Source organism: Cellulomonas sp. Marseille-Q8402, from assembly GCF_965119525.1.
In genome coordinates this window covers 229,221-286,891 of the sequence record NZ_CBCPLX010000002.1, presented here as the reverse complement: position 1 = coordinate 286,891, position 57,671 = coordinate 229,221, and the positions used below count along the sequence as shown (strand labels likewise).

46 protein-coding genes, 1 pseudogene and 1 riboswitch (2 of these 48 cut by a window edge) are annotated in these 57,671 nt (G+C 75.8%); of the genes and pseudogenes, 30 read left to right on the top strand and 17 right to left on the bottom strand.

All coding sequences use genetic code 11. The features are described from left to right. The 4 genes in view from ACWPWW_RS12330 to hisC are tightly spaced (at most 41 nt apart) and all read right to left on the bottom strand, a layout consistent with a single transcriptional unit that may run on beyond the window. A protein-coding gene (locus ACWPWW_RS12330) for a response regulator (RefSeq protein WP_454050667.1) crosses the window boundary here: on the bottom strand, positions 1–323 show its 5' portion. 118 nt of this gene lie to the left of the window's left edge; only the first 323 of its 441 coding nucleotides appear in the window; its start codon is at positions 321–323; its stop codon lies beyond the left edge, outside the window. A 2-nt stretch (positions 324–325) separates the two neighbouring features. Further along, a complete protein-coding gene (locus ACWPWW_RS12325) occupies positions 326–1,960 on the bottom strand; it encodes a sensor histidine kinase (RefSeq protein WP_454050666.1) in 1,635 nt (544 codons plus the stop codon). Continuing rightward, complete coding sequence (locus ACWPWW_RS12320; protein ID WP_454050665.1) at positions 1,957–3,192, bottom strand: PP2C family protein-serine/threonine phosphatase; 1,236 nt, start codon at positions 3,190–3,192, stop codon at positions 1,957–1,959. Before ACWPWW_RS12320 ends, ACWPWW_RS12325 begins: the two co-directional genes overlap by 4 nt. A gap of 41 nt (positions 3,193–3,233) precedes the next feature. Further along, on the bottom strand, positions 3,234–4,298 hold the full coding sequence (gene hisC, locus ACWPWW_RS12315; protein WP_454050664.1) for a histidinol-phosphate transaminase: 1,065 nt from the start codon (positions 4,296–4,298) through the stop codon (positions 3,234–3,236). A 102-nt stretch (positions 4,299–4,400) separates the two neighbouring features. Between hisC and ACWPWW_RS12310 the strand changes: the two genes are divergently transcribed. The 3 genes from ACWPWW_RS12310 (at position 4,401) to ACWPWW_RS12300 (ending at position 8,296) form a co-directional block, all read left to right on the top strand. Then, positions 4,401–4,784: a phage holin family protein gene (locus ACWPWW_RS12310; protein WP_454050663.1), complete on the top strand. Its 384-nt coding sequence runs from the start codon at positions 4,401–4,403 to the stop codon at positions 4,782–4,784. Positions 4,785–4,948: 164 nt separating this feature from the next. Then, a complete protein-coding gene (locus ACWPWW_RS12305) occupies positions 4,949–6,226 on the top strand; it encodes a hypothetical protein (RefSeq protein WP_454050662.1) in 1,278 nt (425 codons plus the stop codon). 96 nt (positions 6,227–6,322) lie between these two features. Continuing rightward, a complete protein-coding gene (locus tag ACWPWW_RS12300) occupies positions 6,323–8,296 on the top strand; it encodes a hypothetical protein (protein ID WP_454050661.1) in 1,974 nt (657 codons plus the stop codon). A 209-nt stretch (positions 8,297–8,505) separates the two neighbouring features. On the opposite strand, the gene ACWPWW_RS12295 is transcribed toward ACWPWW_RS12300, so the two are convergent. After that, positions 8,506–10,062, bottom strand: a complete 1,557-nt coding sequence (locus ACWPWW_RS12295) for a GAF domain-containing protein (RefSeq protein ID WP_454050660.1) — start codon at positions 10,060–10,062, stop codon at positions 8,506–8,508. A gap of 253 nt (positions 10,063–10,315) precedes the next feature. On the opposite strand from ACWPWW_RS12295, the gene purB reads away from it, so the two are divergent. Further along, positions 10,316–11,779 carry an adenylosuccinate lyase gene (gene purB, locus ACWPWW_RS12290; RefSeq protein WP_454050659.1) on the top strand — a complete coding sequence of 488 codons (1,464 nt, stop codon included), beginning with the start codon at positions 10,316–10,318 and terminating at the stop codon, positions 11,777–11,779. Between the two features lie 61 nt (positions 11,780–11,840). Here the strand turns inward: purB and ACWPWW_RS12285 are convergent, their stop codons facing one another. Next, on the bottom strand, positions 11,841–13,091 hold the full coding sequence (locus ACWPWW_RS12285) for a glutamyl-tRNA reductase (RefSeq protein ID WP_454051806.1): 1,251 nt from the start codon (positions 13,089–13,091) through the stop codon (positions 11,841–11,843). A 52-nt stretch (positions 13,092–13,143) separates the two neighbouring features. Between ACWPWW_RS12285 and hemE the strand changes: the two genes are divergently transcribed. The 14 genes and pseudogenes from hemE to ACWPWW_RS12215 all read left to right on the top strand — a co-directional run bounded on the left by hemE (position 13,144) and on the right by ACWPWW_RS12215 (position 30,005). After that, positions 13,144–14,295, top strand: coding sequence for a uroporphyrinogen decarboxylase (gene hemE / locus ACWPWW_RS12280; RefSeq protein ID WP_454050658.1), 1,152 nt, complete (start codon positions 13,144–13,146; stop codon positions 14,293–14,295). Positions 14,296–14,405: 110 nt separating this feature from the next. Beyond that, positions 14,406–15,806, top strand: a complete 1,401-nt coding sequence (locus ACWPWW_RS12275; protein WP_454050657.1) for a protoporphyrinogen/coproporphyrinogen oxidase — start codon at positions 14,406–14,408, stop codon at positions 15,804–15,806. Positions 15,807–15,874: 68 nt separating this feature from the next. Continuing rightward, complete coding sequence (hemC, locus tag ACWPWW_RS12270; RefSeq protein ID WP_454050656.1) at positions 15,875–16,840, top strand: hydroxymethylbilane synthase; 966 nt, start codon at positions 15,875–15,877, stop codon at positions 16,838–16,840. Next, complete coding sequence (locus tag ACWPWW_RS12265; RefSeq protein ID WP_454050655.1) at positions 16,837–17,727, top strand: uroporphyrinogen-III synthase; 891 nt, start codon at positions 16,837–16,839, stop codon at positions 17,725–17,727. Before hemC ends, ACWPWW_RS12265 begins: the two co-directional genes overlap by 4 nt. After that, the gene (gene hemB, locus ACWPWW_RS12260) at positions 17,724–18,782 is read left to right on the top strand and encodes a porphobilinogen synthase (RefSeq protein WP_454050654.1); all 1,059 of its coding nucleotides are present in this window, start codon (positions 17,724–17,726) and stop codon (positions 18,780–18,782) included. The genes ACWPWW_RS12265 and hemB overlap by 4 nt, the downstream gene beginning before the upstream one ends. Continuing rightward, positions 18,779–20,092: a glutamate-1-semialdehyde 2,1-aminomutase gene (gene hemL, locus ACWPWW_RS12255; protein ID WP_454050653.1), complete on the top strand. Its 1,314-nt coding sequence runs from the start codon at positions 18,779–18,781 to the stop codon at positions 20,090–20,092. The genes hemB and hemL overlap by 4 nt, the downstream gene beginning before the upstream one ends. Positions 20,093–20,303: 211 nt before the next feature. Further along, complete coding sequence (locus ACWPWW_RS12250) at positions 20,304–21,974, top strand: ABC transporter substrate-binding protein (protein ID WP_454050652.1); 1,671 nt, start codon at positions 20,304–20,306, stop codon at positions 21,972–21,974. A gap of 95 nt (positions 21,975–22,069) precedes the next feature. Next, positions 22,070–23,194 (top strand): ABC transporter permease, encoded by a 1,125-nt coding sequence (locus ACWPWW_RS12245; protein ID WP_454050651.1) that lies wholly within the window; start codon positions 22,070–22,072, stop codon positions 23,192–23,194. Beyond that, positions 23,194–24,240 (top strand): ABC transporter permease, encoded by a 1,047-nt coding sequence (locus tag ACWPWW_RS12240; protein WP_454050650.1) that lies wholly within the window; start codon positions 23,194–23,196, stop codon positions 24,238–24,240. The genes ACWPWW_RS12245 and ACWPWW_RS12240 overlap by 1 nt, the downstream gene beginning before the upstream one ends. Then, the gene (locus ACWPWW_RS12235) at positions 24,237–25,958 is read left to right on the top strand and encodes a dipeptide ABC transporter ATP-binding protein (RefSeq protein WP_454050649.1); all 1,722 of its coding nucleotides are present in this window, start codon (positions 24,237–24,239) and stop codon (positions 25,956–25,958) included. Before ACWPWW_RS12240 ends, ACWPWW_RS12235 begins: the two co-directional genes overlap by 4 nt. A 193-nt stretch (positions 25,959–26,151) precedes the next feature. Next, positions 26,152–26,433, top strand: a complete 282-nt coding sequence (locus ACWPWW_RS12230) for a metal-sensitive transcriptional regulator (protein WP_454050648.1) — start codon at positions 26,152–26,154, stop codon at positions 26,431–26,433. A 26-nt stretch (positions 26,434–26,459) separates the two neighbouring features. After that, on the top strand, positions 26,460–26,693 hold the full coding sequence (locus ACWPWW_RS12225; protein ID WP_454050647.1) for a heavy-metal-associated domain-containing protein: 234 nt from the start codon (positions 26,460–26,462) through the stop codon (positions 26,691–26,693). Between the two features lie 62 nt (positions 26,694–26,755). Then, a pseudogene (locus ACWPWW_RS12220) lies at positions 26,756–29,175 on the top strand (heavy metal translocating P-type ATPase). A gap of 86 nt (positions 29,176–29,261) precedes the next feature. Then, positions 29,262–30,005, top strand: a complete 744-nt coding sequence (locus ACWPWW_RS12215) for a copper homeostasis protein CutC (protein WP_454050646.1) — start codon at positions 29,262–29,264, stop codon at positions 30,003–30,005. Between the two features lie 26 nt (positions 30,006–30,031). Here ACWPWW_RS12215 and ACWPWW_RS12210 read toward each other — a convergent pair whose 3' ends face one another. Beyond that, entirely contained in the window at positions 30,032–30,817 is a 786-nt protein-coding gene (locus ACWPWW_RS12210; RefSeq protein ID WP_454050645.1) for an ABC transporter permease, read from the bottom strand. Continuing rightward, a complete protein-coding gene (locus tag ACWPWW_RS12205; protein ID WP_454050644.1) occupies positions 30,814–31,713 on the bottom strand; it encodes an ABC transporter ATP-binding protein in 900 nt (299 codons plus the stop codon). Before ACWPWW_RS12205 ends, ACWPWW_RS12210 begins: the two co-directional genes overlap by 4 nt. 237 nt (positions 31,714–31,950) lie before the next feature. On the opposite strand from ACWPWW_RS12205, the gene ACWPWW_RS12200 reads away from it, so the two are divergent. Then, positions 31,951–32,772 (top strand): CPBP family intramembrane glutamic endopeptidase, encoded by an 822-nt coding sequence (locus ACWPWW_RS12200; RefSeq protein ID WP_454051805.1) that lies wholly within the window; start codon positions 31,951–31,953, stop codon positions 32,770–32,772. A gap of 4 nt (positions 32,773–32,776) precedes the next feature. On the opposite strand, the gene ACWPWW_RS12195 is transcribed toward ACWPWW_RS12200, so the two are convergent. Beyond that, on the bottom strand, positions 32,777–33,394 hold the full coding sequence (locus tag ACWPWW_RS12195; protein WP_454050643.1) for an HdeD family acid-resistance protein: 618 nt from the start codon (positions 33,392–33,394) through the stop codon (positions 32,777–32,779). A 186-nt stretch (positions 33,395–33,580) separates the two neighbouring features. Between ACWPWW_RS12195 and ACWPWW_RS12190 the strand changes: the two genes are divergently transcribed. After that, the gene (locus ACWPWW_RS12190) at positions 33,581–36,112 is read left to right on the top strand and encodes a flippase-like domain-containing protein (protein ID WP_454050642.1); all 2,532 of its coding nucleotides are present in this window, start codon (positions 33,581–33,583) and stop codon (positions 36,110–36,112) included. A 120-nt stretch (positions 36,113–36,232) separates the two neighbouring features. On the opposite strand, the gene ACWPWW_RS12185 is transcribed toward ACWPWW_RS12190, so the two are convergent. Both ACWPWW_RS12185 and ACWPWW_RS12180 read right to left on the bottom strand, forming a co-directional pair. Continuing rightward, a complete protein-coding gene (locus tag ACWPWW_RS12185; RefSeq protein WP_454050641.1) occupies positions 36,233–36,394 on the bottom strand; it encodes a hypothetical protein in 162 nt (53 codons plus the stop codon). A 13-nt stretch (positions 36,395–36,407) separates the two neighbouring features. Then, positions 36,408–36,483, bottom strand: a riboswitch (cyclic di-GMP riboswitch). 120 nt (positions 36,484–36,603) lie between these two features. Beyond that, the gene (locus tag ACWPWW_RS12180) at positions 36,604–38,565 is read right to left on the bottom strand and encodes a penicillin-binding transpeptidase domain-containing protein (protein ID WP_454050640.1); all 1,962 of its coding nucleotides are present in this window, start codon (positions 38,563–38,565) and stop codon (positions 36,604–36,606) included. Between the two features lie 278 nt (positions 38,566–38,843). Here ACWPWW_RS12180 and ACWPWW_RS12175 point away from each other — a divergent pair, with 278 nt between their 5' ends. From ACWPWW_RS12175 to ACWPWW_RS12165, 3 genes are all read left to right on the top strand, one after another. Further along, a complete protein-coding gene (locus tag ACWPWW_RS12175) occupies positions 38,844–40,148 on the top strand; it encodes a hemolysin family protein (RefSeq protein WP_454050639.1) in 1,305 nt (434 codons plus the stop codon). 113 nt (positions 40,149–40,261) lie between these two features. Next, positions 40,262–40,675 (top strand): ATP-binding protein, encoded by a 414-nt coding sequence (locus tag ACWPWW_RS12170; protein WP_454050638.1) that lies wholly within the window; start codon positions 40,262–40,264, stop codon positions 40,673–40,675. A gap of 58 nt (positions 40,676–40,733) precedes the next feature. After that, positions 40,734–41,318, top strand: coding sequence for a potassium channel family protein (locus ACWPWW_RS12165; protein WP_454050637.1), 585 nt, complete (start codon positions 40,734–40,736; stop codon positions 41,316–41,318). Positions 41,319–41,330: 12 nt separating this feature from the next. On the opposite strand, the gene ACWPWW_RS12160 is transcribed toward ACWPWW_RS12165, so the two are convergent. Beyond that, positions 41,331–41,783, bottom strand: a complete 453-nt coding sequence (locus ACWPWW_RS12160; protein WP_454050636.1) for an SHOCT domain-containing protein — start codon at positions 41,781–41,783, stop codon at positions 41,331–41,333. A 182-nt stretch (positions 41,784–41,965) separates the two neighbouring features. Between ACWPWW_RS12160 and ACWPWW_RS12155 the strand changes: the two genes are divergently transcribed. Then, entirely contained in the window at positions 41,966–42,889 is a 924-nt protein-coding gene (locus ACWPWW_RS12155; RefSeq protein WP_454050635.1) for an NADP-dependent oxidoreductase, read from the top strand. Between the two features lie 22 nt (positions 42,890–42,911). On the opposite strand, the gene ACWPWW_RS12150 is transcribed toward ACWPWW_RS12155, so the two are convergent. Genes ACWPWW_RS12150 through ACWPWW_RS12135 form a run of 4 tightly spaced genes read right to left on the bottom strand, consistent with a single transcriptional unit; the run spans position 42,912 to position 48,020 of the window. Then, entirely contained in the window at positions 42,912–44,507 is a 1,596-nt protein-coding gene (locus tag ACWPWW_RS12150) for an ATP-binding cassette domain-containing protein (protein ID WP_454050634.1), read from the bottom strand. After that, positions 44,504–45,349, bottom strand: coding sequence for an ABC transporter permease (locus ACWPWW_RS12145; protein WP_454050633.1), 846 nt, complete (start codon positions 45,347–45,349; stop codon positions 44,504–44,506). Before ACWPWW_RS12145 ends, ACWPWW_RS12150 begins: the two co-directional genes overlap by 4 nt. Next, complete coding sequence (locus ACWPWW_RS12140; RefSeq protein ID WP_454050632.1) at positions 45,346–46,368, bottom strand: ABC transporter permease; 1,023 nt, start codon at positions 46,366–46,368, stop codon at positions 45,346–45,348. Before ACWPWW_RS12140 ends, ACWPWW_RS12145 begins: the two co-directional genes overlap by 4 nt. Beyond that, positions 46,365–48,020, bottom strand: coding sequence for an ABC transporter substrate-binding protein (locus ACWPWW_RS12135; RefSeq protein ID WP_454050631.1), 1,656 nt, complete (start codon positions 48,018–48,020; stop codon positions 46,365–46,367). The genes ACWPWW_RS12140 and ACWPWW_RS12135 overlap by 4 nt, the downstream gene beginning before the upstream one ends. Before the next feature lie 153 nt (positions 48,021–48,173). Between ACWPWW_RS12135 and ACWPWW_RS12130 the strand changes: the two genes are divergently transcribed. Further along, positions 48,174–48,785: a TetR family transcriptional regulator gene (locus ACWPWW_RS12130; protein ID WP_454050630.1), complete on the top strand. Its 612-nt coding sequence runs from the start codon at positions 48,174–48,176 to the stop codon at positions 48,783–48,785. 162 nt (positions 48,786–48,947) lie between these two features. Beyond that, a complete protein-coding gene (locus tag ACWPWW_RS12125; RefSeq protein ID WP_454050629.1) occupies positions 48,948–50,330 on the top strand; it encodes a UTP--glucose-1-phosphate uridylyltransferase in 1,383 nt (460 codons plus the stop codon). A 97-nt stretch (positions 50,331–50,427) separates the two neighbouring features. Here the strand turns inward: ACWPWW_RS12125 and ACWPWW_RS12120 are convergent, their stop codons facing one another. After that, positions 50,428–54,126, bottom strand: coding sequence for a hypothetical protein (locus ACWPWW_RS12120; RefSeq protein ID WP_454050628.1), 3,699 nt, complete (start codon positions 54,124–54,126; stop codon positions 50,428–50,430). A gap of 104 nt (positions 54,127–54,230) precedes the next feature. On the opposite strand from ACWPWW_RS12120, the gene ACWPWW_RS12115 reads away from it, so the two are divergent. The 4 genes from ACWPWW_RS12115 to ACWPWW_RS12100 all read left to right on the top strand — a co-directional run. After that, positions 54,231–54,593 (top strand): DUF6916 family protein, encoded by a 363-nt coding sequence (locus tag ACWPWW_RS12115; protein ID WP_454050627.1) that lies wholly within the window; start codon positions 54,231–54,233, stop codon positions 54,591–54,593. A 63-nt stretch (positions 54,594–54,656) separates the two neighbouring features. Then, positions 54,657–55,169 (top strand): phage tail protein, encoded by a 513-nt coding sequence (locus ACWPWW_RS12110; RefSeq protein WP_454050626.1) that lies wholly within the window; start codon positions 54,657–54,659, stop codon positions 55,167–55,169. Positions 55,170–55,179: 10 nt separating this feature from the next. Beyond that, a complete protein-coding gene (locus ACWPWW_RS12105) occupies positions 55,180–56,214 on the top strand; it encodes a phage tail protein (protein ID WP_454050625.1) in 1,035 nt (344 codons plus the stop codon). 171 nt (positions 56,215–56,385) lie between these two features. After that, positions 56,386–57,671 carry the 5' portion of an MFS transporter gene (locus tag ACWPWW_RS12100; RefSeq protein ID WP_454050624.1) on the top strand. It continues 10 nt past the right edge of the window, so 1,286 of the gene's 1,296 nt are visible here — the first part of the coding sequence; the start codon lies at positions 56,386–56,388; its stop codon lies beyond the right edge, outside the window.

Sequence of the window (57,671 nt, the reverse complement as noted above, 5' to 3'; positions counted from 1 at the left end):
GACCGCACCACGTCCTCCTCGGCCTCGGAGGTGGTCAGCACGACGACGGGGATGCTGCGCAGCGCCTCGTCGCTCTTCATCGCCTCCAGGACCTCCCGCCCGTCCATCCGCGGCAGGTTGAGGTCGAGCAGCACCAGGTCCGGCGTCGGCGCGTCGGCGAACTCGCCCTCCTTGCGCAGGAAGGTCAGGGCGCTGACGCCGTCGGACACGACCTGCAGCCGGTTGACGACCTTGTTGTCCTCGAACGCCTCGCGCGTCATGAGGACGTCGCCCGGGTCGTCCTCGACGAGCAGGACGTCGATGACCTTGCTGCTGCGTGCCACGTTCACTCCGATTCCTGAGGCTGCTGAGCCTGCTGCTGGTCCTGCGGGCGCGGGTCGTCCGGCGTCTCCGCGGCGGGCAGCGTCCAGCGGATGCTGGTGCCCGGCCCGTCCGGCTCCCCGAGCCAGATGCGACCGCCGTGGTACTCGACGATCTTCTTGCACAGGGCCAGGCCGATGCCCGTCCCCTCGTACACGTCCTTGGGGTGCAGCCGCTGGAAGATCACGAAGACCCGCTCCGCATACTGCGCGTCGATGCCGATCCCGTTGTCGCGGCACTCGAGCTCCCAGAAGTCTCCCACCTGCGTCGCCGTGATCCGCACGGTCGCCGGTCGCCCGGGGTCCCGGAACTTGATCGCGTTCCCGACGAGGTTCTGCAGCAGCTGGACGAGCAGCGGCCGCTCGCCGCGGACGACGGGCAGCGCGTCGTGCGTGACGACCGCGCCCGACTCCTCGACGGCGCTCTCCAGGTTGCCGAGCGCGTCCGCGAGCGCGTCCTGCAGCGGCACGTCCGCGAGCTCCCCGCCCAGCCGGCCGACCCGGGAGAACCCGAGCAGGTCCTGGATCAGCGCCTGCATGCGCTTGGCGCCGTCCACGGCGAAGGCGATGTACTGGTCGGCGCGCTCGTCCATCTGGCCGCCGTACCGCTTCTGCAGCAGCTGCGTGAACGAGGCGACCTTGCGCAGCGGCTCCTGCAGGTCGTGCGACGCGACGTACGCGAACTGCTCCAGGTCGCGGTTGGACCGGCGCAGCTCCTCCGCCTGCTCGGCGAGGCGGTCGTGCGCGTCCGCGATCTCCGACCGGGACTCCTCGACCGCCTGCACCTGCGCGACCAGGCCGAGCCGCATCCGGTCGACGTCGACCGCGAGGTCGGCGATCTCCCCCGGCCCGGTGACCTGGACGACGTGGTGCAGGTCGCCGTCGCTGACCGCCCGGGCGTCCGCGCCGAGCGCCTCGAGCGGCTCGGTGATCCAGCCGCGCAGCGTGCGCCAGAGCACGGCGCCGGCCACGGCCCCGGCGACCACGAGGGCGACCAGGGAGCCGATGACCACCTGGGTCCAGACGGCCAGGTCGGAGGCGGCCTCCGCGCGGCGGACGTCGAGCAGGTGGAGGTACTCCTCGACGGCCGTCCGGGTCCGGTCGAACAGCACCCGGCCCTGCTCGATCTCCTCGGCGTCGACGGCGACTGGGCCCTGCGTGCGGACCAGGTCGATCGTCGGTGCGGCGAACTCGTCGTCCCAGCGCTCGGCGGCCTCGACCGCCGCGGCGGCGGCCCGCCGCACGGGCTCGCTGCTGCCGTTCGCGGGGTCGGCGACCCGGGCGAACGCCTCCGTGGCGTCCTGCGCGCGCTCGTACGGCTCGAGCGTGCCCTCGTAGCCGGTCAGCGCGAAGCCGCGGACCGCGGTCTCGCCGTCCACCAGCCGCGTGTAGGCGGTCTCCGCGTCGGTGATCGCGGTGAAGTAGCGCTCGGTGACCAGGTCCTGGGCGTCGAGCATCCGCCACAGCGCGATGCCCGAGCCGACGAACACGAGACCGAGCACGACGCCGGCCGCGGTCAGCGCGAGGCCGAGCCGCCGGCGGAGCGTGACGCGCTCGCGGGACCGCGGCGCCCGCGCGGGCGCCGGTGCGGTGGTCGTCACGCGCGCGCCCCCTGCCAGCCGAGGACGACCACGGCGGTGTCGTCGACGAGCTCGCCGCCGTGCCGCCGCCGCACCTCGCGCATCGTCGCGTGCACCACCCCGCCGGGGTCGGTTGCGAGCACGTCGTCGACGACGGCGAGCAGGCCGGCCTTGCCGAGCCGCTCCTGCGTGCCGTCGACCGTCGCCTCCAGCAGCCCGTCCGTGTACATCATCAGGCGCCACCGGTCGCCGAGCTCGAGACGCCGTGGGCGCCAGGTGCCGTCGACCGGGATGCCCAGCGCGCGACCCCGCAGCTCGGTCGGCAGGAGGGTCGAGCCCGCACCCCCGGCCGCGCCGCCGCCGAGCAGGAACGGCACCGGGTGGCCCGCCAGGTACAGGTCGACGGTCCGCCGGTCGGGCGCGACCTCGAGCATCGACATCGTGGTGAAGACCTCCGGGCGCGCCCGCTCGGACTCCAGCACCCGCTCCAGGAGGGGCAGCAGGTCGACCGTCGCGATGTCGGCCAGCACGAGCGTGCGCCAGGCCGTGCGGAGCACCGCGCCGAGGGCGGCCTCGTCGGGACCGTGCCCGCAGACGTCGCCGACGATCGCCAGCACCGTGCCGTCCTCGCGCTCGACGACGTCGTAGAAGTCACCGCCGAGCACGCCGTCGCGACCGGCCCGGTAGCCCACCAGGACCTCGAGGCCGTCGTCGCGGACGGCGGGGCGCGGCAGCAGGGCGCTCTCCAGGCGGACCGTCTCCTCCGCGCGGACGAGGCTGCGGTACAGCTCGCGGTCGACGGCCTGCAGCCGGCGGCGCTGCACGGCGTACCGGACCGAGCGGCCGAGCGACTCCCCGTCGACCTCGCCCTTGACCAGGTAGTCCTGCGCACCCGCCGCGACGGCGCGCAGTCCCGTCTCCGTGTCGGTGCGCCCCGTCAGCACGACCACCGCCGGCGCCCCCGCCGTCAGCAGCCGCTCCAGGGCCCCGAGGCCGACGGAGTCCGGCAGGCCCAGGTCGAGCAGCACGCAGTCGACGTCCAGGTGCGCGGTCGCCTCGTCGAGGGTGCGGGCGCGCCGCAGGCGGACGTCGAGGCCGGCGTCGGCCAGGTGCTCCTCGACCAGCAGGGCGTCGCCGTCGTCGTCCTCGACCAGGAGGAGCGCGATCGGCGCACCGAGCGGGTCGGAGTGGTCGCCGGAGCGTCCGGGCCAGCCGGCGCGGGTCTCCCCGTCCGGGGTCGTGCTCTCGGTCACCCGTCCACCTCTCTGCGCTGGACGCAGCATAGGCGAGGCGGTCAGCGCCGGAAGTCCCGCGCGACCTCGAGCACCACGTCGGTCGCCTCGGGCTCGCCGACGCTGACCCGCACGCCGTCGCCCGCGAACGGCCGCACCAGCACACCCGCGCGGGTCGCCTCCTGCGCGAACCGCCCGGCGTCGTCGCCGACGCCCAGCCAGACGAAGTTGGCCTGGCTGTCGGGGACCTCCCAGCCGTGGGCCCGCAGGCCGGCGAGCATCCGGGTCCGCTCCCGCACGATGGCGTCGACCCGCGCCAGCAGCTCGTCCCTGGCCCGCAGCGACGCCACGCCCGCCAGCTGCGCCAGGTGGGACACGCCGAACGGCGTCGACGCGGCGCGGATGCCGGCGGCGAGCCGCGGGTGCGCCACCGCGAAGCCGACCCGCAGCCCGGCCAGGCCGTAGGCCTTCGAGAACGTGCGCAGCAGCACCACGTTCGGGTGCGCGGCGAGCACCGCCAGGCCGTCCGGCGCGTCCGGGTCGCGCACGAACTCCACGTACGCCTCGTCGAGGACCACGAGCACGTCGCGCGGGACGGCGGCCAGGAACGCGTCCAGCTCGTCCGCGTGCACCGCCGGGCCGGTCGGGTTGTTGGGTGTGCAGACCAGCACGACGCGCGTGCGGTCGGTCACGGCCGCGGCCATCGCGCCGAGGTCGAGCCGGCCGTCGGCGTGCACGGCGACCGGGACACCCGTGGCGCCGGCCAGCGTGACCGCGATCGGGTACGCCTCGAAGGAGCGCCACGGGTGCACGACCTCGTCGCCGGCGTCGCAGAACGCCGCGAGGACGTGCCCGAGCACCGCCACGGACCCGCAGCCCGCGACGACCTGGTCGGGCTGCACGCCGAGGTGCTCCGCGACCGCCTCCGTCAGGTCCGTCGCGTACATGTCCGGGTAGCGGTTCACGTCGACCGCGCCGTCCGCGATCGCCGCGACCACGGAGGGCAGCGGCGGGTACGGGTTCTCGTTCGACGACAGCTTGAACAGGGCGGCCCCGACGGGGACCCGGGCGCCCGGGACGTAGGGCGGCAGGCTGGCGAGGGCGGGGCGCAGGGGGACGTGCTTCACGCGGCCAGGATGCCACCGCGGGCCGGTCCCCCGGCACGACGGGTCACGCCTCGGTCCGAGGACGGGCTGCCGCCCGTCCGCCCGCGATGGCAGGATCGGCGCATGAGCTTCGTGCTGCGTGTCCTGATCAGCGGCGTCGCCCTGTGGCTGGCCGAGATCCTGCTGCCGGGCATCTCCATCGTCGGTGCCGACACGACGTGGGGCAGGGTCGGCGTGCTGCTGCTCGTCGCGCTCGTCTTCGGCATCGTGAACGCGATCGTCAAGCCGATCGTGGCCGTGCTGTCGATCCCGCTCTACATCCTCACGCTCGGGCTGTTCACGCTGGTGGTGAACGCGCTGATGCTCATGCTCACGGCGTGGATCACCGAGCAGACCTCCTGGGGCCTGCGCATCGAGGACTTCGGCGACGCCTTCGTGGGGGCGCTCATCGTGTCGGTCGTGTCCTTCGCGCTGAGCCTGGCCGTCCCCCGCAGCCGCGAGCGCTGAGGCGCGCACCCGCTCCTCGCGCGTCGTCGCAGGTGAGGTGACCGGCGTCACCCGACCGGAGCAGCCCCCTGTTGCCGACCCCCGCCGGGCCTCCTACCGTCGAGGTGGTCCGGGCCACACCGACGAGGGTGCGGCCTGCAGCAGGGACTTCGGGGGGAGTCGCCATGAAGGCGCGGCAGCACGAGACGCACGGCGTGCGCTCGGCCGCGTCCCGGTGGCTCCGTCGCGGCCTCTACGCCGCGGGCGGGCTGACGCTCGCCGGCACGGCGATGATCGCCCTCGCACCCGCCGCCTCGGCCACCGATGCCCCGCCTCCCGGGCCCGTGGGCTCGCTGCTCGGCGGGGTCGGTGACCTGGTCGGAGCGGTGACCCAGCCCGTGGTGGACCACGTCGTCGCCCCGGTGGTGACGCCGGTCGTCCAGGCCGTCGCACCGGCTCCCGCGACTCCGGCACCCGCGGCCCCGGCGCCCGCCCCGGCGGCTCCGGCGGCTCCTGTGCCGCCGCCTGCCGCGGCTCCTGCTTCCGCTCCCGCCGCGCCGCCCGCGGCTGCGCCGGTCACGTCGCAGCCCGCAGCACCGGCCCCGGCCGGTCTGGCCCACGCGGTCGCCGCGGTCACCACCCCGGTCGCCGAGAGCGTCGTCGCCCCGGTCGTGGGCGCGGCATCGCCGCTGGTCGCGGCCGTGGCGGACGACGTCGTGCGACCGCTCGCCCGGACCACCCGGCCGCTCGCCCCGGTCGTCGACCCGGTGACGGACGACGTGCTCAGCCCCGTCGTCACCGAGGTCCTCGCGCCGGTCGTCGAGGCCCTGCGGCCCGTGCTGCACCCCGTCACCGACAGCCTCTCGCCCGTCCTGCGGCCGGTCGTCGAGCCGGTCGCCGGGTCCGTGCTCGACCCCGTGCTGGGCGCCGTCGACGGCACCCCGGTCGGCGGCGTGCTGGACCCGGTGCTCGGCGTGCTGCGCCCCGTCGTGGTCGGCGTCGTGCCGGCCACCCCGTCCACTCCGGCGGCCCCGAGCGCACCCACGGCCCCGGCGGGTGCCTCCGGTCCCGGCGGCACCGGCGCGCCGGCCGCCGCCGGCCCGGACCGGACGTGGCGCGCTCTGACCCTCGGCCCGGCCGGCAGCGTCCCCTCCGGCACCAGCCCGGCCCAGCACCTGTCCGGTGCGCGCGACGCCGCGGTCGCCGACTCCTCCGCCTCCTCCGCGCAGGCGGGCGGCCTCCCCGCGGGCGGCGACCAGCCGGCCCCGCCCGCACCGCCGGCGCCCGCCCCGTCCGGCACCGGCGCGAGCGGCAGCCCGCTGCGCGGCCCCGCCGGCCCCGACGTGGTGGCCGTCCTCAGCTCCGCCGCCGTGGTGCTGGGCGGCTCCCGGCTCCTCGCCGTGGCCCGTGGCCGCGTCGAGCTCCCCCTCCGCTCCCGCGAGGTCCCCGTCTCCCCTGCCTGAGTCCGGCCCCGGCGTCGACGGCATCCCTGCCGTCGCCCAGCTGAAGGGCCACCGCGCCGCACCCCGGCGCACCCGACTCACCGCAGGGGAACAACCATGCACACCACAGCTCGACGGGCGATCCACACCGCCCTCCTGACCGGCGGCCTCGTCGTCGCCGGAGCCGTCGCGGCGCACGCCGCCGAGGACGACGGCCTCCTGTCCGGCCTCGGCATCGAGGCACCGGTCGACGTCTCCGTCGACGTCCAGGGCCTCGCCGCCGGCGTCCTCGGCGACGCCGCCGTGACCGGCACCGCACCGGCTGCGGCTCCGGCCGCCCCGGCACCGGCCGCGCCCGCTCCGGCGGCGCACGCCACCGGCGGCGACGCCGAGGGTGTCGCGTCCGGCACCTCCGTCGCCGCACCCGTGTCCGTCCCGGTGGACGTCGGCGCCGTCGCGGTGGGCGTCCTGGGCGACGCGTCCGTGACGACAGCCGCACCTGCCGCTGCTCCTGCCGCTGCTCCTGCCGCTGCGCCGACCGCGGCCGTCGAGGGCGGTGACAGCGAGGGCATCGCCTCCGGCAGCGCCGTCGCCGCACCGGTCTCGGTCCCGGTCGACGTCGACGCGGTCGCGCTCGGCCTGCTGGGCGACGCCTCGACGCAGGGCGGCGCAGCGCCGTCCGGCGGTTCCGGCGCGCCCGCCCCGACCGCGACGGTCGGCTCCGGCGACGCCGCGGGCATCGCCTCGGGCACCGGTGTCGCGGCACCGATCAGCATCCCGGTCACCATCGGCGACGTGGCGCTCGGCCTCCTCGGCGACGCCGGCACCAGCGGCGGCACCGGGTCCGGCTCCACGGACCCGGCGCCCGGGGCGGTGGTCGGCTCGGGTGACACCGACGGCCTCGCCACCGGCACCGACCTCGCCTCGCCGGTCCACATCCCGGTGACCGTCGGCGACCTGGCGCTCGGCCTGCTCGGCGACGCCGGCACCGAGGGCACTCCGAGCACCGGCGCGGGATCGCCCGGGACGGGCTCCGCCCCCACCGCCACGGTCGGCGGCGGGCAGTCCGACGGCGTCCTGTCGGGGACCGGCGTCGCGGCGCCGATCAGCATCCCGGTCACCATCGGCGACATCGCGCTCGGCCTGATCGGTGACGCCTCGACCGAGGGCACCGGCACCGGCACCGGCGGCACGGGCACCGCGCCCACGGCCGAGACCGGTTCCGGCGACGCCGAGGGCATCGCCACCGGCACCGACGTCGCCGCGCCGATCAGCATCCCGATCACCATCGGTGACGTCGCCCTCGGCGTGATCGGCGACGCCGCCACCACCGGCGGCTCCAGCACGGGCACCACCGGCACCGGCACCGGCACCACCGAGACCGGCTCCGGCGACGCCGAGGGCATCGCCACCGGCACCGACGTCGCCGCGACGATCACCGCCCCGGTCACCATCGGCGACATCGCCCTCGGCGTGATCGGCGACGCCTCGACCGAGGGCACCGGCAGCGGCACCGGCCCCGGCACCGGTGCCGGCACCGAGGGCTCGGGGGCCACGGGCGGCGGCGACTCCGACGGCCTGCTCACGGACGTGGGCGTGCTGCTCCCGATCACCGTCCCGGTCACCGTCGGGGACATCGCCCTCGGCGTGATCGGCGACGCGGCGGTGACCGACCCGGGCACCGGCACCACCGTCCCGGGCACCGACCCCGGCACCGGTCCGACGGACCCGGGCACCGACCCGACGGACCCGGGCACCGACCCCGGCACGACCGACGGGGGCACCACCCTCCCGGGCACCACGCCCGGCACCACCCCCGGCACCACGCCGGGCACCGTGACCGACGCCGGCGGCGCGACCGCCGACGGCACCACCACCGTGGCCGACGTCGCGTCCCTGTCCGAGGTGCTCGCGGCGAGCGAGCTCGCCACGTCCCTCGAGTCCGCCGCGGCCTCGGCCTCGGTGAGCGCGATGGCGCCGGCGGCGCTCGCGACGACGGGCTCCCCGGCGGGACTGCTGCCCCTGGTGGCGGCGGCGCTCCTCGGTCTGGGCGTCCTGCTCCGCCGGCTGCCGCGGGTGGTCCTGGGCTGACCGCCCGCCCCTGATCCCATCGGCCGGCGGCAGGTGCGGGACCGCCGCCGGCCGATGGACTCGCTGACAGTCCTGTCCTCCCGCACCCGGGCGGGCGCCACGCGCGCCGCTGCCCGACGTGACGAAAGGAGCTCACCGACCGCCGACGGTCGGCGACGGGTGCGGGCCCGTCGCCGACCTGCGGCGTGCTCCGTGCGGGTGCTGCCGGGTCAGGAGGCCCGGAACGAGGCGGCCATCTGGCGCTGCTCGTCGAGCACCTCGCCGATCCGCGCCTGGACCTCGTCCATCCGGCGGATCGTGGTGCTGACGGACTCGATGCCGCGGGAGACCGCCGCCGTGTTGGCCTGGATGTCGGCGACCTGCTGCTCGACGCGGGAGGTCGCCGTCGACGTGCCGCCGGCCAGGTCCTTGACCTCGGTGGCGACGACGGCGAACCCGCGGCCGGCCTGTCCGGCACGCGCGGCCTCGATCGTGGCGTTCAGCGCGAGCAGGTTGGTCTGGTCGGCGATGGAGGAGATCACCCGGATCACGTCGCCGACGGCGGAGGACGACGCCTCGAGCGTGCGGACCTCCTCGGCCATGGCGGCGGTCTGCGCGACGGCCTCCTCGGCGACGCGGACGGCCTCGGACGCGCTCTCGGAGAGGCGGGCGACGCTGCCGAGCAGCGCCTCGGACGCCCCGCGGTCGCGTGCCGCGGCCCGGAGGATGTCGAGCCGCTGCGAGACCAGGCGCGCCACGTTCCGCAGGGAGCCACGGCGGCTGTCGCTGAGCTCGATGGTCTGGGTGGTGAAGAAGTCCATGGTGCCCAGGACCTCGTCGTTGACGATGACGGGGATGCAGACCCCGGAGCGCACACCGGCGCGCTGCGCCGCGGGGGCGCGCACGCAGTCGGTCAGCTCGCCGAGGTCCCGGACGAAGACGAGGTCCCGTGCGCGCCAGGCGCGCCCCGCGAGCCCGACGCCTTCCGCGAAGCTGGCCGCCAGGGTGACCCGGCGGAACTCCTCACCGGCGGTGCCGGACTCGACCTCGAACCGCAGGACCCGGGCCTCGGGGTCGACGGCCCAGTAGGAGCCGTAGTCCCAGCCGAACTCCTCGCGCACGGTGTCGAGGGCGGTGCGCAGCGCCTGCTCCTCGTCGTGGCAGGCGCCGACCTTGGCCACCGACGTGGTGACCGCCTGCTGGTCGCGCGCGACCTGGGCGATCTCGTCGGCGGCGTGCTGCGAGGCGAGCGCCTGCGACACCGTCCGGGCCAGCACGTCGAGCACCAGCACCTGGTCCTCGCCCTCCGACCGCACCTCGCGGGACAGGAAGTCGAGCACGGCCACGACCTGGCCCTCGAACCACAGCGGCATCGTCATCGCACCCCGCGCACCGGCCCGCAGGAACACCTCGCCGCGGGAGCAGTTGGTCGGGTGCTCGCGCAGGTCGGCGACGGCCAGCACGCCGTCGCGCTGCCACGCCAGGCCGCACAGGCCCGTGCCCTTCGCCACCCGGTACCCCGGCGACATCTGCGTCAGCTCGGCCGACAGCTCGCCCGTCTGCGCGACGAACGCGAGGTCGCCGCGGGCGGGGTCGACCACCCACGCGGACGCGTAGTCGAAGCCGAGGCGCTCGCGGATGATCTCCAGGATCTCCGGCAGTCCGCGGTTGCCGGTGTCGCCCAGCGCCCGCACGACCTCGTCGAGCGCGCGCAGGTTCCGGCGCACGTCCCCGTCCGCCGTCGTCGCCTCGACCGCGCGGCCCCGTCGCCCCTTCAGTCCCACCATGTCGTTCCCCTTGCTCAGCGCCCCGCATGCGACCTGCCCGCACGAATCCCCCTCGGGTGGCCTCCCGATCGGCAGGGCTGCGAGGTCGGTGAGTGGTTCGGGTGACGGCAGCGGCTCACGCTGTGCGCTCCTTCACCCCGTGCGCAGGTCAGGGCCGTGCGACGGGCGGAGCAGCTGGAGGACGATTCACCCGCCGGTGCCGCCGGGCGGGCAGCACCGCCCCGCCGCGCGGGTCCGTGGAAGGATGCGGCCCATGCCCGCGCACGACAGCAGCCCGTCCGCCGCGCCCACGCGCTCGTCCCTCGCGGACGTCGAGCCGCCGATCGCCCTCGGCCCGCTCGACGGCCGGTACCGCCGCACGGTGGCGCCGCTCGTCGACCACCTGTCCGAGGCGGCGCTCAACCGCGAGCGCGTGCACGTCGAGGTCGAGTGGCTGATCCACCTGACGACGCACGGCGTCGTGCCCGGCGCCCCGACGCTGTCGGCGGAGGAGCAGGCGTACCTGCGCGCGGTCGTGACGGGCTTCGGCGCCGCGGACGTCGCCCGGCTCGCCGAGCTCGAGCGCACGACGGTGCACGACGTGAAGGCCGTCGAGTACTTCCTCAAGGAGAAGATCGCCGCGGCGCCCGACGTCCTCGGGGCGTCGACGGCGCTGCCGTCGGTCTCCGAGCTGGTCCACTTCTGCTGCACCAGCGAGGACGTGAACAACCTGTCGTACGCGCTGATGGTGCGCGGTGCGGTGCAGGACGTGTGGCTGCCGGCCGCGCGCGGCCTGGTCGAGGACCTGGCGACGATGGCGCACGACCTCGCCGACGTCCCGATGCTCGCGCTGACCCACGGCCAGCCCGCGACGCCGACCACGCTCGGCAAGGAGGTCGCCGTCCTGGCGCACCGCCTGCGCCGGCAGCTCGGTCGCGTGGCCGGCGCGGAGTTCCTCGGCAAGCTCAACGGCGCCACCGGCACCTACGGCGCGCACGTGGTCGCGGTCCCGGGCGCGGACTGGCCCGAGGTGAGCCGCACGTTCGTCGAGCACCTGGGCCTGACGTGGAACCCGCTGACCACGCAGATCGAGTCGCACGACTGGCAGGCCGAGCTGTACGCCGACGTCGCCCGGTTCAACCGCGTGCTGCACAACCTCGCCACCGACGTGTGGACGTACATCTCGCGCGGGGTCTTCATCCAGATCCCGGTCGCGGGGGCCACGGGGTCGTCGACGATGCCGCACAAGGTCAACCCGATCCGGTTCGAGAACGCCGAGGCCAACCTCGAGCTGTCCTGCGCGCTCCTCGACACCCTCGGCGCGACGCTCGTCACCAGCCGGCTGCAGCGCGACCTCACGGACTCCACCACCCAGCGGAACATCGGCCCGGCGTTCGGCCACTCGCTGCTCGCGATCGACAACGTCCGGCGCGGCCTCGCCGCCCTCTCGGTGGACCGGGACCTGCTGGCGCGGGAGCTCGACCAGAACTGGGAGGTGCTGGGCGAGCCGGTGCAGTCGGCGATGCGCGCGGCCTCCGTCGCGGGCGTCACCGGGATGGAGAACCCCTACGAGCGGCTCAAGGAGCTGACCCGCGGGCGCCGCCTGACCGCGGACGACATGCGGGAGTTCATCGCCGGCCTCGGCCTGCCGGACGACGTCGCCGCGCGCCTGCAGGCACTGACCCCGGCCGGGTACACGGGCCTCGCGACGGATCTGGTCGACTACCTGGACCGCTGAGCCGCGCGTCGGCGTCGAGCCCGGCCCGGCGGGAGCCCGGCCGTGCCGAGCCGGGCGCGCGTCAGCGCGGGGCGGGGGCCGGCTCGGCGGCGACGGTGAGCGTCGCGAGCTCGGCGAGCGCGGCCGCGTACGCCGCGGCGTCGCCGGCCCGGGCCGCTTCGCGGGCGCGGACCGTCGGCTGGTGCAGCGCCGACCGGACGCGACGGCGCAGGGCGCGGGCGGCGCGCTCCTCCAGGCCCTCGACGGCAGACGCGAGCTCCTCGAGCACGCGGCGGCGCTCGGCGACGACCGGCGGGTTCCACTGCCGGGTCCGCAGCTCGCGGTCGAAGGTGTCGGCCTGCTCGGCGACCAGGGCCCGCGCCTCGGCCACGGTGGCGGAGTGCCCGTCGGGCGCGTGCTCGGCGACGGTGGTGAGGCTGACCAGCCGCACGCCGGGCAGCTCGCCGACGGCGGGGTCGACGTCGTGCTGCAGGGCGAGGTCGACGACGGCGAGCGGCCGGGCGCCGACGGACGCCTCGGCGGACCGCGCGCGGATCAGGGCGTCGACGTCCAGCACCGCGCCGGCGGCACCGCTGCACGCGACGACCAGGTCGACGCCGGCGAGGCTGGTCGCGAGGTCGTCGGTGGCCGCGGTGACACCGCGCTGGGCGGCGAACTGCCCGGCGCGTCCGCTGGCGGAGTAGACGAGCACGTCGGCGCACCCGCGGGCCTTGAGGGCGGCGAGGCTGGCTCCGGCGTACGACCCGGTGCCGATCAGCAGGCAGCGGACGTCCGACCAGTCGGGCAGCCCGTCCTCGACCAGGTCCAGCGCCACGCCCACGACGGAGCGCCCGGCGGCGCCGAGGCCGGTGCGGCCCTCGACGGCGCGGGACGCGCGGGACGCCGCCTGGAACAGGCCCTCGAGGTCGGACGTGGTGGTGCCGTCCCGCCGGGCGGTGGTGAGGGCGCGGCGCACCTGGCCGGCGATCTCGCGCTCCCCCACGACCATCGACTCCAGGCCGGACGCGACGGAGAACAGGTGCTCGACGACGCGCGGGCCGGTGGCGGGGGCGAGGGCGTCCGCGACGCGCTCGGTGCTGTACCCGGAGCGGGCGGCGACGGTGGCGGCGACGGCGGTCCGGGCAGCATCGGCGTCGGCTGCGTCGTCGACGTCCAGGTACAGCTCGAAGCGGTTGCAGGTCGCCAGGACGACCGCCCCCGCGACCGAGTCCGAGCCCGTCACGATCTCCCGGCCGACGGCGTGGGTGTCGGCGGACAACCGCTCCAGCACGGACAGGTCGAGGTCGTGATGGCTCGCCACCAACGACAGCATCACCACGCCCAGAATTTAATCACTCCAGGGAAGACGGGGCACAATCGCTGTGATGTCGACTTCGTCACGCCCCTCCGCGCCCACGGGCGCCCCGGCGACCCCCGCTGCCCTGACCTCGCTGCCCGACGGCACCGGCCTGCCCGCGGACCACCCGCTGGTGGACGGCCGCACCGCGCACGCGCCGCTGGTCGACGCCTACCGGGGTCGCACCCCCGCGCGCCGGCCCGTGTGGTTCATGCGGCAGGCCGGCCGGTCGCTGCCCGAGTACCGGGAGGCCCGGCGCGGCACGGCGATGCTGGACGCCTGCCTCACGCCGGACCTGGCGTCGGAGATCACGCTGCAGCCGGTGCGCCGGCACGGCGTCGACGCGGCGATCTTCTTCTCGGACATCGTCATCCCGCTGCGGCTCGCGGGCGTCGACGTCGACATCCAGCCCGGCGTCGGCCCGGTGATGGGCGCCGCGGTCCGGACCGCGGACGACGTCGCCCGGCTGCGCGCCGAGCACCCGGCGGAGTCGCTGACCCCCGAGGTGCTGGCGCCGGTGACCGAGGCCGTCCGGCTGACCACCGCCGCGCTGGGCTCGACGCCGCTGATCGGGTTCGCCGGGGCGCCGTTCACCCTCGCCGCCTACCTGGTCGAGGGCCGACCGTCGCGGGACCACCTGGCCGCCCGCACGCTGATGCACGCGGACCCGGAGACCTGGCACGCGCTGACCGGGTGGGCCGCCGACGTGACCGGTGCGTTCCTGCGGGCGCAGGTGCTCGCCGGGACCAGCGCGGCACAGCTGTTCGACTCCTGGGCGGGGTCGCTGTCGCTCGCCGACTACACCGAGCGCGTCGCGCCGGCGTCCACCCGCGCGCTGGCGCACGTCGCCGACCTCGGGGTGCCGCGCGTGCACTTCGGCACCGGGACCGGCGAGCTGCTGGCGGCGATGCGCGACGTGGGCGCGGACGTCGTGGGTGTCGACCACCGCATCGGCCTGGACGAGGCCGTGCGCCGGCTGGACGGGCGCGTGCCGGTGCAGGGCAACGTCGACCCCGCGCTGCTCGCCGCGCCCTGGCCGGTGCTGGAGGCGCACGTGCGCGACGTGGTGGCGCGCGGAGCCGCCGCGCCCGGGCACGTGGTGAACCTGGGCCACGGCGTGCCGCCGGAGACCGATCCCGCCGTGCTGACCCGCGTCGTCGAGCTGGTGCACGCGATCTGACGGGCCTGAGCACCGACCAGACCCGACCCCGACCCGACCCGACCCGAGGAGCAGCCACGAGCGAGCACGACGACCCCGCACCCGAGACGCCCGACCTGCACGACGCCGTCGTGGTCGGCGGTGGCGTGGCGGGCCTGGTCGCCGCCCGCGAGCTCGCGCTCTCGGGCCTGCGCCCGCTGGTCCTGGAGGCGTGGCACGCACCCGGCGGCGTCGTCGGGCGGCACGAGGTGGACGGGCTCGCGCTGGACGCGGGCGCGGAGTCGTTCGCGACCCGCGGCGGCGTGGTGGCCGCGCTCGCCGAGGAGCTGGGCCTGGCGGACCGGGTGGTGACGCCCGAGCCGCACGGCGCGTGGGTGCGGCTCCCCCGCGGCGCCGGGCCCCTGCCGCGCACCGGCCTGCTGGGGATCCCGGCGGACCCGTGGGCGCCCGACGTCCGGAGGACGCTCGGCACGCTCGGGTCGCTGCGCGCGGCGGCCGACCGGCTGCTGCCCGCCGGCGCCGGGACCGGCGACGGCGTCACGCTGGGTGCGCTGGTGCGGGCCCGGTACGGCCGGCGGGTGCTCGACCGGCTGGTGCGCCCCGTGGTCGCCGGCGTGCACGCGGCCGAGCCGGACGACGTCGCCGCCGACGCGGTGGCCCCCGGCCTGGTCGCGGCCGTCCGTCGCGAGGGCTCCCTGGGCCGGGCAGTGACGGCGCAGCGCGCGCTGGCACCGGCCGGGTCGGCGGTGGCCGGGTTCCGCGGCGGGCTGCACGTGCTGGTCGAGGCGCTCGCCGCCGACGTGGTCGCGCGGGGCGGCGCGATCCGCACCCGGTCGACGACGACCGCGGTCGAGCGCACCGGCGACGGGTTCGCCGTGACGGTCGACGGGCCCGGCGGCGCCACGGTGCTGCGCGCGCCGCGGCTGGTCGTCGCGACGCCCCGGGCCGTCGACCTGCTCGCCGGGGTCGCGCCCGCGCTCGCCGGCCTGCAGACGGACCCGGGCGCGGACATCGTGCTGGTCACCCTGGTGCTGGACGCCCCGGAGCTCGACGCCGCGCCGCGTGGGACGGGGGTGCTCGTCGCCCGCGGCGTGCCCGGCGTCCGGGCGAAGGCGCTCACGCACGCGACCGCGAAGTGGGGCTGGCTGGCGGAGGCCGCCGGTCCGGGACGGCACGTGGTGCGGCTGTCCTACGGCCGGGCCGGCGACGACCCCGCGGCCGCCCCGCTGCCGACGGACGACGCCGCGCTGACCGACCTCGCGCTGCGCGACGCCGCGGCCGTCCTCGGCGTCCCGCTGCGCGCCGGCCAGGTCCGGGCCGGCGCCCGGGTCCGCTGGCGGCAGGGCCTGCCGGTGCCGAGCGCGGCGCACCGCCGGACGGTGCAGCAGGTCCGCGCGGCGGTCGCCGAGGTCCCCGGCCTGGCGGTGGTCGGCGCGTGGGTCGCGGGCAACGGGCTCGCGTCCGTCGTGCCCGACGCCCGGGCGACCGCGGCGGCGCTCGCGGCCGGACCGAGCGACCGCCCGGCACGGTGACCGACGTCGTCCACAGCCCCGGGCCACCGCTTTCGACAAGTCCTCACGAGAAGGCAGAGACTGGAGACATGCCCCAACCGTTCCGGGTCGGAACCCGTGCGAGTGCGCTCGCCCTGACGCAGACGGGACACGTGGCGGACGCCCTCACCGCGCTCGGCGCCGGCGACCACGAGCTGGTCCGCGTCCGCACGGACGGCGACCGGCTCACCGGGTCGCTCGCCACGCTCGGCGGTACGGGGGTGTTCGTCACCGCCCTGCGCGACGCCCTGCTCGACGGCCGGTGCGACGTCGCGGTGCACTCGTTCAAGGACCTGCCGACGGCCACCGCGCCGGGCCTGGTGGTCGCCGCCGTGCCGCTGCGTCAGGACCCCCGCGACGCCCTGTGCGCGCGGGACGGCCGCACCCTGGCCACGCTGCCCCCGGGCGCCTCGGTGGGCACCGGCTCCCCGCGGCGCGCCGCCCAGCTGCTGGCCGCGCGCCCGGACCTGAAGGTCGTGGACATCCGCGGCAACGTGGACACACGGCTGCGGCGCATCGAGGACGGCCTGGACGCCGTGGTGCTGGCCCGCGCCGGGCTGGCGCGCCTGGACCGCCTGGACGCGGTCACCGAGGCCCTGCCGTTCGACGTCATGGTCCCCGCCCCGGCCCAGGGTGCGCTCGCCGTCGAGGTGCGCGCGGCGGACGCCGCCGACGGCAGCCCGCTGGCCCGCGCGCTCGCGACGCTCGACCACCGGCCGACCCACCTCGCGGTCCTCGCCGAGCGCGCGCTGCTGAACCGGCTCGAGGCCGGCTGCGCCGCGCCGGTCGGCGCGCACGCCCGGCTCGGCGACGACGACGTCCTGACCCTGGAGGCCGTGGTGCTGCGCACGGACGGCACGGCGACGCTGCGTCGGTCCGCCGCCACGACCCTGGTGGCGGGTGCCGCCGGCACCGACGACGGGCGCGCGGCGCTCGCCGCGGCCGCGCTCGGCACCCGGCTGGCCGAGGAGCTGCTCGACGCGGGCGCCGCCGACCTGGCGGAGCTCGGCGCGTGACCGCCGTCGACGCCGGGACCGGCCCGGCCGGCCCGCTCGCGGGCGTGCGGGTGCTCGTCCCGCGGGAGACGACCGGACCGGACCCCCTGGTCATCGCCCTGCACGCCGCCGGCGCGGAGCCGCTGGTGGTCCCGCTGATCCAAACGGTGCCGCCCCTGGACCCGACGGAGCTCGACGACTCCCTGCTCGCCCTCGAGGTCGGCTACTACGCGTGGGTCGCGATCACGAGCGCGGCCGCGGTGCCGATCCTGGTCGACCGTGCCGAGGAGACCGGGCACACCCTGCCCGAGCTGCTCGCGGGCACCCGCGTCGCCGCGGTCGGCGGGACCACCGCACGGGCGCTGCGCGAGGCCGGCGTCCGCGTCGACCTGGTGCCCCGCGGCCGGTCCTCCGCCGCCGCGCTCCTCGCCGCGTGGCCGCCCGCGGGCGACGAGCCCGAGCGGGTCCTGCTGCCCCTGGGCGACCTCGCGGCCCCGACGCTCGCCGACGGGCTGGCGGCGCACGGCTGGCTGGTCGACGTCGTCGTCACGTACCGCACGGTGCCCGGGCCGGCCCCCGAGCCGGAGCTGCGCGCCGCGTGGGACGGCGGGGACGTCCACGCCGTGCTGCTCACGTCCGGCAGCACCGCCCGCAACCTGCTGTCGATGCTGGGCACCCCGCCCGCCGGGACGCTGCTCTGCTGCATCGGCGAGTCGACCGCCGCCGAGGCCCGGCGGGCGGGGCTCGCCGTCGCCGCCGTGGCCGACGACCAGACCCCGGGCGGGCTCGTCGCCGCGCTGACCGCCGCGGTGCACGCGGCCGCCGACGCCACCGACGCACCCCCGACCACCCCGGACGCGGCCCACCCCGCCGCACCGGGAACCCACCCCGACGGAGGGCACGCATGACCACGCAGCCGGCCGGCACCCCGGCCACACCCGCAGCATCCGACATCGCACTGGCCGCGGTCGCCGCCGCCCGGCCGGGCCGCGTCCGCCCCCGGCGGCTCCGTGGCACCGCGGCGCTCCGGCGGACCGTGAGCGAGGTCCGCCTGCACCCGGCGGACCTGATCCTGCCGGTGTTCGTCAAGGAGGGGCTGAGCGAGCCCCAGCCGATCCGCTCCATGCCCGGCGTCGTCCAGCACACGCGGGACTCGCTGCGCCGGGCGGTCGTGGAGGCCGCGGCCGCCGGCGTCTCCGGCGTCAACCTGTTCGGCGTCCCGCTCGTGCGCGACGCGGTCGGCTCCGGCGCGACCGACCCCGACGGGGTGCTCAACCAGGCCATCGCGGACGTCCGGGCCGAGGTCGGCGACGCGCTGGTGATCCAGGCGGACCTCTGCCTCGACGAGTTCACCGACCACGGGCACTGCGGCGTGCTGACCGCGGAGGGCGTCGTGGACAACGACGCGACGTTGGTGCGGTACGCGGAGATGGCGCTGGTGCAGGCCGAGGCCGGGGCCCACATGGTGGCGCCCAGCGGCATGATGGACGGCCAGGTCGGCGTGATCCGCGACGTGCTCGACGCCGCCGGCCGGGACGACGTGGCCGTCCTGGCGTACGCGGCGAAGTTCGCGAGCGTGCTCTACGGCCCGTTCCGGGACGCCGTGGAGTCGACGCTGGAGGGCGACCGCCGGACGTACCAGATGGACCCGGCCAACCGCCGCGAGGCGCTGCGCGAGGTCGAGCTGGACATCGCCGAGGGCGCGGACCTCGTCATGGTGAAGCCCGCGGGCGCGTTCCTCGACGTCCTCGCCGACGTGGCCGCGACCAGCACCGTGCCGGTGGCCGCCTACCAGGTGTCCGGGGAGTACGCGATGGTCGAGGCCGCCGCGGCGCAGGGCTGGCTGGACCGCCGGCGCGCGATCACGGAGTCCGTGCTCGGCATCCGCCGCGCGGGCGCCGACCAGGTGCTCACCTACTGGGCCGTGGAGCTGGCCCACTGGCTGCGGGAGGAGTGGCGATGACCACCTCGGAGGAGCTGTTCGAGCGCGCGCTGGGCGTCGTGCCGGGCGGGGTGAACTCGCCGGTGCGGGCGTTCGGGTCCGTGGGCGGGGCGCCGCGGTTCCTCGCGTCGGCGCGCGGGGCGTACGTGACCGACGTCGAGGGGCGCGAGTACGTCGACCTGGTCGGCTCGTGGGGGCCGGCCATCCTCGGCCACACGCACCCCGGCGTCGTCGAGGCGGTGCGCGAGGCGGCGGGCCGCGGGCTGAGCTTCGGCGCGCCGACGCTCGCGGAGGTCGAGCTCGCGGAGGCCGTGCGGGAGCGCGTGCCGGCCGTCGAGCGGCTCCGGCTGGTCTCGACCGGCACCGAGGCCACGATGACGGCGATCCGCCTGGCGCGCGGCGTCACCGGCCGCGACCGCGTCGTGAAGTTCGCCGGGCTGTACCACGGCCACTCCGACGGCCTGCTGGCCGCCGCCGGCTCCGGCGTCGCGACGCTGGCGCTGCCGGGATCGGCGGGCGTCCCCGCGTCGATCGCCGCCGAGACGATCGTGCTGCCGTACAACGACGTCGCCGCCGTCGAGGCCGCGTTCGCCGAGCACGGCCCGACCATCGCCGCGATCATCACGGAGGCGGCCCCGGCCAACATGGGCGTCGTCCCGCCGGGCCCCGGATTCAACGCGGCGCTGGCGCGGATCGCGCACGCGCACGGCGCGCTGCTGATCCAGGACGAGGTGCTGACCGGGTTCCGCGTCGGCCCCGCCGGCTGGTGGGGCCTCGAGGCGCAGCGCGAGGGCTGGTCACCGGACCTGCTCACGTACGGCAAGGTCGTCGGCGGCGGGCTGCCCGTCGCTGCGCTCGGCGGCCGGACCGACGTGATGGACGCGCTCGCGCCGCTGGGCCCGGTCTACCAGGCGGGCACGCTGTCCGGGAACCCGGTGGCGACCGCGGCCGGCCTGGCCACCCTGCGCCTGGCGGACGACGCGGTGTACGCGCACGTCGACGCCGCGTCCGCCACGCTGCGCGCCGCGGTCGACGACGCCCTCACCGCCGCCGGGGTGCCGCACGCGGTGCAGAACGCGAGCAACCTGTTCAGCACCGTGCTCGGCACCGACGCGGGCGCCCGGGACTACTCCGAGATGCTGGCGTCCGAGTCGTGGCGCTACCCGGCGTTCTTCCACAGCCTGCTGCGGGACGGGGTCTACGCGCCCCCGTCGGCGTTCGAGGCCTGGTTCCTGTCGGCGGCGCACGACGACGACGCGCTCGGCCGGGTCGTCGAGGCCCTGCCGGCCGCCGCCCGTGCGGCCGCCGCGGCGGTACGCCCGCCCTCGTGAACCGCATCGTGACCTCCCGGTAACACGGGGGTTACACGCCGGTGCGGGACCTTGGCCCACACTGTGCTAGTTCTATGAGCCACATCACGGCGGTCTCATCCGCCGGACGGCTCATCTCGCGCGGGGGACACGCTCCTCCGGCGCGGGCGACGTCCGCGCAGCAGCACCGCCACGGGCAACCCGAGCCCGCACCCAGGGAAGAGGTACACGCATGACTGCGGTTCCCCACGGCCGCCGACGCGGCTTCGCGGCCGGCGCCGGCCTGGTCGCCACCGCTCTCGTCCTCGCCGCGTGCAGCGGCGGCTCCGGCGGCGGCGACGACGAGTCGGAGGGCGGTGACGGCGGCGGCAGCGGCTCGCTCCTCATCGGCACCACCGACAAGATCACCACGATCGACCCGGCCGGCTCGTACGACAACGGCTCCTTCGCCGTCATGAACCAGGTCTACCCGTTCCTGATGAACACGCCGTACGGCAGCCCCGAGGTCGAGCCGGACATCGCCGAGTCGGCCGAGTTCACCGCGCCGACCGAGTACACGGTGACGCTGAAGCCGGGCCTGACCTTCGCGAACGGCAACGAGCTGACCTCCTCGGACGTGAAGTTCACGTTCGACCGCCAGCTCGCGATCTTCGAGTCCGGCGCGGACGACGGCAACGGCCCCGGCTCGCTGCTCTACAACCTGGCGAGCGTCGCGGCGCCGGACGACACCACCGTCGTCTTCACGCTGAAGTCCCCGGACGACCAGGTGTTCCCGCAGATCCTGTCGAGCCCCGCGGGCCCGATCGTGGACGAGGACGTCTTCGCGGCCGACGCGCTGACCCCGGACGCCGACATCGTCGACGGCCAGGCGTTCGCCGGCCCGTACGTGCTGACGGACTACAGCCAGAACGAGCTGCTGACGTACCAGGCCAACCCGGACTACCAGGGCCTGCTCGGCGCCCCGGAGACCGAGGAGATCAGCGTCAGCTACTACGCCGAGGCCTCGAACCTCAAGCTCGACGTCCAGCAGGGCAACGTCGACGTGGCGTTCCGCAGCCTGACCTCGACGGACATCGAGGACCTGCGCGGCGACGACAACGTCAAGGTCGTGGACGGCCCCGGCGGCGAGATCCGCTACATCACGTTCAACTTCAACACCCAGCCGTACGGCGCGACCACGCCCGAGGCCGACCCGGCCAAGGCCCTGGCCGTCCGCCAGGCCGTCGCGGACCTGATCGACCGCGAGGAGATCGCCGACCAGGTCTACAAGGGCACCTACACGCCGCTGTACTCCTTCGTCCCGGAGGGCCTGACCGGCGCCACCGAGTCGCTCAAGGGCCTGTACGGCGACGGCGAGGGCGGCGCGGACGCCGACGCCGCTGCCGAGCGCCTCGAGGCCGCGGGCGTCGAGACCCCGGTCCAGCTGTCGCTGCAGTACAGCAACGACCACTACGGCCCGTCCTCCGGCGAGGAGTACGCGCTGATCAAGGACCAGCTCGAGTCCACCGGGCTGTTCGCGGTCGACCTGCAGACCACCGAGTGGGTGCAGTACGCCAAGGACCGCACGTCCGACGTGTACCCCGCGTACCAGCTCGGCTGGTTCCCGGACTACTCGGACGCGGACAACTACCTCACGCCGTTCTTCCTCACGGAGAACTTCCTGGGCAACCACTACGACAACCAGGAGGTGAACGACCTGATCCTCGAGCAGGCCGTCACCGCCGACCCCGCCGCCCGGACCGCGCTCATCGAGCAGATCCAGGACACGGTCGCCGCGGACCTCTCCACGGTGCCCTACCTCCAGGGCGCCCAGGTGGCCGTCGTGGGTGCGGACGTGACCGGGGCCGAGGACACTCTCGACGCCTCGTTCAAGTTCCGCTACGGCGCGCTCGCCAAGGGCTGACCGGCTTCGTACCACCCCTCCCGACGCCTCGACGCGGGTCGCTCACCACGAGCGGCCCGCGTCGGGCCGTCACCGGGCCACGACGGACGAGAGACATGACTTCCACCTCCACCACCGGTCCGCTGCAGCCCACCGGCGCAGCGGACGGCACCGCACCCGACGGCGACACGCCGTCCACCCGACGCACGAAGCGCTCCGGGGGCGGTCTGGGCCGATACCTGCTGGTCCGCTTCCTGCTGATCATCCCGACGATCTTCATCCTGGTCACCGTCGTGTTCGTGCTGATGCGCGCGACCGGCGACCCCATCACCGCCGCGCAGGGCGGACGGCTCCCCGCCGACCAGCTCGCCGAGCGGATCCACCAGGCCGGCTACGACCGGCCCGTGCTCGTGCAGTATTGGGAGTACCTGGGCAACCTGCTCCAGGGCGACTTCGGTACCACCATCAGCGACAGCCGCCCCGTGACCGAGGTGCTCACCACCTTCGGCGCCGCGACGCTCGAGCTCGCCGCCTACGCGCTGGTGGTCGCGTTCATCGTGGGCATCCCGCTCGGCCTGGCCGCCGCGTACTTCCGCGACAAGGTGCCGGACGCCCTCCTGCGGGTGTTCGCGATCTTCTGCTACGCCACGCCCGTCTTCTTCGCCGGCCTGCTGCTCAAGCTGGTCTTCGCCGTGCAGCTCGACTGGCTGCCCGTCGCCGGGCGGGCGTCGACCCGCTCCGAGATCGAGATGCGGCAGCTCGACGACCCGACCGGCATCTACATCGTCGATGCGATCCGCACCGGCAACCCCGAGGTCGTCGCCGACGTGCTCCAGCACGCGATCCTGCCGGCGCTGACCCTCGGCCTGCTGACCGCCGGCGTGTTCCTGCGGCTGGTCCGCACCAACGTCATCGGCACGCTCGGCTCCGGCTACGTCGACGCGGCGCGGTCGCGCGGCGTCCGCGAGACCCGCCTGCTGCGCAAGCACGCGTACCGGCCGGCGCTCATCCCGATCGTCACCGTCATCGGCATGCAGGTCGCGATGCTGCTCGTCGGCGCGGTGCTGACCGAGACCACGTTCGAGTGGCGCGGCCTCGGGTTCCAGCTCTCCGAGTACCTGCAGGCCCGCGACTTCGTCGCCGTCCAGGGCATCGTCGTGATGCTCGCGGTGATCGTCGCGGTGACCAACTTCCTGGTGGACGTCATCGCCGCCCTGATCGACCCGAGGGTGAGGTTCTGATGACCACCACGACTGCCACCCCCCGCGCACGCCGCACGTGGCGCTCGCTGCCCGTCGTCCACCAGCTCCGGCAGAGCGTGGGCCTGCAGCGCGGGATGCTGATCATCGGCCTCGTCCTGACGGCCCTGCTGATCCTCGGCGCGATCTTCGCGCCGCTGCTGGCGCCGTACGGCTACGGCCAGCTCCGCGACGCCGCGGGCCCGTTCGGCGCCCAGCAGCCGCCCTCCGCCGAGCACTGGTTCGGCACCACCGTCGGCGGCTACGACGTGCTGTCCCGGGTGATCTGGGGCTCGCGCACCGCACTGCTCGTCATCGTGATCGCCATCGTGGCCTCGCTGTTCATCGGCGTGCTGCTCGGCCTGGTCTCCGGCTACTTCGGCGGCTGGCTCGACCGGGTGCTCGTCGTGATCGCGGACGCGGTCTACGCGTTCCCGTCCCTGCTGCTCGCCATCGTGCTGGCCATCGTCATCAGCGGCGGCCAGTCGTCGATGATGGGCGGCGTCCTCGCCGCGGCGCTGTCGATCACCGTGGTGTTCACGCCGCAGTACCTCCGCGTCGTGCGCGCCGAGACCATCCGGATCAAGTCCGAGGCGTTCGTCGAGTCGGCCCGGGTCATCGGCGCGAGCAGCAGCCGCATCATGTTCAAGCACGTGCTGCGCAACGCCACCCGCACGCTGCCGCTGATCGTCACGCTCAACGCGTCCGAGGCCGTGCTGACGCTGGCCGGGCTCGGGTTCCTCGGGTTCGGCATCGAGCCGAGCGCGGCCGCGGAGTGGGGCTACGACCTCAACCGCGCCATCTCCGACGTGACCAGCGGCATCTGGTGGACCTCGGTGTTCCCGGGCGTCGCCATCGTGCTCACCGTCCTGGGCATCACCCTGGTCGGCGAGTCCCTGAACGACCTGGCCGACCCGCGGCTGCGCAACCGCCGCGCCTCGGCCGACGTGAGCGGAGACGTCGCCCCGACGTCGGCCGTGCCCGGCGGTGCGCTCACGGCGCCCGGCGGGGTGGAGGGCCTCGAGCCCGGGACGGAGGGTGCCCGATGAGCGGCACGCGCATCAGCGACACCCCGCACCAGGGCGCCTCCGCGCCCGTCGTGGAGATCACCGACCTGTCGGTGTCGTTCGCGACCGACGCGGGCGACGTCCGCGCCGTCGACGGCGTCTCCCTGACGGTCCGCGCCGGCGAGGTGCTGGCCGTCGTCGGCGAGTCCGGCAGCGGCAAGTCGGTCACCGCCAAGACCATCCTCGGCCTGCTGCCGTCGACCGCCACCACGCGCGGGACCGTCGTGCTGTCGTCCAAGGACGGCGCCACGCGGGACGACGTGCTCGACCTCGACGCGTCCGGCCTGCGCCGGGTCCGCGGCCGCGACGCCGCCATGGTGTTCCAGGAGCCGTCGACCGCGCTCAACCCGGTCTACACGGTCGGCTGGCAGATCATCGAGGGCCTGCAGGCCCACGGGCGGATCGGCAAGGCCGAGGCCCGGACGAAGGCGATCGACATCCTGCGCCGGGTCGGCATCCCCGACCCGGAGCACCGGATCGACCACTACCCGCACCAGTTCTCGGGCGGGCAGAAGCAGCGCATCGTCATCGCGCAGGCCCTGGTGCTCGACCCCGGCGTGATCATCGCCGACGAGCCGACCACGGCCCTCGACGTGACCGTGCAGGCCGAGATCCTCGACCTGCTGCGCCGCTGCCGCGACGAGTTCGGCGCCGCGATCGTCCTGATCACGCACAACATGGGCGTGGTCGCGGACCTCGCCGACCGCGTCGCCGTGATGTACCAGGGCGAGATCGTCGAGCAGGCGCCCGTGCGGCAGCTGTTCGCGGCGCCCGAGCACGACTACACCCGGTCGCTGCTCGACGCGGTGCCGCGGATCGGCGGGGGTGGCGCGCACGCCGCCGCCCGCGCCGCGGCCCGGCCCGCCGGCTGGGCCGACCAGGCTCCGGTCGTCGAGGCCCGTGACCTGGAGATCACCTACCCCGGCCGGCTGCGCCAGCCCGGGTTCCGGGCGGTCGACAGGGTCTCCCTGTCCATCCGGCCGGGCGAGGTCGTCGGCCTGGTCGGCGAGTCCGGCTCCGGCAAGACCACCATCGGGCGGGCGATCGCCGGGCTCACCACCGTGACCGGCGGCTCGCTGCAGGTGCTGGGCGTCGAGATGAGCGGCGTCAAGGAGCGGCAGATCCGGCCGATCCGCAGCCGTATCGGGTTCGTGTTCCAGGACCCCGCCACCTCGTTCAACCCGCTGCTCACCATCGCCGAGTGCGTGGCCGAGCCGCTGGTCGTGCACGGCCGTGCCCGCGACGCCGGTGCCGCCCGCGGCAAGGTGGACGAGCTCCTGGAGTCCGTCCAGCTGCCCCGCGCCTACGGCGACCGGTACCCGCACGAGCTCTCCGGCGGGCAGCGCCAGCGCGCGTCGCTCGCCCGGGCGCTGGCGCTGGACCCCGAGCTGCTGATCGCCGACGAGCCGACCTCGGCGCTCGACGTGTCGGTGCAGGCGCGGGTGCTCGAGCTGTTCGCCGAGCTCCAGGAGTCGCTCGGGTTCGCGTGCCTGTTCATCAGCCACGACCTGGCCGTCGTGGACCTGCTCGCCGACCGGATCGCGGTGCTGCACCGCGGGAAGCTCGTCGAGGAGGGCACCGGCGCGGAGGTGCTCGGGGCGCCGCGCGAGGAGTACACGCGGCGGCTCCTCGCGAGCCTGCCCGTGCCGGACCCGGTCGAGCAGGCGTCGCGGCGCGAGGCCTGGCGGGCGCTGGTCTGACCGTCGGCCGACGACGGCGCGCGAGACACCGCGAGGGCGTACCCGGGAGGGTGCGCCCTCGCGGTGCGTCCGGGGCCGGGAGCAGCACGATCGAGTGACGCGACGGGACCTTCGTCGCTCCGGAATACCCCCGGGGGGTATAGCGTTCCACGAGCGGACGGGCGCGCCGGCGCTCGAGCGAGAGGGGCGCGACGTGCACGGCTACACCAGCGACAAGGACGACTACCTCAAGCGGCTCAAGCGCATCGAGGGCCAGGTGCGCGGCATCGCCCGCATGGTCGAGGAGGACGTCTACTGCATCGACGTGCTCACGCAGGTGTCGGCCGTGACCAAGGCGCTCCAGGCAGTGAGCATCGGGCTGGTCGAGGACCACCTGGGCCACTGCGTGGTCGACGCCGCCCGCCAGTCGCCCGAGGCCGGCGCCGAGAAGGTCCGCGAGGCCTCCGAGGCCATCGCCCGCCTCGTCCGCTCCTGATCACCCGAGCAGAAGGAACCACCCCCATGAGCCAGACCACCACCTTCGCCGTCGACGGCATGACCTGCGGCAACTGCGTCCGCCACGTCACCGAGGAGCTCACCGCGCTGCCCGGCGTCACCGACGTGCGCATCGACCTGGTCGCGGGCGGGTCCTCTCCCGTCACCGTCACGTCCGACGCCCCGCTGGCCGACGACGCCGTCGCCGCCGCGGTCGACGAGGCGGGGTACGCGGTCACGCCGCGGAAGTCGCTGCTGTGAGCACCGACCAGCAGCCCGCCGCACCGACGCCGGTCCGCACCGTGGACCTCGCCGTCGAGGGCATGACCTGCGCGTCCTGCGTGGCGCGCGTCGAGAAGCGCCTCAACCGGGTGCCGGGCGCCCGCGCGACCGTGAACCTCGCGCTGGAGAGCGCGCACGTCGAGGTCGCCTTGGCCGAGGACGGCAGCACGCCCGGCACGGACGCGCTGGTCGAGGCGGGGCGCGCCGCGGGCTACGACGCGGAGGGCACCCGTCCCTTTTACACATCTGACGCTGCCGACGGCCCCCTACGTGTGTGTGTTGGGGGGGGGCGGGGGGGTTAAAAAAAAAAAAAAAGAAGATGAAGCACGCGCTGTCCGGGCACACGATGGCCCCGGGCCACGACATGGACCCCGACGAGGACACCTCGGCCCCCACCGACGCGCGCGGCACCGACCTGCGCCGCCGGCTGCGCGTGGCGGCCGTGCTCACCGTGCCCGTGCTGGTCCTCTCGATGGTGCCGGCGACGCAGTTCCGCGGCTGGCAGTGGCTGGTGGCGGCGCTCGCGCTGCCGGTGGCCACCTGGGCGGCCTGGCCGTTCCACCGCGCCGCGGTCCGCGCGGCCCGGCACGGCGCCTCGACGATGGACACGCTCGTGTCGATCGGCATCGTGGCGGCGACCGGGTGGTCGCTGTGGGCGCTGCTGCTCGGTGGCGCCGGCGCCCTCGGCATGACGATGACGCCGACGCTCTGGCCCGCCGCCGACGACGGCATGGGCACCCACATGCCCGAGCTGTACTTCGAGGTCGCGGCCGTCGTCACGACGTTCCTGCTGGCCGGCCGGTACGCCGAGCACCGGTCCCGCCGCCGCGCGGGCGACGCGCTGCGCGCGCTGCTCGACCTGGGCGCGAAGGACGTCGCCCTGCTGGTCACCGGTCCCGACGGCCGTCGCACGGAGCAGCGCGTGCCCGTGGACCGGCTCCGCACCGGTGACGAGTTCGCGGTGCGCCCGGGAGAGAAGGTCGCCACCGACGGCGTCGTCGTGTCCGGCACGAGCGCCGTCGACACGAGCCTGCTCACCGGCGAGCCCGTGCCCGTCGACGTCGGCCCCGGCGACGAGGTCACCGGCGCGACCATCAACGCCGGCGGCCACCTCGTGGTCCGCGCGACGCGCGTCGGCGACGAGACCCGGCTCGCCCAGATCGGCCGGCTGGTGGCGGCCGCGCAGACCGGCAAGGCCCCCGTGCAGCGGCTGGCCGACCGGATCTCCGCGGTGTTCGTCCCCGTCGTGCTGGTGCTCGCCGTCGGGACGCTCGCCGTCTGGCTGCTGTCCGGCGCGTCGGCCCAGACCGCGTTCACCGCGGCCGTCGCGGTGCTGATCATCGCCTGCCCCTGCGCCCTCGGCCTGGCCACGCCCACCGCCCTGCTGGTCGGCACCGGCCGCGGCGCGCAGCTCGGCGTGCTCATCAAGGGCCCGGAGACGCTCGAGCAGACCCGCACGGTCGACACCGTCGTGCTCGACAAGACCGGCACCGTGACCGAGGGCCGGATGGCGCTCGTCGACGTGCTGGTCGCCGCCGACGCCGACCCCGACGAGGTGCTCCGCTACGCCGGCGCGGTGGAGGGGCTCGCCGAGCACCCGATCGCCCGCGCGGTGGCCGAGGCCGCCGCCGACCTCGCGCCCGCAGCCGCGGGCTTGGGCGGCGACGGCGTCGGGATCGGCACCGACCAGGTGCACGACTTCCGGGCGCACGCGGGCCGCGGGGTCAGCGGCGTCGTCCGCGCCGCGCACTCCGGCGTGGGGCTGTCCCGGCGCGTCCTCGTCGGCCGTCCGGCCTGGCTGGCCGAGCAGGACGTCCCCGCCGACGACGACCTCGCCGCGCGGTTCGCCGCCGCCGAGTCCGACGGCGCCACCGCCGTGCTGGTGGCCTGGGACGGCCGCGCCCGCGGCGTCCTGGTGCTGCGCGACCCGGTCAAGGCGACGTCCCGGCAGGCCGTCGAGGAGCTGCGCGCCGTCGGCCTGCGCCCCGTGCTGCTGACCGGTGACAACGCGGGGGCCGCCCGCGCGGTCGCCCGCGAGGTAGGCATCGCGGAGGAGGACGTGATCGCCGAGGTCATGCCCGCCGACAAGGTCGACGTGGTCCGCCGCCTGCAGGGCGAGGGCCACCGGGTGGCGATGGTCGGCGACGGCGTGAACGACGCCGCCGCGCTCGCCACCGCGGACCTGGGCCTGGCGATGGGCACCGGCACCGACGTGGCCATCGAGGCCGCCGACGTGACGCTGGTGCGGGGCGACCTGCGGTCCGCCGCCCAGGCGGTGCGGCTGTCGCGGTCGACGCTCCGGGTGATCAAGCAGAACCTGTTCTGGGCGTTCGCGTACAACGTCGCGGCCATCCCCCTGGCGGCCCTCGGGCTGCTCAACCCGATGATCGCGGGTGCGGCGATGGCGTTCAGCTCCGTGCTGGTCGTGGCGAACTCGCTGCGGCTCCGCCGGTTCTCCTGAGCGCCCCCGCCGCCCGGCGGTGGTCAGCCGCTACCGTGCACCTGACCGCCGCCGGCCCCGGCCGGCACCCGACCGAGGAGATCCGCGTGCCCGCGTCCCGCCCCGTGCTCGAGATCGCCGTCCAGGACCTCGCCGGGTACCGCGTCGCCGCGGACGCCGGCGCCGCGCGGACCGAGCTCTGCGGCGCCCTGGCGGCCACCGGCGGGCTGACTCCCAGCGCCGGGCTGCTCGCGGCCGTCCTCGCGGAGCGGGACGCCCGCGGCGGCGGCGCCCCCCGGGTGCACCCGCTGATCCGGCCCCGGCCCGGCTCCTTCGTCTACGACGCCGACGAGCTCGACGTCCAGGTGCGCGACGTCCGCGCGGCCGTGGCGGCCGGCGCCGACGGCGTGGTCGTCGGCGTCCTCACGGCCGACGGCCGCGTCGACTCCGCCGCCCTGGGCGTCCTGGTCGCGGCCGCCGAGGGGCGCGAGGTGACGTTCCACCGGGCGGTCGACGCGGTCGGCGACCCGCTCGCGGTCCTCGACGCCCTCGCCGCGGCGGGGGTGACCCGCGTGCTGACGTCCGGTGGGGCGTCCCGCAGCATCGACGGCGTCCGGCGGCTCGCCGCGATGGTCGAGCACACCGCCGGCGCCGTGCAGGTCATGGCCGGGGGCGGGGTGCGGCCGGTCGACATCGGGGCGCTCGTCGCCGCCGGGGTGGACGCGGTGCACCTGTCCGCCGGCCGTGCCGTGGCGGACGACGGCGGACCGGGCGGAGGCGGCACCAGCGGGTACACCGTGACCGACCCGGCCGTCGTGGCCGAGGCCGCGGCGGCGCTCGCGCGGGACTGACGCCCGCGCCGCCGGCGTCGCCGAGGTCAGCGGAAGCGGCGGCCCTCGTCGCGGCGGTAGGCGACGACCGCGAGCGCCGCGAACACCGCCGTCCAGCCGAGCAGCACCGGCAGCGCCAGCGCGTAGCCCTCGACGCCGGTGGTCACCTGGACCGCCAGGTCCCGCGCCGCGCGGGAGGGCAGCGCCATCGACAGGGTGTCCAGCCAGGCCGGGAACGCCTGCGGCGGCAGGAACAGCCCGCCCGCGAAGGCCAGCGGGAACAGCACCGCCTGCACCACCGCGATCGCCGCCTTGGCGGACAGCGCGTAGCCGATCGCGAGCCCGAGCAGCAGGAACGGCACCGCCACCACCGGCACCATGCCGATCCCCGCGGCGACGCGCCAGGCCTCCGTGGACGCCTCGGTGAGCAGGAGCGCGATCAGGATGACCGGCACCTGCGCGCCGAGGCAGAACACGATGCCGTTCGCGATCCGGCCCGCCATGCGCGGACCGGCACCGGCGGGCAGGGTCCGGACGTAGGGGTCGAACGCGAGCTGCCGGTCCTCCGACACCCCCGCGCCCAGCGTGAACAGGCACGCGGACATCACCGCGAACGTGCCGAGCTGCGCGACCGCGGCCACGGCGGCCAGCGGGTCGTCGGCGACCGCGGGCTGCGGCACCACGAAGAACAGCAGGGCGAGCGACGGGAACAGCAGGTTGCCGATCACCGCGATCGGCACCCGCACCGACTCCAGGAGCTGGAACTTCGTGTGCAGCCAGGCGAGCGACAGCCAGGACCGGGTGGCGGCCGGAGCGGCGGTGGTCGTGGTCATCGCGGCTCCTCGGCGGTGGTCGTCAGGGCGAGGAAGGCCTCCTCGAGCGAGGCGCCGCGCACCTCGAGGTCGCGGAACGGCACGTCGGCACGGACCAGGCCGCGCACGACGGCGTCCGCGTCGGCGGCGAGCAGGACCGTGCGCCGGCCCTCGCGCCGCACGTCGAGCACGCCGGGCAGCGCGGCGAGCCCGGGCTCGTCCGCCTCGGGGACCTCGATCAGCACCCGGCGGGCGGCGGCCATCGCGAGGACCGCCGGCAGGTCGTCGTCCACCAGCACGCGGCCGGACCCGACGACGACCACGCGTCGCGCGAGCGCCTCGATCTCCTCCAGGTAGTGGCTGGTGACGACGACCGTGGCGCCGTCGGCCTGGTAGTCACGCAGGGCCTCCCAGAGCAGGTGCCGGGCCTCGACGTCGAGCCCGGTGGTCGGCTCGTCGAGCAGCACCACGCGCGGGCGGCCGACCAGCGCGAGCGCCACCGCGAGCCGGCGGCGCTGCCCCCCGGACAGCCCGCCGGTCTGGCGTCGTGCCAGGTCGGCCAGGCCGAACCGCTCCAGCACCTCCCCGCGGGGCATGGGGGCGCGGTAGTGCGCGGCGACCAGGTCCACGACCTCACCGACCCGGAGCGTCGCGGGCAGCCCGGTCTCCTGCGGCGTCGTGCCGAGCCGGGTGCGGGCCGCCGGGTCGCGTGGGTCGAGCCCGTCCAGCCGGACCGTCCCCGCGTCGGGCCGGCGCAGCCCGCTGACCAGCGACAGCAGCGTGGACTTGCCGGCGCCGTTCGGGCCCAGCAGCCCGACCAGCTCGCCCTCGCCCACTGTCAGCGAGACGTCGTCGAGCGCGACGACGTCCCCGTACCGGCGGGTGACGTGGTCGAGCTCGACCAGCGGTGCGGTCATGCGTCCCCCATCAGCTCGGACACTCCGCCTCCTCCAGCTCAGCCGCTCGCGCGCCAACCTACTCGCCGGGCACACGGCCCGGGAGCCGTGAGGTCGTCATACGTGCACGAGGTCGTCCCGCACACCTGACGACCTCGTGCGGATGTGACGACCTCAGGCCGCCTCTCGGTCAGCGATCAGGCCTCGGTCAGGGTGCGGGCCTACGCTGCGGGCGTGACCGCCGAGCCACCGCCCGCCGTGCCCACGGCATCCGCTGCGTCAGCAGCGCCCGGGACCACGGGCACCCCGCCCGTGTCGGAGCGTGCCCGGCGCCGGCGCCTCACCGCCGAGATCTGGATCGTCCTCGGCCTGTCGCTGGGCAGGTCGGGGGTGTACGCGCTGGTCAACATCGTCGCGCGGCTCACCGAGGGCACGCCGCTGGCGCAGCAGAGCGCGACGCTGAACGCGAGCCGGTCGCCGCGCCCGTACCTGGACCTCACCTACCAGCTGCTGTCGTTCGGGTTCGCCCTGGTGCCGGTCGCGCTCGCGCTCTACCTGCTCTCCGCGAACGGGCGCAGCGCCGTGCGCCGGATCGGCCTGGACGGGTCGCGGCCGGCCCGGGACCTGGGCGTGGGGGTCGGGCTCGCGGCCCTGATCGGGCTGCCGGGGCTGGCGCTGTACGTCGTGGGGCGCGCCGTCGGCGTGACGGTCGAGGTCCAGGCCGCCGCGCTGGACGCGGCGTGGTGGACGGTGCCGGTGCTGGTGCTGTCCGCGCTGCAGAACGCGCTGCTGGAGGAGGTGATCGTCGTCGGGTACCTCATGGAGCGCCTGCGCGAGCTGCGCTGGCGGACGCCGGCGATCCTGGTCACCAGCGCGCTGCTGCGCGGCTCGTACCACCTGTACCAGGGCATCGGGCCGTTCGTCGGGAACGTCGTGATGGGCCTGGTGTTCGCCGAGTACTACCGGCGGCGACGGCGCACGATGCCGCTGGTGGTCGCGCACACGGTGCTCGACGTGGTGGCGTTCGTCGGGTACGCGCTGATCCCGGTCGCGTGGCGCGAGGCGCTCGGCATCCGCTGACGCCTCAGGGCGCGGGCGTCGCGCCCGGCGTCGCGCCCGGCGTGCGGCCTGCCGCGCTGAGCTGCCGCGCGAGGGTGCGCGTCGCGAACCCGGAGACCAGCATCACGACGCCGGCCACGAACGCGAACAGCCCGTACACGGTGAGGATCACGTCGACCGTGCCCTGCGGCTTGATCGCCAGCAGCAGCCCGAACAGGAACCCGATGAGGCCGAACACCAGCGTCCCGGACCACGCCAGGTCCCGCGCCCGGTACTGCGTCACCGCGACGATCACGGCGGTCACGCCCAGCACCAGCACCCACAGCGCCAGCAGGTAGAACAGCACGAGCGCCGTCACGTCCGGCCAGAGCATGATCAGCGCGCCGAACCCGATGCTGACCAGGCCCTCCGCGATCAGCCAGCCGAAGCCGGGGCGGCCGCGGGCCAGCAGCGCCTGCAGCAGCACGACGGCGCCGTCGACCACCGCGAACACGCCGAACACCCACACCAGCGCGACGAGCGTCCCGAGCGGCTCCACGAGCAGCAGCAGGCCGAGCACGATCATCAGCAGGCCACGCAGCACGGGCAGCCACCACACGGAGCGGAGCACCGCCGCGATCCGGTCGTCCAGGTCCTGAGCCACGAGCGCCTCCCGGTGGTCTGTCCGACGCCGTGGTCCCGCGACGCCTGCGTGCCGTCACGCTAGTCCGCCCTGGTCATCCCCGCGACGGAGGCGCCGCCCGGCAGGGGTCATCCTCGGGGACGGAATCCGCGCCGTCGGGGCCGGAGGACCTCCTCGGGGAGTCGTGCGCTGCCTAGACTCCACCTCATGCCCGACGCCTCGACCAGCGCGCCGGCGGCGCCCGGTCGTGACGGGTCCGCCGCTGGTGCGGACGACCCGCGGCCGGGCACCGACGGCCTCGGACGCCCGCAGGTGGTCGACACCCCCGAGGTGCGCGTGCACCACCCGAGCGACCTGCTCGGCGTGGTGCTCACCCTGCTGGGCGCGGTCGCCGTCATGGTCCTGGCCACGTACGCGCACAACACGACGACCGGTGTCGCGGAGGACGTGCAGGGCTTCGCGACCCTGCTCCGGCAGCTGCTGATCGTCCCGGTCGCGCTGCTGGAGAGCGTCGTCACGTTCATCGTGCCCGTCGCGGTGCTGGCCGAGCTCGCGATCCGCCGCCTGGGCCGCCAGATGATCGAGGCGTCGGTCGCGGCGATCGTCGCCGTGCTGGTCACGTCCAGCGTGTCCTGGCTGATCGAGCGGCTCGGCTCGGACCAGCTGGTCGCCGGGTTGTCGGTCCGCCTGGCCGGCGAGCTGACGCTGACGATCCCCGGCTACATCGCGCTGATCGCCGGCCTCCTCACGGCCACCGGGCCGCGCAACCGCCGCCGCACGGTGGCGTGGTCGTGGAACCTGGTCTGGGTCGCGGTCGGGGTCATGGTGATCACCGCGGGCGTCTCGCTGCCCGGCGTCGCCGTCGCGCTGCTCCTCGGCCGCGCCACGGGGCTCGCCGTCCGGTACGTGTCGGGCGTGCGCTCGGAGCGGGCGTACGGCGCGAGCCTGGTCGCGGGCGTCCGCCGGGCGGGCTGGCACCCGCTGGTCCTGGTGCGCGTCCCGGACGACGAGCAGGAGGACGGCCCCGCGCGCGAGGCCGGCACCCGGGCCGCCCGAGCGCTCGCGCGCTCCACGGACCACCGCGTCTACGAGATGACGACGGACGACGGCCGGATGCTCGACGTCGTCGTGCTGGACGGCGACCGCCAGGTGGTGGGCTTCCTCAGCCGGCTGTGGCGGTCGCTGCGGCTGCGCGGGCTGGACGGCCGCTCCGTGGTGTCGCTGCGCCAGGCCGCCGAGCGCGCCGCCCTGCTGTCCTACACGGCGACCGCGGCCGGGGTGCGCACGCCGCAGCTGCGCGGGATCGGCGAGGCCGAGTCCTCGATGATGCTCGTGCAGGACCGCGTGCCGGACGCGACGCCGCTGGCGGACCTGGAGCCCGAGCAGATCACCGACGCGGTGCTCGAGGAGATCTGGAACCAGCTGGGCTGCGCGCACGAGGCCGGCCTGGCGCACCGGACGCTGACCAGCGACGCCATCCTGGTCGCCGACGCGACGGACCCGGACGCGCGGCCGACGGTCTGGCTGGTCGGCTGGGAGCAGGGGGACGTCGCGTCCTCCGACCTGGCCCGCCGGATGGACCGCACGCAGATGGTCGCGCTGCTGGCCCTGCGGGTCGGCCCGGCGCGCGCGCTCGAGTCGGCCGCGGCCGTCCTGCCCGAGGGCGACATCGCCGCGATCGGCCCGCTGCTGCAGACGATCACCCTCCCGCGCCGCACCCGCGAGGAGCTCCGCGCGCACAAGGAGGTGCTGACCGAGCTGCGGTCGGCGCTGGTGGCGCGGCTGCCCGAGGCGGACGTCCAGCCGACGCAGCTGGTCCGGTTCGGCGCCCGCGCCGTCCTCACCATCCTGCTGACCACGGCCGCCGTCATCATCCTGCTGACGTCGATCAACCTGCGCACCATCCTCGACGCGCTCCAGTCCACCGACTGGCGGCTCAGCGTGCTGGCGTTCGCGCTCGGCATGGCGACGCTGTTCGGCGCCGCGCTGTCGCTGGTGGCGTTCTCCCCCGTGAAGCTGTCGCTCTGGCGGGCGACGATCGCGCAGTCGGCGGCGACGTTCGTGGCGCTCGCCGCCCCGGCCGGCATCGGGCCCGCCGCGCTCAACCTGCGCCTCCTGACCCGGCGGGGCACGTCGACCTCGCTCGCCACCGCCACCGTGGCGCTGGTGCAGGTCGCGCAGTTCGTGGTGACGATGCTGCTGCTGCTCGTGCTGTCGGTCGCGTCGGGCACCAACCAGCTCGAGCGGTTCACGGTGTCGCCGGTGGTGGTCGTCGTGATCGGCGTGCTGGCGGCGCTGGTCGCCGGGGCGATGCTCGTGCCCCGGGTGCGGCAGTGGGTGGCGGCCAAGACGCTGCCGACGCTGCAGCAGACGTGGCCGCGGCTCATCGAGGTGGTCGGCCAGCCCTCGCGCCTGCTGCTCGGCATCGCCGGCAACGTGCTGACGACGTTCGGCTACATCCTGGCGTTCGAGGTCTGCCTGCGGGCCTTCGGCCAGGAGCTGTCGCTGGTCCAGGTCGCGATCGTCTACCTGGCCGGCAACACGGCCGGCTCGATCGCGCCGACCCCCGGCGGCATCGGCACCACGGAGATCGCGCTCGCGGGTGCCCTGTCGGTGGTCGGGGTGAACCCCGGTGTGGCGACGTCGGTCGCGGTGCTGTTCCGGGTGCTCACCTACTGGCTGCGGATCCCGGTGGGCTGGGCGTCGATGCGGTACCTGCAGCGCGTCGGGGAGCTCTAGGCACCCGCTGCTGCCCGGGACCGCCCGGGCGCCCCGGACCCCCCGGACCCGGAGGACCCGCGTGCGGGCACGCCTGTGCCGAGGTCGCGCGCGGGGCGCGACCTCGGCAGGTCGGTGGGCTCAGGAGGCGGAGGTGCACTCGCGCTGGGCGGGCACCAGGTCGCCGTGCGCGGCACGTGCGGCCGCGATCCGGGACCAGGAGGAGAGACGCGAGGTCGTGACCTCGGGGCGGAGGTCGGAACGGTCCCGCTCGGCAGGCTCGAAGAAGCCACGCTGTTCCATGAGGAGTCCTTCGTTCGGCAGCCCGGCTGACCTGCGGGGGTCCCGTGGCTTTGCGTCCCCTCCTCGCGGAGGGTTTGCTCTTGTCGCTGACGTGCCGACTGTAGGCCCGCCGCCGCCCCGGGCGGAAGGGGGCTGAGCCGAATCAACGGCACAGAACCCCCATTTCACCCACTCGCGCCATTTCGGACAAAGTGGGCGTTCGCCCGGGATCAGGCCGCGGGCACCGCCACGGACCGCAGGAACGCCTCCAGCAGCGGCCCCGAGGTCGTCGACCCGAAGTCGCCGGTCTCGACGAACACCGCCACCGCGAGGTCCCCCTGCGCGGCGATCATCCAGGCGTGGTTCGCGAGCTCCTCGCTCGAGCCGTACTGCGCGGTGCCGGACTTGGCGATCACCTCGGGCCCCGGCACGTCCTGCAGGAAGTCGCCGCCGCCCTCGGTCACCACCGCCCGCATCATCGAGCGGAGCGCGTCCGCCTCCGCCGCGGTGAGCGGCCGGCCGGCCTCCGGTACCGGGGTGGTCGCCTCCTGGTCCACGACCAGGTGCGGCGTGACCCGGGCCCCGGCCGCGACGGACGCGGCGACGGTCGCCATGCCGAGCGGGGTGGCCTGCACCCGCGCCTGGCCGATCATCGACGCGGCGTGGTCGGTGCCGGTCGCCTCGGCCGGGACCGAGCCGAGCGCGCCGGCGAACCCGAGGTCCGCGTCCTCGACCAGCCCGAGCGCCTCCGCCGCCGCGGCGAGGGACTCCTGCGGCGCCGTGCCGGCCGCCGTGAGGAACGCGGTGTTGCAGGACTCCGCGACGGCGGTGCGCAGCGGGATGTCGCCGAGCGCGTCGGCCGGGTAGCCCGGGTAGTTCTGGAACTCGCGGCCGTCGACGGTGGCCGTCGGCGGGCACGTCACCACGCTGTCCGGCGTGAGACCGGCGCGGAGCAGCGCCAGCGAGGTCGCCACCTTGAAGGTCGACCCCGGCGCGTACAGCCCGAGGGTCGCCGTCGACATGCCGCCGCCACCCGGGCCGCTCGCCGCCGCGAGCACCTCCCCGGTCGACGGGCGGATGGCCACGACGGCGCTCGCGCTGTCCGTGACCGTGGCCACCACGTCCTCCGCGGCCTGCTGCACCGCGGGGTCCAGGGTGGTGCGCAACGGCGCTCCCACCTGTGGTTCCACGTGGAACAGCTCCCGCTCCTGCGCGTCGCCGGCGGTCGCCACGACGGTCAGCCCGGGCAGCCCGCGGAGCTGCTCGTCGAACTGCTTCTGCAGCCCGCCCAGCCCGGTCAGGTCGCCGCCCACGACGGCGCCGTCGGACGCCTCGACGATCTCCGCGGTCGCCTGGCCCACCGTGCCGAGCACCGGCCGGGCGAACGCGCGGGTCGGGGCGAGCGGGAGCGACGCCGGCACCGCGTTCACGCCGGGCAGCGCGGACAGCGCCGCGACGTCGTAGGCGGGGTCGCCCTCGCGGACGACGATCGCCTCGACGAAGGCCTTCTCCCCCGCCGCCGCGACCTGGGCCGCGTAGGCCTCGACGTCCAGCCCGAGCGCCGACGCCAGCCCGCGCGCCGCGCCGTCCGCCGCCGCCGCCTCGACGCGCGTCTTGTCGATCCCGACCCGGAACACCGGCCGCGCCTCGACCAGCACCGCGTCGCCGGCGCCGAGCACGTCGGCGCGCTCGGCCTGCACCCGGCGCACCTGCAGGGTCTCCCCCGCCGCCAGGTCCGGGGCGAGGAGCATCGTCGACCAGCGGGGGCGCCAGCCGTCGTCCGTCCGGACCAGCGTGGCGTGCGTGGTGTAGGTCCAGTCGCTCGCGCTGCTGTCGACGTCCCACGTGTAGGTGAGGTCGACGGACGCGGCCGCCTCGTCGTCCTCCGACGGGACGACGTCGCCCGCGGCGACCTCCGGCGTCCACGGGTCGAGGCCCGCGTACGCCGCCGTGCGCGCCTCGGCGGCCTCGGTCGCCGTGGCACCCTCCAGGGGCACGTCCGCGAAGTCGCCGTCCGTGAGGGCCTCCGCGAGCGCCGCCGCGGTCTGCTGCCGCTCGTCCTGCCCGCCGGTGCACGCCCCCACCGTGACCAGGACGGCGAGCACGGCGCCGACGGCGAGGTGTCGGCGCGACCGTCCCCACCGCGCGCCTCGCCGGCCCGCCGTCGTCTGCTGCACCGCTCTGCCCCCCACGGACCCCACCGTCGCTCTCCACCGCACGGCCCGGGCGCTCGCCGCGGGCCAGGTCAGCCTAGAGACGCCGACCGCCCGGGACGGGCCGAACGGAGCACCGAGTTCGCGGCGGACCTGTGCCGATCCTGTGGGAGCGCGCGGCCCGCGTCCCCGCCACGACCGGTTGACGATCGCGCCGACGCTGCGTGGAATGGGGCGATGTCGCCTCCCGACCAGCCCTGCAGTCCCGTGCGGCGAGCCCGCACCCCGCGCGTGCGACGCACGGGGGCTCGCCGCTGATGGACGCCGAGACCTGGGGCAGCATCGGCCTCGTCCTGCTCTTCATCCTCGTCGGCGGCGTGTTCGCCGGCACCGAGATCGCGCTCGTCTCCCTGCGCGAGAGCCAGATCAACCAGCTGGAGCGCCAGGGCGGGCGCGGTGCACGCGTCGCCTCCGTCGCGCGCGACCCCAACCGGTTCCTCGCCGCCGTCCAGATCGGCGTCACCGTCGCCGGGTTCTTCTCCGCCGCGTACGGCGCGTCCACCATCGCCCCCGACTTCGCCCCGGTCCTCGAGGTGCTGGGCGTCCCCGCGGGACTGGCCGGCACGCTCGCCCTGGTCGTGCTGACGCTCGTGATCGCGTACCTGTCGCTGGTGCTCGGCGAGCTCGTGCCCAAGCGCATCGCGCTGCAGCAGTCCGCCCGGGTGGCGCTGGCCGTCGCCCCGCCCCTGGACCGGTTCGCCACCCTGATGCGCCCCGTCATCTGGCTGCTGTCGACGTCGACCAACCTGCTGGTCCGGGTGTTCGGCGGCGACCCGCACGCCACGAGCGAGGAGATGTCCGAGGCCGAGCTCCGCGACCTGGTGATCGCGCACCAGGGGCTGCCCGAGGACGAGCGACGGATCCTCGGCGACGTCTTCCAGGCCGCGGACCGGTCGGTGGCCGAGGTGATGCGACCCCGCGGCGAGGTCCGGTTCCTGGAGGCGGACCTGACGCTCGCCGAGGCGCTGGACCAGGTGCGTGAGCAGCCGTGGTCCCGCTACCCCGTGATCGGCGAGGACTTCGACGACGTCCTCGGCTTCCTGCACATCCGCGAGCTGGTGGAGGCGTCCGACCGCGAGACCGTCCGCGTCCGCGACGTGATGCGGGAGATCGTCGTGCTCCCGGGCACCAACAAGCTGCTGCCGTCGCTGTCCCGCATGCGCGGCGAGGGCGTGCACATCGCGGTGGTCGTCGACGAGTACGGCGGCACGGACGGCATCGTGACGCTGGAGGACCTGGTCGAGGAGCTCGTCGGGGACATCCGCGACGAGTACGACATGCCCGGGTCGTCCGGCGCGGAGGCGCGCGAGGGGGCGGCCGGGTCGTACGACGCGGGCATCACCATCGAGGAGTTCGGCGAGCTCACCGGCGTCGCCCTGGAGGACGGCCCCTACGAGACCGTCGCCGGGTTCGTCATCGCCCGGCTGGGCCGGCTCGGTGCGGTCGGCGACGGTGTCGAGGTCGACGGGCACCGCATCGAGGTCACGGCCGTCGACGGACGCCGGATCGCCCGGGTCCGGGTCGTGCCACCCCCGGACGAGCCCGTTCCCCCGGCGGGGTGAAGCCCGCGTCCTGCGCGCGCTCCCGGGATGCGCACCGCGCGCGGGAGGCCCACCCTGGTCCGCAGAGCCGTACGGCCGGGCAGCGACCGCGCGGCACACCGAGGAGCGTGAGCATGACCCGTCGACCCCACCGCCTGGTCCTGGAGCCCGAGCCCGGATCCGTGGCCGAGGGGAGGCGGTGGGCCGTCCGCCAGGCCGAGCGCGCGCACGTGTCCCCCGAGGCCGCGCGGACGGTCGAGCTCCTCACCAGCGAGGTCCTCACGAACGCGGTCGTGCACACGCGCGGGCACCGGCACATCGACCTCACCGCCGAGTGCCACGACGACTGCGTGCGCGTGAGCGTCACCGACCCCGACCCGACGCTCCCCCTGGTCCGCCCGGGCAGCGCCGGCCGCGCCGGCGGGCACGGGATGCGGATCGTCGACGCGCTCGCGAGCCGGTGGGGCGTCGACCTGCACCCCGGCCGGGGCAAGACCGTCTGGTTCGAGACGCCGGTGGCCACGCTGGGGCGGCTGCTCACCGCCTGACCCGGCTCATCCTGCGCGGGGCTGCCGCGCCGGCGCCCGCAGGGCCAGGATGCGAGGCATGACGGACCCGTCCCGTCCGCTGCCCGGCCGCCGCGCGCGGCTCCGGGCCGCGCTGCGCACCGTCGGCAGCGCGGCCCTGCTGCTCGCCGTCTACCTGTCCCGGTCCGCCGACCGCCCGACGGCGCTGACGCTCGCCCTGCTCTCCGCGGGCCTGGTGCTGCTGGTGCTGCTGCTCGGCTGGCAGGTGCGGTCGGTGGTGCGGTCGCCCTACCCGGTGCTGCGCGCGATCGAGGCCTTCGTCACCGCGACCGTCCTGTTCGTCGTGCTGTTCGCGACGGTCTACTCGGCGCTGTCCGGGGCGGACCCCGGGGCGTTCACGCAGGACCTCTCGCAGGTGGACGCGCTGTACTTCACCGTGACCGTGCTGGCCACGGTGGGCTTCGGCGACATCGCGCCGGTGAGCACCGTCGCCCGGCTGGTCGTCACGCTGCAGATGGTCTGCGGGTTCGCGTTCGCGGCCCTGGTCGGGCGGGAGTTCCTCGCGGCGATCCGGCGGGCGCAGGACGGGGGTGCGCAGGACGGGGGCGCGCAGGAGCAGGGCGGCGACCCCCCGGACGCCGCCCCGCCCGTCTCGCGACCCTGACCGGCTCGCGCGTCAGGGCGCCGTGGCGCGGTGCACGCCGGTCCCGTTCCCGTCCACGGGCACGCCGTCCGTCCGCGTCTGCCCGAGGGCGTGGGCCTTCAGCGTGGCGAACTCCTCCGCCGTGATCGCCCCGGAGTCGAGCAGCTGCTTCGCCTGCGCGATCTGCGCCCCCGGCGACGACCCGGCCACGTCCCGGATGTACGCGTCGCTCTGCTCGCGCGCTGTGCTCACCGCGCGGACGTTGCGCTCCGCCATCCCCTTGCCCCGCGCGATCAGGTAGACCAGCGCGGTCAGGAACGGCAGCACCAGCAGCGCCACCAGCCAGACGGCCTTCCACCACCCGCTGAGCTCCCGGTCCCGGAACAGGTCCGAGATGATCGAGAAGAGCGCGAACAGGTAGGCGACGAACACGAACGCCCACACGAACCACCAGATGATGTCCCAGAAGTCGGTCCAGAAGTCCATCTCCCGACCACGCTTTCCGCCTCCGCCGAGGTGCTCCCGCCGGCCGTCGTCGACACCCGCGTGCCCTCGTGACGCCTTCCACGCTAGGACGGCGGGTCGCGCCCGGGACCACCCGTCCGGGATGAGGCGGTGACCTGGGCGACAGCCGGAATGCGCCCGCCGCGAGGCCTGTTCGCACCGGTATGAAGGCAGTCGTGTACGAGACGTTCGGCGGGGCCGATCTGCTCCGCGTGGTCGACCGCCCGGAGCCGCACGTCGGCCCGGACTCGGTCGTGGTCCGGGTGGTCGCGGCCGCCCTGAACCCCGTGGACTACAAGATCCGCGAGGGGTACCTGCAGGGCCTGATCGACACGCACCTCCCGGCGGTGCCGGCGTGGGACGTGGCCGGGGTCGTCGTGAAGGCGGGCCTGGACACCCCCGAGCTGGCCGTCGGCGACGAGGTGCTCGCGTACGCCCGCAAGGACGTCGTGCAGGACGGCACGCTCGCGGAGTACGTCTCCGTGCCGGTGCGCACCGCCGCGAAGAAGCCCGCGGCCCTGTCGTTCGAGGAGGCGGCGGCCCTGCCGCTCGCCGGGCTGACGGCCTGGCAGAGCGTGCGGCGTTCCGGCCTCGGCGCCGGGTCGACCGTGCTGGTGCACGCGGCCGCCGGCGGGGTGGGCTCGATCGCCGTGCAGCTCGCGGTGCACGCCGGCGCCCGGGTGGTGGGCACGGCGTCGCCGGGCAACCACGAGTACCTGCGGTCCCTCGGCGCGGAGCCGGTCGCGTACGGCGACGGCCTGGTCGAGGCGGCGCGCGCCGCGGTGCCCGACGGCTTCGACGTGGTCCTGGACTACGTCGGCGGCCAGGCGATGGACACCGTCACCGACCTGCTGCGCCCCGGAGGCACCGTCGTGTCGATCACCGACGCCCGGGCGCGGGACGAGTTCGGCGGCCAGTACGTGTGGGTCCGCCCCGACACCGCCGACCTCACCGCGCTGGCCGACCTGGTCGCGCAGGGCGTCGTCAAGGTCGAGATCGCCGAGACGTTCGACCTGGACCACGCCGCCGACGCGTACCGCGCCCTGGAGACGGGGCACACCCGCGGGAAGATCGTCGTCCGCGTCTGACCCGGCGAGCCGGCCGCGCGCGTCAGACGGCGCGCGCGGCCAGCAGCTCCCGGGTGACGGCGTGCTGCGGCGCACCGAACACCGCGGGCACCGTCCCCTGCTCCACCACGTGGCCACCGCTCATCACCAGCACGCGGTCGCACACCCGCCGCACCACGCCGAGGTCGTGCGACACCAGCACCATCGCGACGCCGCTGGTCCGGCGGAGCTCGACCAGCAGGTCGAGGATCGCCGCCTGCACCTGCACGTCCAGGGCGGACACGGGCTCGTCGAGCAGCAGCACCCGGGGTCCGGACGCGAGCGCCCGGGCGATCGCCACCCGCTGCCGCTGACCGCCGGACAGCGTCCGGGGCCGGCGGTCGAGGACGTCGGCCGGCAGGTGCACCCGGGCCAGCAGCTCCGCGCAGGCGGCGTCCTGCTCGTCCCGCGGCGGGGGGCTCCCGGCGGTGCCGAGCGCCGCGCGGAGCACCGCCCGCACCGTCAGCCGCGGGTCGACCGAGCCCAGGGGGTCCTGCGGGACCAGCCGGATGCCGGCGCGCAGCCCGCGTCGGTCCTTCTCCGGCAGCGCCGACCAGGGCCGGCCGTCCAGCAGCACCTCCCCCGCGTCGGGGGTGTCGGCGGCGAGCAGCAGCCGCGCGAGGGTCGTCTTGCCCGAGCCGGACTCGCCGACCAGCCCGACGGCCTCGCCCGCGCGCACCTGCACGTCGACGCCGGCGACCGCCTCGACCCGTCCGCCGCCGGGCAGCGGGAACGCCCGTCGCAGGCCGCGTCCCTCGAGCACCGGCGCGCCCGGAGCCGGCACGTCGCCCGGGCCCGCACCCAGCCGCGCGGCCGCCACCAGCGACCGGGTGTACTCCTCGCGGGGCTCGTCCAGCACCGCGGCGGTCGGGCCCTCCTCGACGACCAGCCCGTCCCGCAGCACGACGACCCGGTCGGCGACGCGCGCGACCGCGCCGAGGTCGTGCGTCACCAGCACCACCGCGGTGCCGGCGTCGCGCAGTCCCGCCAGCAGGTCCAGCACCCGGGCCGCGACGGTGGCGTCGAGCGCGGTGGTCGGCTCGTCGGCGACGAGCAGCGGCGGGCGCGCCACCACGGCCGAGGCGATCAGCGCCCGCTGCCGCATGCCGCCGGACAGCTCGCCGGGCCGCTGCCGCGCGCGCACCGCGGGGTCCGGCAGCCCGGCGTCGTCCAGCGCGGCGAGGACCCGCTCGGCGCGCTCGGCCTGCGACGGGCGGGTGGTGCCGGGGCGGCGCACCGCGAGCGCCTCGCCCACCTCGGCGCCGACCGTGCGCAGCGGGTCGAGCGACCCGAGCGCGTCCTGCAGCACGAGGCCGACGTCCCGGCCGCGGGCCGCACGCCACTCGCGCGCGGAGAAGGTCAGCGCGTCCCGGCCCAGCAGCGCGAGCCGGTCGGCGCGCACGTCGGCGCGGCCGCCCTCCCCCGCCAGCCCGACGAGTGTGCGGGCCAGGACCGACTTGCCCGCGCCGGACCCGCCCACGACCGCGACGCACTCGCCGGCGGCGACCCGCAGGTCCACGCCGTGCAGCACCTCGGCACCGCCCGGGAACGCCACACGCAGCCCGGCGACGTCCAGCACGGGCCCGACCGTCCGCGTCATGCGGCCACCCTCCCGATCCGCCGGCCCAGCACCGTCAGCGACGCCGCCGTGACCGTGATGGCCAGTCCCGGGAACACCGTCAGCCACCAGGCCGTGTCGATGTACACCCGGCCGGCGTTGAGCATCGCACCCCACTCCGGCGACGGCGGCAGCGTGCCCAGGCCGAGGAAGCTCAGGGCGCACACCCAGACCACGGCCTGCCCGACACCCAGCGTCGCCACCGAGACGAGCGGCCACAGCGTGTTCGGCACGACGTGCCGGACCAGCACGGTGGCGGGGGCGTGCCCCTCCAGGCGGGCGGCCTCGACGTAGCCGCTGGTCGCCACCGACCGCACCCGGGCGCGCAGCATCCGCGCGTAGCCCGGCGCGGTCGCCGCGCCCACGGCCAGCACCGACGCCTCGACGCCCGCGCCGAGCACCGCCACCAGCAGCAGCGCGAGCACCAGGGTCGGCAGCGCGAACAGCACCTCGAGCACCCGGCCGATCGCGGCGTCCAGCCACCGCGGGCCGAGCCCGGCGGCGAACCCGAGCACCAGGCCCGCGCCCACGCCGATCGCCGTGGCGGCCGCGCCGATGCCCAGCGACGCCGCGGCCCCGTGCACGACGCGGGTGTACACGTCGCGCCCGGACTCGTCCGTGCCGAACCAGTGCCCGGGCTCCGGCGCGGTGAACGCAGCCCGGGCGTCGATGGCGTTCGGGTCCCCCGGCGCCAGCAGGTCCGGCCAGAGCACGGCGACGGCCATCCAGAGGACCGCGAGCGCGGCGAGCACGCCGGGCACGCCGAGGTCCTGCAGCAGCCGCGCAGGACGGGGCCGCGCGCGCGACGGGGCGGGTGCGGTCATCCGAGCACCGCCGGCTCCCCGGCCCGCGGCACGGGCGCGGCCACCGGGGAGGCGCCCCGCAGCCGCGGGTCGAGCAGGCGCTCCAGCACGTCCACCACGATCATCACGAGCACGTACGCCAGCGCCACGACCACCACGGCGCCGACGACCACGGGCACGTCCCGCTGCATCGTCGCGTCGAGCAGCAGCCGCCCCAGGCCCGGCCGCCCGAACAGCGTCTCGACGACGACCGCGCCGCTGAGCAGCGAGCCGAAGGCCCACCCCGACAGCGAGACCGCCGGCAGCACGCCGTGCCGCAGCGTGTGCCGCCAGAGGACCCGGACCGGCGACGCGCCGCGGGCCCGGGCGCTGGTCGCGAACGGTGCGGCCGCGGCCTCCTCCAGGGAGTCCCGCATGACCTGGCCGAGGAACCCGGCCACCGGCACCGCCAGGGTCACCGTCGGCAGCACCAGCCCGGCGAGGTCCGTCCCGCTGCTCGTCGCGGGGAACCAGCCGAGGCTAGAGGAGAACACCACGATCAGCACCGCCCCGAGCCAGAAGTGCGGCAGCACGGCGGCCACCACCTCGGCCCCGCGGAGCGCGGCGGCGCACGCCCGGCCCACCGGCCCGGAGGCGCGGACCGCCGCCGTGGCGACCGCGAGCGCCAGCACCCACGCCAGCGCGAGCGCCAGCACCGCGAGCAGCATCGTGCCGGGCAGCTGCTCGGCCAGCAGGTCGGCGACCGGCACCCGGCGCGCGTAGGAGTCGCCCAGGTCCAGCGTCGCCACCCGCCAGAGCTGCACCAGGTACTGCACCACCAGGGGCTGGTCGAGGCCGTACTCCGCCCGGGCCGCCGCGACCGCCTCCGGGCCCGCCTGCGAGCCCGGTCCGCCCAGGATCGCCTCGGTCGGGTCGCCCCCGGCCGCCCGGAGGGCGAAGAACACGACCGTCGCCACCACCCACGCGACGAGCACCGCGGAGCCGACGCGGGCCAGGACCCAGCGCAGCCAGGCCGGGACCGCTGCCGCCCGCGGCGTCACCCCAGGCGCGCGTCGAGGAACGTCGGCGTGGAGACCGTGTCCAGGGTGCGCATGCCCGTGACGCCGCGGGTCAGGAAGTGGTTCTGCTGGTCGTACAGCGGCAGGATGTAGTAGCCCTCGAGCACGATCTGCTGCGCCTGCTCGTAGAGGTCGGCGCGCTGCGCCTCGTCCGCGGTCGCCGAGGCCTGGTCCAGCAGGGCGTCCAGCTCGGGGTCGGTGACGCCGGCGTGGTTGGCGAAGTAGCCGCTGGGCGCGGGGACGGTGCCGTCGGAGTGGTAGAGGATCCGGAGCACGTCCGGGCCGACCTTCGTGTAGGGCGCCGACACCGCCCCGTACTCGTGGGCGCCCAGCGCGGCGTACCAGCCGGAGAGGTCCAGCGGTGTCAGCACGACGTCGAACCCGACCGCCTTGGTGTTCGCCTGGATCTGCTCGAACAGCGACTGCTCGGCGGCGACGGACTGGTTGGTGCTCACCGGGAACCGGACCGTGAGCCGCTGCCCGTCCTTGGTCCGGTACCCCTCGTCGTCGCGGGCGGTCCAGCCCGCCTCGTCCAGGAGCGCGTCCGCGGCGTCGACGTCCGTGGTGAACAGGTCCGCGTCGGAGTACGCGACCGGCTCGGCGCTGGACAGCGGCGACGCGGAGCGGGTCGTCGTCCCGGCGAACAGGGTCTCGATGCCGGGGTCCGGGTCGGCCGCGCGGACGAACGCCTCGCGCACCCGCTCGTCGTCGAACGGCGCCTGCGAGCTGTTCAGCTCGATCCGGTTGGACGACCCCGGCCGCGGGGCGTCGACGTGCGTGATGTCGCCGTCCTCCGCGGCGTCGGCCGCCGCGATGGCGTCGGGCTGCGGGTTGTCGATCACCTGCACCTCGCCGGAGCGCAGCGCCGCGTACCGGGTCGCCGCGTCGGGGATGAACCGCCAGACGATCTGCTCCAGGTGCGCGGGGCCGTCGTGCTCGGCCTGCGGGTCGCGGGACACGTAGTCGTCGTTCCGGACCAGCACGACCTGCTGCTGCGGGGTCCACTCGTCGACGACGAACGGGCCGGTGCCGATCGGCTCGGCGCAGTTGTCGTCCGTGCCGCGCTCGATGCCGGCCGGCGACTGCATCGCGGTCCACTGCTGGCTGAGCGACTCCAGCAGCGCGGAGTCCGGCGCCGTCAGGTGGAACCGCGCGTGGGTCGCGTCGACGGCCTCGACCGACGCCACCTTCTGCACGGCCAGGTAGCCGGTCGACGAGCCGGTGTCCGGGTCCTGGAGGTGCGCGATGTTGGCCGCGACGGCGGCCGCGTCGAACGGCGTGCCGTCCGTGAACGTCACGTCGTCGGCGAGGGTGAAGTCCCAGGTGAGGCCGTCGTCGCTCACGGTCCACTCCGTGGCCAGCCACGGGAGGATCGTGCCGTCGGCGTCGCGGCCGACCAGCGGCTCCAGGTACTGGGTGCTGATCAGCGCCTGCGGGTAGTTGCCGCCGACGTGCGGGTCGAGGCAGGTGGGCTCGGCGTCGCCCGTCGCGTAGACGAGCGTGCCGCCGTCGGTGGGCGTCGCGGTGTCGTCGCTGCTGCCGCCGGTGCACCCGGCGAGGACCAGGGCGACCCCCGCGAGGGCGGCCGGGACCGCCAGCAGGCGCGGGCGGGCGGGACGGAGGGCGTGGGGCACGGGTCCACCTTCGACGGTTCGCGGTCCGCGCGCGGTGCGTCCCGCGCTCGGCTGTTCCGGTTGTTGCACTGCGTCCAACAATAGGGGGCGTCGTCCATGCCCGAGGCGCCGACCGGTGTGATCCCCGTCCCAGCAGCGACCTAGCATGGGCGCGTGCCCGCCCCCTCGCCCCGCCGGTCGGGACGCCCGCACGCCTCGTCGCGGGCGATGCTCGAGGAGGCCGCGGGCGAGCTCTTCCTGGAGCGCGGGTACGCCGCGACGTCGGTCGCGGACATCACCCAGCGGGCCGGTGTCTCGAGGAGCACGTTCTTCAACTACTTCCCCGCGAAGTCGGACCTGCTGTGGGCGGCGTTCGACGAGCGGGCGGGCATCCTGCGGGCCGCGCTCGCCGCCGACCCCGCCGCACGCCGGCCCGCCGTCGGCGCCCCGACGGCCGGTGCCGTCGTCGCCGACGCCCTGCGCGACCTCGCCGCCGGCCTGCCCGCGGAGCACGTGGCGCTCGCGTTCACGCAGGCCGACACCATGGGGCTGGGCGACGACCTGCGCCTCGCGGCCGCCCGGCGGACCGCCGACCTCGGCGCGACCGTCGCCGGGTACGCGCGGGCCCGCGGGGTCGAGCCGCTGCACGCCCAGGTCGCCGGCGCGGCCTGGGCCGGCGCTCTCGTGGCGGCCGTCGAGGCCTGGGCGCACGCCGGCGCCGCCCGCACCCGCCTCCCGGACCTGCTGGACCGCGCGCTGGACCCGGTCCGCGCGGCCCTCCCCTGAACAACGCGTCCGCGTCCGTCGAGGGTGCAGAACCCTGCGGACATACCGGGACGAACCGCCGCAGCTTGTGCACCCTCGAGGGACCGACGGCGCGCGGCGGCCGCGGATGTCACAGCGCGAAGCGGTCGCAGCACGTCACCCGGAGTTCCTAGGATCAGGGCCATGAGCGACACCGGACTGCGGCAGGCCCAGGACAAGATGACGGCGGCCGGGGTGGCCCCCACCGCCATCGACGTGTTCACCCACTACTACCGCGAGCTCGAGGCAGGGGCGACCGGCCTCATCCCCGAGGGCACCATCGACCCGCTGCTCGACCCGCCGAAGCTGGCGGACCTGGACATCGACCCGGAGGCGGCGCGCCAGGCGTTCGCGAAGACCGCCGTCATCAAGCTCAACGGCGGCCTCGGCACCTCGATGGGCATGGACAAGGCGAAGTCCCTGCTCCAGGTGCGCGACGGCAAGTCGTTCCTCGACCTCATCGTCGAGCAGGTGCAGCACGCCCGCGCGGAGACCGGCGCCCGGCTCCCGCTGATCCTCATGAACTCGTTCCGCACCCAGGAGGACTCGCTCGCCGCGCTGGCGAAGCACGAGGGCCTCGCGGTCGACGGCCTGCCGCTCGACTTCCTGCAGAACCAGGAGCCGAAGCTCCGCACCGACGACCTCACCCCCGTCTCCTGGCCGGCCGACCCGACCCTCGAGTGGTGCCCCCCGGGCCACGGCGACCTCTACACGGCGCTGCTCGCGTCCGGCGTGCTGCAGCAGCTGCTCGACGCGGGCTTCCGGTACGCGTCGGTGTCGAACTCCGACAACCTCGGCGCCGCGCCGAACCCGACGATCGCCGGCTGGTTCGCCGCGTCGGGCGCCCCCTACGCCGCCGAGCTGTGCCGCCGCACCGCGGCCGACCGCAAGGGCGGGCACCTGGCCGTGCGGAAGTCCGACGGCCGCCTGATCCTGCGCGACACCGCGCAGACCCCGGCGGACGAGATGGACTACTTCACCGACGAGCACCGCCACCCGTACTTCCACACGAACAACCTGTGGTTCGACCTGCAGCAGATCGCCGCCGCGCTCGAGGCCCGGGGTGCGGTCCTCGGCCTGCCGCTGATCCGCAACGTCAAGACGGTCGACCCGACGGACTCCTCGTCCCCCGAGGTGTTCCAGATCGAGACCGCCATGGGCGCCGCCATCGAGGTGTTCGAGGGCGCGACGGCCATCGCCGTGGGCCGCGAGCGGTTCCTGCCGGTGAAGACCACGAACGACCTGCTGCTCATCCGGTCCGACGCCTACGACCTGGCCGAGGACTCGACGCTGCGCCTGGCCGTCGACAGCGCGCCGCTGGTCGACCTCGACACGAAGGTCTACAAGACCGTCGGGAAGTTCGAGGACCGGTTCGCCGCCGGTGCCCCGTCGCTGCGCGGGGCGACGTCGTTCACCGTGCACGGCGACTGGACGTTCGGCGAGGGGGTCGTCGCGACCGGCGCGGCCGTCGTCGAGGCCGAGGGCGCCCCGGGCGAGATCCCCGCGGGCACGACGATCGCGGGCTGACCCGCGCGCTGGCCTCCAGCGCAGGACCCGGGGTGGAAGGTCCGAGCAGACACGCCGTCGGCGTGCCGGGCCGGACCTTCCACCCCTGCTGCGTCTCTCAGGCCCGACGGCGGCGGACCAGCAGCACCACCAGGGAGCCGCCCAGCAGCAGCACCGCCGCGACCGCGCCGAGCGCCGCGGCGTCGGAGCCGGTGACGCCGAGGGCCGGGGCGGACGCGCCGGCTGCGGCCGTCGCGGCCGGTGTCGCCCCGGGCTGGGCGGGCACCGTGGGCTCCGTCGGCACCGCAGGCACCGTCGGGTCGACCGGCGCCGCGGCGACCCGGAACGTCACCGGGTCGGTCGCCACCGTGCCCGCCAGGTTGGACACCGCGAGGCGCACCATCAGCCCGTCGTCGGCGGCCGTCGGCGTGTAGACGAACGTGTGCCGCACCCTGCCCGAGGTCGGGACGGCCGCGAGCGCCAGCACCCGCCGGCCGACCTGCTGCGCGCCGGCCTGCTCGGGCTCCTGCGTCGTCCGGGCGGCCTCGGGCAGCGGCCCCCAGGTCGCGCCGCCGTCACGGGAGGCCTGCCACTCGGCGGTGCCGGCGTCGGCGTCGACCACCCAGGCGATCCGTGCCGGCGTGCCGGCCACGGCTGCGAGCGTGCCGTCGGCCGCCACGTCGTCCGGCTCGTCGACGACCACCGGCGGGGCGACGACCGTCAGCCCGGCGGCCTCGCTGGTGACGGTGACCGGGCCGGCGGCGAGGGTCGCGGACGCGACGGCGCGCACCCGGAGCCCGTCGTCGGCCGCGGTCGTCGTCAGCTCCAGGGTGGTCCCCGCGGCGCCGTCGACGGTGGTCCACCGCACGCCGTCGGGCGAGGTCTCCCAGGTCACCGCAGGGGCGGGGCGGCCCGTGGTGGTCACCGCGAACCGCGCGACGCCGCCCGCCGCCACGACGGCGTCGAGCGGGTCGCTCACCGTCGGCGCGCGCAGGACGGTCAGCGTCGCCACGTCGCTCGGCACGTCGGCGGCGACGGTGCTCGACGCCAGGGCGCGGTACTGCGTCCCGTCGGCACCCGCGTCCGCGTCGACCGCGAGCGTCCCGCCGGTGGCACCGGGGACGTCGGTCCAGCCGCCGTCCGGCTCGCGCACCTGCCAGCGCAGCGTCGGGGCCGGGGCACCGTCGGCCGCCGCGGTGAAGGTCGCGCGGGTGCCGGCGTCGGCGGTGGCGTCGACCGGCTGGACGGTGAACAGCGGCGCGGTCTGCACGGTCAGGATCGCCGCGGCGCTCGGCCGCACGCCGCCCGCACCGGAGGCGACGGCGCGCACCCGGAGACCGTCGTCGGCGGGTCCCGCGACGTGGTCGTACCCGGACCCGGTCGCGCCGGGCACGTCCGTCCACGTGCCGCCGTCCGTGCTGGTCTGCCACTGCACGGCGGGAGCCGGGAAGCCGGAGGCCGTGACGTCGAACCGCGCGGTGCTGCCCACGACGACGACGGCGTCGGCCGGGTCCGTCACCTCGGGGCCCCACTCCACCGTCAGCACGGCGGCCGCGGACGTCGCGGTGCCGGCGGCGCTGGTGGCCACCGCCCGGAACGTCGCGCCCTGGTCGGCACGGTCGGCGGTCACGACCAGCTGGTCCGCGGTCTCCCCCGGCAGGTCCGTCCAGCCGGCGGTCCCCGCCTCCGCCCGCTGCCACTGCAGCGTCGGGGCGGGCACGCCGGTGGCGGTGGCGGTGAAGGTGGCGGCGGCGCCCTCGGCCACGGTGGCGTCGGCCGGCTCCGTCGTCCAGGACGGGACCGTGCGGATCACGACGGTCGCCGGGTCGCTCGGCGCCTCGCCGGCGGCGCCGGTCAGCACGGCGCGGAGCTGCAGGCCGTCGTCACCGGCGTCGAGCACCCGCTCGTAGGCGGTGCCGGTCGCACCCGCGACGTCCGTCCAGGTGCCGTCGCGGCCGGACTGCCAGCGGACCGACGGCGTCGGGACGCCCGCCACCCCGACCTCGAACCGGGCCGTCGTCCCCGCGAGCGCCGCGACGTCGGCGGGCTGCGCGGTGATCTCCGGGCCCCACGTGACCGACAGGCCGGCGGGAGCGCTGCGCACCGTGCCGGCGGAGTTGGCCGCGACCAGCCGGTACCGCGCGCCGTCGGCCGCCCGCGCGGCCGTGACCGTCAGCGTCGCGTCCGTCGCGCCGGCCACCGCGGACCACGTCGCGGCTCCGGGCGCCGACCGCTCCCACTGCAGGGCCGGCGCGGGCGAGCCGGTCACCGTGGACGCGAACGTGGCGTCGGTGCCCTCGAGCACCGTCGCGCCGGCCGGGTCGGTGACGGTCGGGGCGACGGGCTGCGTCAGGGTCGTGCTCGCGTCGACCTGGTCGACCCACGCGCCGACGGTCAGGGTCGCCCCCGGGCCGCGCACGAACCGTGCCCGGGCGGTCCCGCCCGCGGAGAGCGCCCCGTCGGCGTCCGCCGGACCGGCCGCCGTCGTCGGGTCGAAGGTCCAGGCGACGAGGCGCCCCGCCAGCGCAGGCAGCAGCTCCGCCGGCGCGGCGGACCCGTCGGCCAGCACGACCTCGGCCGTGGCGGTCACCTGCTCGCCGGTCGCCGCCTGCGCGGGCGTGGCCGTGACGCCGAGGACGGCCCGCGGCTCCGTGGTGGTGACGCCGATCGCGCCGCAGGCCGTGTCGGCGGCGTCGGCCGCGCACCCCCACCAGCTCCGCGCCGCCTGGACCGGGCCCACCACCGACGCCGCACGGGACGGACCCGTCACGTCGTCGTCGTTCGAGGTCAGCACCGACGCGGTGACCGACCCCTGGGTGAGCCAGAGCGCGCCGCCGTCGCCCGCCCCGCCCGACCCGGACACGGTGCTGCCCTGCACGCGCGTCCCGGAGACCGCGGTCGACCCCGTGGCGAGCACCGCTCCGCCGCGTGCCGCCGCGACCGACCCCGACGTCACGTCGTTGTCGGTCAGCACCGACCCCTGCAGCGTCAGCGAGGCGCCCTCGACGTACAGGGCCCCGCCGCCGAGCACGCCGGAGCCCGCACCGCCGGTGACGGTGTTGCGCTCGAAGGTCGACCCGGTGACCAGCACCGCGTCCGCCTCTCCGACGCCGATCATGGCGACCGCCCCGCCCGGGGCGCCGTCGGCGGAGTTGTCGCGGAAGGCGCAGTCGTCGATGGTCAGCGTGCCGCCGGACATCTGCACGGCGCCGCCGGGTGCGGTCGCGTCGCCGGCGCCGGCGGCGTTCGCGCTGCCGGACACGACGCACCGGCGCAGCGTCAGGGCGTCGGGGCGCGCCGGGTCGCCGGACCCCGCGAGCACGGCACCGCCGCCGCCGACCACGGCCGCGTCCGCCGCGCTGGGCACGCCGTCGCGCAGCTCGACGCCGACGAGCGTCACGTCGACCCCGCCGACCAGGCCGGTGTCGAGGTCGAGGATCCGCCGGTTCGCGCCGTCGACGGTCCAGGTCCCCTCGGACGTCACCAGGAGCGTCGCGGCGGCCGCGGGCGCGTAGCCCAGCGGGCCCGCGGTCAGCGTCACGGAGGTGCCGTCGGGCACGGTCACGACGGCGCTCGTCTCGTCCGCCGCGAGGCACAGCGCCTCGCGCAGCGTGGTCCCCGCGACGCCGTCGGTGCAGGCGCCGGTGAGGGCGGCGTCGGCCGCGGACGTGACGGCGAACGGCACCGGGTCCGCCGCGAGCGCGGCCGGTGCGGCGAGGGGCGACCCGGCCGCCGCGACGGTGCCGGCGGAGGCCACGACGGCGAGCAGCGCCAGCGTCGCGAGGGCGCGCCGCAGCGCGGGTCGAGGGGGGAGCACCCGCCGAAGACTAGGTGTTTCACCCGGCTGGCGGACCCGTCATCCGGGTGAATCCTCGTAGGCTCACCCCCGCTCACCATCCCCGCAAGGTCCTGGAGTCCTGCGTGCCCACCCGTCGCACCGTGCTAGTGGCCGGTACCGCCGCCCTCGGCGTCGCGGCGGTCGGCGGCGTCTCCGTGGCCCTGCGCCGCCCGACGCTCCCCCTGACCGCCGAGGCGCTGCGCCCCCTGGTCGGCAGCCGGTTCGACGTCGAGGGCCGCACCGTGACGCTCGCCGGGGTCGGCCCCGCGGCCGGTGCCGCGCGGGAGGCCGACGGGTTCCGCCTGACGTTCACCGCCGCGGGGCCGCTGGACCTGCCCGGCGGCACCCGCACCTTCGTGCACGACACGGGTGACCTGCTGCTGCACACGGAGCCGGTCGGGGCGGCGGGCACGACCGTCGAGGCCGTCGTGCTCCGCTCGGCCTGACCGCCCCCGGCCCGACCGCCGCCCGACCGCCGTTCCGACCGCCGTTCCGACCAGGAGACCTGCATGGAGCCGTTCCTCGGCGAGATCCGGATGTTCGCCATCGGGTTCGTCCCGGCCAACTGGCTGGCCTGCGACGGCTCGCTCCTGCCGATCAACCAGAACGCGCCCCTCTACTCGCTGCTCGGTGTCACCTACGGCGGCGACGGCCGCTCGACCTTCGCGCTGCCCGACCTGCGCGGTCGGTTCGTGGTGCACCCGGACCCGGCGGTCGGGCGCCTGCCGGGTCACGTCGGCGGGTCCGAGACGGTGACGCTGCTCCCGTCCCAGCTCCCGGCGCACGGCCACAGCCTCTCCGCGGCGGCCGCGGCGGCGACGGCGACCTCCCCGTCGGGCGGCACCTGGGCCGCGTCGACCGGTCCGGCGTTCGTCCCGGCGACCACCGCACCGCCGTCGCAGCCGATGTCGCCGCTGGCCGTCACCCCGGCCGGCGGCTTTCAGCCGCACGAGAACCGGCCGCCGTTCACGGTGCTGCGCTTCGCCATCTGCACCTCCGGCACCTACCCGACCCGCTCCTGACAGGACTGACGTGGACGCCTACCTCGCCGAGATCCGCCTGCTCCCCTACACCTACGTGCCCCTGGGCTGGCTGGCCTGCGACGGACAGCTGCTGCGGATCGTCGACCACCCGACGCTGTTCCAGGTGATCGGGACGACGTACGGCGGCGACGGGACCGAGACGTTCGCGCTGCCGGACCTGCGGGGCCGGTCCGCCGTGCACCCCGGCGCCGGGATCCCGCACGCGTCGAGCGGCGGGTCGGCCACGCACACGCTCACGACCGCCGAGCTGCCGTCGCACACGCACCAGGTCCGGGCGTCGAGCGCGCCTGCCGACGCCGCCGAGCCGGGCGGCGCGGCGTTCGCCACCACCGACCGGCCGCACTACGGGGCGGCGAACCAGGTCGCGCTGCCCGACGGCGTGCTCGCCCCGGCGGGAGGAGGCGACCAGCCGCACGACAACATGCCGCCGCACCTCGTGCTCACCTACGCCATCTGCGTGGACGGGATGTACCCCTCGGGCACCCCAGAGTACCCGCCGTTCGTCGGCGAGGTCCGGATGTTCGCCGGCAGGTTCGCCCCCGAGGGCTGGGCCGTCTGCGACGGGCAGACGCTGCCGATCCAGCAGAACACCACCCTGTACTCGCTGCTGGGGAACACGTACGGCGGCGACGGGATGAGCTCGTTCGCGGTGCCGGACCTGCGCGGCGCCTCGCCCGTGCACACCGGCCGGAGCGTCACCGGCCAGACCTACGCGCCGGGCCAGCGAGGCGGCGCCGCGGAGGTCACCCTGACCCAGGCGCAGATCCCCCAGCACGGCCACACGCTCCGCGCTGCCCCGGCAGGGACCCGCGGCACGACCGGGAACCCCTCGGGTGCGAGCTTCGCCGTCGCGCAGCAGGGCCGCGCCCGCGAGCTCCTCTACCGCGCGGACGGCGTCGCCGACGTGACGATGAACGCGGCCGTCGGGCCGGCCGGCGGCGGGCAGCCCCACCCGAACCGGTCGCCGTACCTGGCGATCACGATGATCATCGCGCTCGAGGGCATCTACCCGACGCGCCCCTGACCGCGCCGGCACCGGCCCACGGGCGTCGCGACCGGCGTGATTGACATCCCGACCGTGCGGTCGTAATTTCTCCACTACCTACCGAGCGGTAGGTAGTGGTGGCGCCGACGCCGGTGCCACGACGTCTCAACGTGGAGCCGTCCGACTCCCATGACGCCGAAGAAGGTACGCATGGACGCGCAGGCCACCGTCGCCACCGACAGCCCTGTCCCGGTGCGCGACGACATCGCCCCCGACACGGGCGCCCCGTTCACCCGGGCCCGCACCCTGCGCTTCGGTGCCGGGTTCTTCGTCTACGGGCTGCTGTGGATCGTCGGGCTGCAGATCGTCGCCGCCGTCCTCCTGCCCCAGCGTCTGCGGGACATCGGCGTCGAGTCCCCCGAGACCCTCCTGGGCTCGATCAGCGCGATCACCGCGATCGTCTCGCTGGTGTCGAACCTGGTGTTCGGGAACCTGTCCGACCGCACCCGCGGCCGGTTCGGGCGCCGCACCCCGTGGATCCTCGCCGGCGGCATCATCGGCGGCGTCTCGCTGTTCGCGATCGGCGTCCTCACCAGCCCGGCCCTGATCACGCTGTCCTACTGCGTCAGCATGGTCGGCCTCAACATGATGCTGGCGCCGGCCGTCGCCGTCCTCGCCGACCGCGTCCCCGGCAAGGTCCGCGGCACGATGTCCGCCTTCTACGGCGGTGGCCTGGCCGGTGGCGCCCCGATCGGTTCGCTGGTCGGCGCCGCGTTCATCACCAACTCGCTGCCGGGCTTCGTCCTCGGCGGGGCGCTGATGGGTGTCTCCGCGATCATCGCGCTGGTCGTCTGGCCGCGGGAGCGGTCCGCCGTCGACCTGCCGCCGGCCGCCGCCGGGTTCGGCGAGCTGCTGAAGTCGTTCCGCCCGCCGCGCAAGGCCCCGGACTTCTACCGGGCGTTCGCCGGACGGCTCTTCATGCTGGTGGCGTACCAGATGATCATGGCGTACCAGCTGTACATCGTGCAGGACCACGTCGGGCAGTCCACGGCCGACTCCGCCCGGACCATCGCGACGATGTCGGTCATCATCCTGGTCGTCTCGCTCATCGGCTCCGTCGCGTCCGGCCCGATCTCGGACCTGATCGGCCGCCGCAAGCTGCCCGTCGTCGTGTCGAGCGTCCTGTTCGCCGTCGGCATCGCGATGCCGTGGATCTCCCCGACCCCGACCGGCATGTTCCTGTTCGCCGGCATCGCGGGCTTCGGCTACGGCGTCTACACCTCCGTGGACCAGGCGCTGAACGTCGACGTGCTGCCCAGCGAGGAGGAGGCCGGCAAGGACCTCGGCATCCTCAACCTGTCGACCACCGCCGGGCAGACCGTCGGCCCGCTGATCACGTCCGCGCTGGTCGTCGCCACCGGCGGCTACGGGCTCGTGTTCCCGTTCGCGATCGTGGCCGCGCTGCTCGGCGCGTTCTTCATCACGCGGATCCGGTC

Excerpts from the sequence above, each read along its gene's own strand:
- ACWPWW_RS12190 (WP_454050642.1), top strand. The coding sequence starts at position 33,581 with ATGCCCGACGCCTCGACCAGCGCGCCGGCGGCGCCCGGTCGTGACGGG.
- purB (WP_454050659.1), top strand. The coding sequence starts at position 10,316 with ATGCCCGCGCACGACAGCAGCCCGTCCGCCGCGCCCACGCGCTCGTCC.
- ACWPWW_RS12110 (WP_454050626.1), top strand. The coding sequence starts at position 54,657 with ATGGAGCCGTTCCTCGGCGAGATCCGGATGTTCGCCATCGGGTTCGTC.
- ACWPWW_RS12225 (WP_454050647.1), top strand. The coding sequence starts at position 26,460 with ATGAGCCAGACCACCACCTTCGCCGTCGACGGCATGACCTGCGGCAAC.
- ACWPWW_RS12165 (WP_454050637.1), top strand. The coding sequence starts at position 40,734 with ATGACGGACCCGTCCCGTCCGCTGCCCGGCCGCCGCGCGCGGCTCCGG.
- ACWPWW_RS12245 (WP_454050651.1), top strand. The coding sequence starts at position 22,070 with ATGACTTCCACCTCCACCACCGGTCCGCTGCAGCCCACCGGCGCAGCG.
- hemC (WP_454050656.1), top strand. The coding sequence starts at position 15,875 with ATGCCCCAACCGTTCCGGGTCGGAACCCGTGCGAGTGCGCTCGCCCTG.
- ACWPWW_RS12145 (WP_454050633.1), bottom strand. The coding sequence starts at position 45,349 with ATGACCGCACCCGCCCCGTCGCGCGCGCGGCCCCGTCCTGCGCGGCTG.
- ACWPWW_RS12285 (WP_454051806.1), bottom strand. The coding sequence starts at position 13,091 with ATGCTGTCGTTGGTGGCGAGCCATCACGACCTCGACCTGTCCGTGCTG.
- ACWPWW_RS12240 (WP_454050650.1), top strand. The coding sequence starts at position 23,194 with ATGACCACCACGACTGCCACCCCCCGCGCACGCCGCACGTGGCGCTCG.
- ACWPWW_RS12305 (WP_454050662.1), top strand. The coding sequence starts at position 4,949 with ATGAAGGCGCGGCAGCACGAGACGCACGGCGTGCGCTCGGCCGCGTCC.
- ACWPWW_RS12300 (WP_454050661.1), top strand. The coding sequence starts at position 6,323 with ATGCACACCACAGCTCGACGGGCGATCCACACCGCCCTCCTGACCGGC.
- ACWPWW_RS12170 (WP_454050638.1), top strand. The coding sequence starts at position 40,262 with ATGACCCGTCGACCCCACCGCCTGGTCCTGGAGCCCGAGCCCGGATCC.
- ACWPWW_RS12160 (WP_454050636.1), bottom strand. The coding sequence starts at position 41,783 with ATGGACTTCTGGACCGACTTCTGGGACATCATCTGGTGGTTCGTGTGG.
- ACWPWW_RS12310 (WP_454050663.1), top strand. The coding sequence starts at position 4,401 with ATGAGCTTCGTGCTGCGTGTCCTGATCAGCGGCGTCGCCCTGTGGCTG.
- ACWPWW_RS12235 (WP_454050649.1), top strand. The coding sequence starts at position 24,237 with ATGAGCGGCACGCGCATCAGCGACACCCCGCACCAGGGCGCCTCCGCG.
- ACWPWW_RS12250 (WP_454050652.1), top strand. The coding sequence starts at position 20,304 with ATGACTGCGGTTCCCCACGGCCGCCGACGCGGCTTCGCGGCCGGCGCC.
- hemB (WP_454050654.1), top strand. The coding sequence starts at position 17,724 with ATGACCACGCAGCCGGCCGGCACCCCGGCCACACCCGCAGCATCCGAC.
- ACWPWW_RS12125 (WP_454050629.1), top strand. The coding sequence starts at position 48,948 with ATGAGCGACACCGGACTGCGGCAGGCCCAGGACAAGATGACGGCGGCC.
- ACWPWW_RS12295 (WP_454050660.1), bottom strand. The coding sequence starts at position 10,062 with ATGGTGGGACTGAAGGGGCGACGGGGCCGCGCGGTCGAGGCGACGACG.
- ACWPWW_RS12205 (WP_454050644.1), bottom strand. The coding sequence starts at position 31,713 with ATGACCGCACCGCTGGTCGAGCTCGACCACGTCACCCGCCGGTACGGG.
- ACWPWW_RS12175 (WP_454050639.1), top strand. The coding sequence starts at position 38,844 with ATGGACGCCGAGACCTGGGGCAGCATCGGCCTCGTCCTGCTCTTCATC.
- ACWPWW_RS12155 (WP_454050635.1), top strand. The coding sequence starts at position 41,966 with ATGAAGGCAGTCGTGTACGAGACGTTCGGCGGGGCCGATCTGCTCCGC.
- ACWPWW_RS12185 (WP_454050641.1), bottom strand. The coding sequence starts at position 36,394 with ATGGAACAGCGTGGCTTCTTCGAGCCTGCCGAGCGGGACCGTTCCGAC.
- ACWPWW_RS12150 (WP_454050634.1), bottom strand. The coding sequence starts at position 44,507 with ATGACGCGGACGGTCGGGCCCGTGCTGGACGTCGCCGGGCTGCGTGTG.
- hemL (WP_454050653.1), top strand. The coding sequence starts at position 18,779 with ATGACCACCTCGGAGGAGCTGTTCGAGCGCGCGCTGGGCGTCGTGCCG.
- hemE (WP_454050658.1), top strand. The coding sequence starts at position 13,144 with ATGTCGACTTCGTCACGCCCCTCCGCGCCCACGGGCGCCCCGGCGACC.
- ACWPWW_RS12210 (WP_454050645.1), bottom strand. The coding sequence starts at position 30,817 with ATGACCACGACCACCGCCGCTCCGGCCGCCACCCGGTCCTGGCTGTCG.